Annotated in this window: 48 protein-coding genes (1 of these 48 running past the window's edge); 25 read left to right on the forward strand and 23 right to left on the reverse strand. The window is 69.4% G+C overall.

Translation table 11 applies throughout. The features are described 5' to 3' along the window. A partial coding sequence (locus ACFOLC_RS04460; RefSeq protein WP_386758000.1) for an autotransporter family protein occupies positions 1–1,130 on the forward strand: 1,130 nt, incomplete at its 5' end. 96 nt (positions 1,131–1,226) lie between these two features. Here ACFOLC_RS04460 and ACFOLC_RS04465 read toward each other — a convergent pair. The 3 genes from ACFOLC_RS04465 to thiC form a co-directional block, all read right to left on the reverse strand. Further along, complete coding sequence (locus ACFOLC_RS04465; RefSeq protein WP_386758002.1) at positions 1,227–1,967, reverse strand: DUF6065 family protein; 741 nt, start codon at positions 1,965–1,967, stop codon at positions 1,227–1,229. A 76-nt stretch (positions 1,968–2,043) separates the two neighbouring features. Further along, positions 2,044–2,241, reverse strand: a complete 198-nt coding sequence (locus ACFOLC_RS04470) for a hypothetical protein (protein ID WP_386758004.1) — start codon at positions 2,239–2,241, stop codon at positions 2,044–2,046. A gap of 252 nt (positions 2,242–2,493) precedes the next feature. Further along, the gene (thiC, locus tag ACFOLC_RS04475) at positions 2,494–4,401 is read right to left on the reverse strand and encodes a phosphomethylpyrimidine synthase ThiC (protein ID WP_386758006.1); all 1,908 of its coding nucleotides are present in this window, start codon (positions 4,399–4,401) and stop codon (positions 2,494–2,496) included. A 568-nt stretch (positions 4,402–4,969) separates the two neighbouring features. Here thiC and thrA point away from each other — a divergent pair. The 14 genes from thrA (at position 4,970) to ACFOLC_RS04545 (ending at position 22,733) form a co-directional block, all read left to right on the forward strand. Continuing rightward, entirely contained in the window at positions 4,970–7,471 is a 2,502-nt protein-coding gene (thrA, locus tag ACFOLC_RS04480) for a bifunctional aspartate kinase/homoserine dehydrogenase I (RefSeq protein WP_386758007.1), read from the forward strand. Next, on the forward strand, positions 7,468–8,490 hold the full coding sequence (locus tag ACFOLC_RS04485; protein ID WP_386758009.1) for a homoserine kinase: 1,023 nt from the start codon (positions 7,468–7,470) through the stop codon (positions 8,488–8,490). Before thrA ends, ACFOLC_RS04485 begins: the two co-directional genes overlap by 4 nt. Next, the gene (gene thrC, locus ACFOLC_RS04490) at positions 8,487–9,779 is read left to right on the forward strand and encodes a threonine synthase (protein WP_386758011.1); all 1,293 of its coding nucleotides are present in this window, start codon (positions 8,487–8,489) and stop codon (positions 9,777–9,779) included. The genes ACFOLC_RS04485 and thrC overlap by 4 nt, the downstream gene beginning before the upstream one ends. Positions 9,780–10,146: 367 nt before the next feature. Further along, on the forward strand, positions 10,147–11,985 hold the full coding sequence (gene ilvD / locus ACFOLC_RS04495; protein WP_386758530.1) for a dihydroxy-acid dehydratase: 1,839 nt from the start codon (positions 10,147–10,149) through the stop codon (positions 11,983–11,985). Next, positions 11,982–13,049, forward strand: a complete 1,068-nt coding sequence (ilvC, locus tag ACFOLC_RS04500) for a ketol-acid reductoisomerase (RefSeq protein ID WP_386758531.1) — start codon at positions 11,982–11,984, stop codon at positions 13,047–13,049. The genes ilvD and ilvC overlap by 4 nt, the downstream gene beginning before the upstream one ends. Continuing rightward, entirely contained in the window at positions 13,049–14,812 is a 1,764-nt protein-coding gene (ilvG, locus tag ACFOLC_RS04505) for an acetolactate synthase 2 catalytic subunit (RefSeq protein ID WP_386758013.1), read from the forward strand. Before ilvC ends, ilvG begins: the two co-directional genes overlap by 1 nt. Beyond that, a complete protein-coding gene (locus tag ACFOLC_RS04510) occupies positions 14,796–15,032 on the forward strand; it encodes an ACT domain-containing protein (RefSeq protein WP_386758015.1) in 237 nt (78 codons plus the stop codon). The genes ilvG and ACFOLC_RS04510 overlap by 17 nt, the downstream gene beginning before the upstream one ends. Then, entirely contained in the window at positions 15,023–15,982 is a 960-nt protein-coding gene (locus ACFOLC_RS04515) for an aminotransferase class IV (protein WP_386758017.1), read from the forward strand. The genes ACFOLC_RS04510 and ACFOLC_RS04515 overlap by 10 nt, the downstream gene beginning before the upstream one ends. A 4-nt stretch (positions 15,983–15,986) precedes the next feature. Beyond that, positions 15,987–17,144 (forward strand): threonine dehydratase, encoded by a 1,158-nt coding sequence (locus tag ACFOLC_RS04520; RefSeq protein ID WP_386758019.1) that lies wholly within the window; start codon positions 15,987–15,989, stop codon positions 17,142–17,144. Further along, the gene (locus ACFOLC_RS04525; RefSeq protein ID WP_386758021.1) at positions 17,141–18,694 is read left to right on the forward strand and encodes a 2-isopropylmalate synthase; all 1,554 of its coding nucleotides are present in this window, start codon (positions 17,141–17,143) and stop codon (positions 18,692–18,694) included. Before ACFOLC_RS04520 ends, ACFOLC_RS04525 begins: the two co-directional genes overlap by 4 nt. A 33-nt stretch (positions 18,695–18,727) precedes the next feature. Beyond that, positions 18,728–20,173: a 3-isopropylmalate dehydratase large subunit gene (leuC, locus tag ACFOLC_RS04530; protein ID WP_386758023.1), complete on the forward strand. Its 1,446-nt coding sequence runs from the start codon at positions 18,728–18,730 to the stop codon at positions 20,171–20,173. A gap of 145 nt (positions 20,174–20,318) precedes the next feature. Next, positions 20,319–20,915 (forward strand): 3-isopropylmalate dehydratase small subunit, encoded by a 597-nt coding sequence (gene leuD, locus ACFOLC_RS04535; protein ID WP_386758025.1) that lies wholly within the window; start codon positions 20,319–20,321, stop codon positions 20,913–20,915. Further along, positions 20,905–22,008 carry a 3-isopropylmalate dehydrogenase gene (leuB, locus tag ACFOLC_RS04540; protein WP_386758027.1) on the forward strand — a complete coding sequence of 368 codons (1,104 nt, stop codon included), beginning with the start codon at positions 20,905–20,907 and terminating at the stop codon, positions 22,006–22,008. Before leuD ends, leuB begins: the two co-directional genes overlap by 11 nt. A gap of 62 nt (positions 22,009–22,070) precedes the next feature. Continuing rightward, positions 22,071–22,733, forward strand: a complete 663-nt coding sequence (locus ACFOLC_RS04545; protein ID WP_386758029.1) for a hypothetical protein — start codon at positions 22,071–22,073, stop codon at positions 22,731–22,733. Between the two features lie 57 nt (positions 22,734–22,790). On the opposite strand, the gene ACFOLC_RS04550 is transcribed toward ACFOLC_RS04545, so the two are convergent. After that, complete coding sequence (locus tag ACFOLC_RS04550; protein ID WP_386758031.1) at positions 22,791–25,955, reverse strand: efflux RND transporter permease subunit; 3,165 nt, start codon at positions 25,953–25,955, stop codon at positions 22,791–22,793. Between the two features lie 7 nt (positions 25,956–25,962). Beyond that, positions 25,963–27,117 carry an efflux RND transporter periplasmic adaptor subunit gene (locus ACFOLC_RS04555; protein WP_386758033.1) on the reverse strand — a complete coding sequence of 385 codons (1,155 nt, stop codon included), beginning with the start codon at positions 27,115–27,117 and terminating at the stop codon, positions 25,963–25,965. A gap of 77 nt (positions 27,118–27,194) precedes the next feature. Between ACFOLC_RS04555 and ACFOLC_RS04560 the strand changes: the two genes are divergently transcribed. The 3 genes from ACFOLC_RS04560 to ACFOLC_RS04570 all read left to right on the forward strand — a co-directional run bounded on the left by ACFOLC_RS04560 (position 27,195) and on the right by ACFOLC_RS04570 (position 30,150). Further along, a complete protein-coding gene (locus ACFOLC_RS04560; RefSeq protein ID WP_386758035.1) occupies positions 27,195–27,908 on the forward strand; it encodes a TetR/AcrR family transcriptional regulator in 714 nt (237 codons plus the stop codon). 160 nt (positions 27,909–28,068) lie between these two features. Continuing rightward, positions 28,069–28,725: a protein-L-isoaspartate O-methyltransferase family protein gene (locus ACFOLC_RS04565; protein WP_386758037.1), complete on the forward strand. Its 657-nt coding sequence runs from the start codon at positions 28,069–28,071 to the stop codon at positions 28,723–28,725. A 15-nt stretch (positions 28,726–28,740) separates the two neighbouring features. Next, positions 28,741–30,150: a TolC family outer membrane protein gene (locus tag ACFOLC_RS04570; protein ID WP_386758039.1), complete on the forward strand. Its 1,410-nt coding sequence runs from the start codon at positions 28,741–28,743 to the stop codon at positions 30,148–30,150. Between the two features lie 70 nt (positions 30,151–30,220). On the opposite strand, the gene waaA is transcribed toward ACFOLC_RS04570, so the two are convergent. Then, positions 30,221–31,513 carry a lipid IV(A) 3-deoxy-D-manno-octulosonic acid transferase gene (waaA, locus tag ACFOLC_RS04575; protein ID WP_386758041.1) on the reverse strand — a complete coding sequence of 431 codons (1,293 nt, stop codon included), beginning with the start codon at positions 31,511–31,513 and terminating at the stop codon, positions 30,221–30,223. A 68-nt stretch (positions 31,514–31,581) separates the two neighbouring features. Here waaA and lpxL point away from each other — a divergent pair, with 68 nt between their 5' ends. Beyond that, a complete protein-coding gene (gene lpxL, locus ACFOLC_RS04580; protein WP_386758043.1) occupies positions 31,582–32,517 on the forward strand; it encodes an LpxL/LpxP family Kdo(2)-lipid IV(A) lauroyl/palmitoleoyl acyltransferase in 936 nt (311 codons plus the stop codon). Positions 32,518–32,540: 23 nt separating this feature from the next. Here the strand turns inward: lpxL and ACFOLC_RS04585 are convergent, their stop codons facing one another. From ACFOLC_RS04585 to ACFOLC_RS04610, 6 genes are all read right to left on the reverse strand, one after another. Further along, positions 32,541–33,881: an O-antigen ligase family protein gene (locus tag ACFOLC_RS04585; protein WP_386758045.1), complete on the reverse strand. Its 1,341-nt coding sequence runs from the start codon at positions 33,879–33,881 to the stop codon at positions 32,541–32,543. Then, the gene (locus tag ACFOLC_RS04590) at positions 33,865–35,001 is read right to left on the reverse strand and encodes a glycosyltransferase (RefSeq protein WP_386758047.1); all 1,137 of its coding nucleotides are present in this window, start codon (positions 34,999–35,001) and stop codon (positions 33,865–33,867) included. Before ACFOLC_RS04590 ends, ACFOLC_RS04585 begins: the two co-directional genes overlap by 17 nt. Positions 35,002–35,023: 22 nt before the next feature. Beyond that, the gene (locus ACFOLC_RS04595) at positions 35,024–35,221 is read right to left on the reverse strand and encodes a zinc-finger domain-containing protein (RefSeq protein ID WP_386758049.1); all 198 of its coding nucleotides are present in this window, start codon (positions 35,219–35,221) and stop codon (positions 35,024–35,026) included. Between the two features lie 71 nt (positions 35,222–35,292). After that, positions 35,293–36,012 (reverse strand): pirin family protein, encoded by a 720-nt coding sequence (locus tag ACFOLC_RS04600; RefSeq protein WP_386758050.1) that lies wholly within the window; start codon positions 36,010–36,012, stop codon positions 35,293–35,295. A 9-nt stretch (positions 36,013–36,021) separates the two neighbouring features. Next, positions 36,022–36,615 carry a YceI family protein gene (locus ACFOLC_RS04605; protein WP_386758052.1) on the reverse strand — a complete coding sequence of 198 codons (594 nt, stop codon included), beginning with the start codon at positions 36,613–36,615 and terminating at the stop codon, positions 36,022–36,024. A 33-nt stretch (positions 36,616–36,648) separates the two neighbouring features. After that, positions 36,649–37,239, reverse strand: a complete 591-nt coding sequence (locus ACFOLC_RS04610) for a malonic semialdehyde reductase (protein WP_386758054.1) — start codon at positions 37,237–37,239, stop codon at positions 36,649–36,651. Positions 37,240–37,346: 107 nt separating this feature from the next. Here ACFOLC_RS04610 and ACFOLC_RS04615 point away from each other — a divergent pair, with 107 nt between their 5' ends. The 3 genes from ACFOLC_RS04615 to ACFOLC_RS04625 all read left to right on the forward strand — a co-directional run bounded on the left by ACFOLC_RS04615 (position 37,347) and on the right by ACFOLC_RS04625 (position 39,140). After that, positions 37,347–38,354, forward strand: a complete 1,008-nt coding sequence (locus tag ACFOLC_RS04615) for a mitochondrial fission ELM1 family protein (protein WP_386758056.1) — start codon at positions 37,347–37,349, stop codon at positions 38,352–38,354. A 184-nt stretch (positions 38,355–38,538) separates the two neighbouring features. Then, positions 38,539–38,820 carry a hypothetical protein gene (locus tag ACFOLC_RS04620; protein ID WP_386758058.1) on the forward strand — a complete coding sequence of 94 codons (282 nt, stop codon included), beginning with the start codon at positions 38,539–38,541 and terminating at the stop codon, positions 38,818–38,820. Between the two features lie 26 nt (positions 38,821–38,846). Beyond that, entirely contained in the window at positions 38,847–39,140 is a 294-nt protein-coding gene (locus tag ACFOLC_RS04625) for a hypothetical protein (RefSeq protein ID WP_386758060.1), read from the forward strand. Positions 39,141–39,146: 6 nt separating this feature from the next. Here ACFOLC_RS04625 and glnE read toward each other — a convergent pair whose 3' ends face one another. Together glnE and ACFOLC_RS04635 are read right to left on the reverse strand one after the other, a co-directional pair. Next, complete coding sequence (gene glnE / locus ACFOLC_RS04630; protein WP_386758062.1) at positions 39,147–41,987, reverse strand: bifunctional [glutamate--ammonia ligase]-adenylyl-L-tyrosine phosphorylase/[glutamate--ammonia-ligase] adenylyltransferase; 2,841 nt, start codon at positions 41,985–41,987, stop codon at positions 39,147–39,149. A gap of 89 nt (positions 41,988–42,076) precedes the next feature. Next, positions 42,077–43,435 carry a S8 family serine peptidase gene (locus ACFOLC_RS04635; protein ID WP_386758064.1) on the reverse strand — a complete coding sequence of 453 codons (1,359 nt, stop codon included), beginning with the start codon at positions 43,433–43,435 and terminating at the stop codon, positions 42,077–42,079. Positions 43,436–43,932: 497 nt separating this feature from the next. Between ACFOLC_RS04635 and ACFOLC_RS04640 the strand changes: the two genes are divergently transcribed. Next, positions 43,933–46,419, forward strand: coding sequence for a TonB-dependent receptor plug domain-containing protein (locus ACFOLC_RS04640; protein WP_386758066.1), 2,487 nt, complete (start codon positions 43,933–43,935; stop codon positions 46,417–46,419). Between the two features lie 27 nt (positions 46,420–46,446). On the opposite strand, the gene ACFOLC_RS04645 is transcribed toward ACFOLC_RS04640, so the two are convergent. From ACFOLC_RS04645 to ACFOLC_RS04670, 6 genes are all read right to left on the reverse strand, one after another. Then, positions 46,447–48,066, reverse strand: coding sequence for a flavin monoamine oxidase family protein (locus ACFOLC_RS04645; protein ID WP_386758068.1), 1,620 nt, complete (start codon positions 48,064–48,066; stop codon positions 46,447–46,449). A 135-nt stretch (positions 48,067–48,201) separates the two neighbouring features. After that, on the reverse strand, positions 48,202–48,963 hold the full coding sequence (locus ACFOLC_RS04650; protein ID WP_386758070.1) for an SH3 domain-containing protein: 762 nt from the start codon (positions 48,961–48,963) through the stop codon (positions 48,202–48,204). 562 nt (positions 48,964–49,525) lie between these two features. Next, a complete protein-coding gene (locus tag ACFOLC_RS04655) occupies positions 49,526–50,215 on the reverse strand; it encodes a TorF family putative porin (protein ID WP_386758071.1) in 690 nt (229 codons plus the stop codon). A gap of 9 nt (positions 50,216–50,224) precedes the next feature. After that, on the reverse strand, positions 50,225–51,538 hold the full coding sequence (locus ACFOLC_RS04660; RefSeq protein ID WP_386758072.1) for a S8 family peptidase: 1,314 nt from the start codon (positions 51,536–51,538) through the stop codon (positions 50,225–50,227). Positions 51,539–51,540: 2 nt separating this feature from the next. Further along, a complete protein-coding gene (locus ACFOLC_RS04665; protein WP_386758073.1) occupies positions 51,541–52,191 on the reverse strand; it encodes an anti-sigma factor family protein in 651 nt (216 codons plus the stop codon). 8 nt (positions 52,192–52,199) lie between these two features. Further along, a complete protein-coding gene (locus ACFOLC_RS04670; protein ID WP_386758074.1) occupies positions 52,200–52,832 on the reverse strand; it encodes an RNA polymerase sigma factor in 633 nt (210 codons plus the stop codon). A gap of 208 nt (positions 52,833–53,040) precedes the next feature. Here ACFOLC_RS04670 and ACFOLC_RS04675 point away from each other — a divergent pair, with 208 nt between their 5' ends. Further along, entirely contained in the window at positions 53,041–54,129 is a 1,089-nt protein-coding gene (locus ACFOLC_RS04675; protein WP_386758075.1) for a TIGR03118 family protein, read from the forward strand. A 140-nt stretch (positions 54,130–54,269) separates the two neighbouring features. Here ACFOLC_RS04675 and ACFOLC_RS04680 read toward each other — a convergent pair whose 3' ends face one another. From ACFOLC_RS04680 to groES, 3 genes are all read right to left on the reverse strand, one after another. Beyond that, positions 54,270–54,593, reverse strand: coding sequence for a hypothetical protein (locus tag ACFOLC_RS04680; RefSeq protein WP_386758076.1), 324 nt, complete (start codon positions 54,591–54,593; stop codon positions 54,270–54,272). 416 nt (positions 54,594–55,009) lie between these two features. Next, on the reverse strand, positions 55,010–56,650 hold the full coding sequence (groL, locus tag ACFOLC_RS04685) for a chaperonin GroEL (protein ID WP_386758077.1): 1,641 nt from the start codon (positions 56,648–56,650) through the stop codon (positions 55,010–55,012). Between the two features lie 136 nt (positions 56,651–56,786). Next, complete coding sequence (gene groES / locus ACFOLC_RS04690) at positions 56,787–57,074, reverse strand: co-chaperone GroES (protein WP_386758078.1); 288 nt, start codon at positions 57,072–57,074, stop codon at positions 56,787–56,789. 550 nt (positions 57,075–57,624) lie between these two features. Here groES and ACFOLC_RS04695 point away from each other — a divergent pair. After that, positions 57,625–57,671, forward strand: the beginning of a protein-coding gene (locus ACFOLC_RS04695; protein ID WP_386758079.1) for a helix-turn-helix transcriptional regulator. It continues 376 nt past the right edge of the window; 47 of the gene's 423 nt are visible here — the first part of the coding sequence; it begins with the start codon at positions 57,625–57,627; the stop codon falls past the right edge of the window.

Below are 57,671 nucleotides of genomic sequence, written 5' to 3' on the forward strand. Positions count from 1 at the left end.
CACCTCCTCCTCCTCCTCCACCTCCACCTCCACCTCCACCTCCACCTCCACCTCCACCTCCACCTCCACCTCCACCTCCACCTCCACCTCCACCTCCGCCTCCGACCCCGCACTATCGACAGGAGGTCTCGCTCATTGCCGCGCTGCCGGTGATGTCGGCGTACTACGGCCGCGCCCTCATCGACACGCTGCACGAGCGCGTCGGCGAAGAGGAACTGCTGCGCGCGCGCACCGACCTGGATCCGGACGACACCCGCGTGAACGGCGCATGGGCCCGTGTCCTTGCCCACGACGGGGAGCGCAAGAGCGACGGCCAAGGCATCTACGGCCGCGGCGGACCACAGTTCGATTACGAATTCCGCGCCCTGCAGGCGGGCATGGACCTGTACCGCGCCGAGGACCCCGACGACCGCAGCCGCGACCACGCAGGCCTGTATGCGGCCTACGGCAGAGGCGAGGGCGAGGTGACCCATCACCTCGCCGACCTGGTGGAGTTCCATGCCGGGCGCGACGAGTTAAAGGCCAAGACGCTGGGCGGCTACTGGACCCGCTTCAGCAAGGACGGCCGTTATCTGGATGCGGTGCTGCAGGCCACCTGGTACGACCTGATCGCGCGCTCACCGCGCCTGCCGGCGTCCAAGACCGACGGTTTCGGCTGGGCCGCGTCGCTGGAGGGCGGTTGGCCGTTCGTGCTCGACGACCAGGCCCTGTGGCGGCTGGAGCCGCAGGCGCAGCTGCAGTACCAGAGGGTCAACGTCGACGACGTGCGCGATGCCATTGCCCACGTGCGGTTCGACGATACCGACTCGCTGGTGGGCCGGATCGGTGCCCGGCTCAACCGCACATGGGCGGGCGAGAGCGACCAGGGCGAACCGCGCCTGACCAACGGTTGGCTGCGCGCCAACGTCTGGCACGAGTTCCGCGGCAACCCGCGCGTGGAGTTCTCGTCGCAGACCGGCTACGTGCCGTTCAGCGCCGATCTCGGCGGCAGCTGGGGCGAGCTTGGCCTGGGCGTCACCACACAGGTCTCGCGAGCGCTCTACCTGTACGGCGATATCGACTATTCGATCAGCTTCGACGGTGACGACCGCGCCTGGAACGGCAAGCTCGGCCTGCGTTGGCATTGGTGAGTGGCACAACTTCGCCGGGTAGGCAAAGGCCCACCCGGCGCGCCACGATCGCATCGGCTTTCACCGCATGCCCTGCAGAAAAACGAACCGCAACCCTCATTCGTCCGGCAACGGCCCGAACGGCTTGAGCCGCAGTTTCACGCGATGCTCCACCCCGGCCGGGCACGCGCCGTCGGCATCCACGCCTCGAAAATAGGCGCGTTGCCATTGCGCCTGCTCGGCCGCCGAGCCCGGCTGGGCCAGGTCGGTGAGAAAGTCACCGCGGTTGTGCATCCACTTGCGGTGCTGGCGTTCCAGCTCCGGCTCCTGCGACAGCAAGCGTCGCTGCGGCTGCGCGGTTTCGAGCAACTGCCGTGGCACCGGAAAGAAATGGCAGTACGGCTCATCCTTGGCAAAGCGCACATGACCGGGGCGGGTGAACTGCCAGTTCATGGTGAAGGTATAGGGCGCCCAGTCGGCCTCGATCAGGCCACTCAAGCCAGCGATGCCGTGCTTGGGCCGGTTGAGCGGCGCGGTGACGAACAGGTCGATGCCCGCCTCGGTGCGAAACAGGCACGGAATGTGGAAGGTCAGGATGCCGTGACCAAAATGGCTGACCGCCGGCGCCGGGCCGCCCGCCGGCGCAAAGACCCGCAGGTCGGCAATCTCCTTGCCGCCGTTCCAGACCGCCTCGAAGGCGCTCGGACACAGCAGTTCCCAGCCATGCGCGTTGGCGATGTCCAGCGGCAGGCAACGGTACGCGTAATGGCGATCGGTGCGATCCATCCATTCGCGCTCGCGCGGTGCCGGCCGGATGTCGAGCGTATGCCCGTCAAGGACGTAGGCGGTGAGTTTCATGGGCTCCTTCCGCTATACGCGGATGCGGTCATCACTACGAATCCGGCGAACTGCGGTCGCGACGACACCCAAGCCATCAATGAAAGTGATAACGCAGCGCGTAATAGACGACATACAGCCACGACAGCAGGCCGTGCACGATCGCCCATAGCAGCGACTTGTTCGCCGTCCACGAGATCACGATCGCCAGCGCGCTGCCGAAGCTGATCCCGGCCTTGACCACCTGCCTGCCGCCGTCGCCCATCGCCTCACCTTCCTTGTCGAATGTCCGCACCGAGCTTGCCGACGATAGGGCACGCGTGCAAGCAAAGGGCGTCATTCCCGCGAGGGCGGGCTGCGTTCTACCTCGGCGGTAGCCGGGCATCCATGGACGTTTGGCGCTTCGAATCTGAAGTCCAAGGCAAAGTCCGTGGCTCTGCGATCCCCGGCCATCGGGCATGGCCCGATGGCGCTCAACACCGCGCGAGCCCGTGGCTCGCAAGCAGCGGCGATCCCCCCCGCCTTCGCGGGGATGACGGACCTGCGCTCAGGCCTTGCGATAGACCTGCGCGCCCTGCGCCAGGAACTCCGCCGACTTCTCGGCCATGCCCTCGGCCAGCGCGGCGCCCTCGTCGACGCCGTGTTCCTTGGCGTAGTCGCGCACGTCCTGGGTGATCTTCATAGAGCAGAAGTGCGGGCCGCACATCGAGCAGAAGTGCGCGGTCTTGTGCGCGTCCTTCGGCAATGTTTCGTCGTGGTACTCGCGCGCACGCTCCGGGTCGAGGCCGATGTTGAACTGGTCCTCCCAGCGGAACTCGAAGCGCGCCTTGCTCATCGCGTTGTCACGCGCCTGCGCGCCGGGATGACCCTTGGCCAGATCGGCGGCGTGCGCGGCGATCTTGTAGGCCATCAGGCCCTCGCGCACGTCGTGCTTGTTGGGCAAACCGAGATGCTCCTTCGGCGTGACATAGCACAGCATCGCCGTTCCGAACCAGCCGATCATCGCCGCGCCGATCGCACTGGTGATGTGGTCGTAACCGGGCGCGATGTCGGTGGTCAGCGGGCCGAGGGTGTAGAACGGCGCCTCACCGCAGACGGCGAGCTGCTTGTCCATGTTTTCCTTGATCAGCTGCATCGGCACATGGCCGGGGCCTTCGATCATGGTCTGGACGTCATGCTTCCAGGCGATCTTGGTCAACTCGCCGAGCGTTTCCAGCTCGCCGAACTGCGCGGCATCGTTGGCATCGGCGATCGAGCCCGGGCGCAGGCCGTCGCCGAGCGAGAAGGCCACGTCGTAGGCCTTCATGATTTCGCAGATGTCCTCGAAATGGGTGTAGAGGAAATTCTCCTTGTGGTGCGCCAGGCACCACTTGGCCAGGATCGAGCCCCCGCGCGAGACGATGCCGGTGACGCGCTTGGCCGTCAGCGGCACGTAGCGCAGCAGCACGCCGGCGTGGATGGTGAAGTAGTCCACGCCCTGCTCGGCCTGTTCGATCAGGGTGTCGCGGAAGATCTCCCAGGTCAGCTCCTCGGCACGGCCGTCGACCTTCTCCAGCGCCTGGTAGATCGGCACCGTGCCGATCGGCACCGGCGAGTTGCGGATGATCCACTCGCGGGTTTCGTGGATGTGCTTGCCGGTCGACAGGTCCATGACCGTGTCGGCGCCCCAGCGCATCGACCACACCAGCTTTTCCACTTCCTCGGCGATGCCGGAAGATACGGCGCTGTTACCAATATTCGCGTTGACCTTGGTCAGGAAGTTGCGGCCGATGATCATCGGCTCGCTTTCCGGGTGGTTGATGTTGTTGGGGATGATCGCGCGGCCGCGCGCGACTTCGTCGCGGACGAACTCGGGCGTGATCAGCTTCTGGATGTTGGCGCCGAAGCTCTCGCCCGGGTGCTGGCGCAGCAGGTGCGCCTCGCGACCACCGCTTGCGAGCATGGCCTCGATGCGCTGGTTCTCGCGGATCGCGATGAACTCCATTTCCGGCGTGACGATGCCGCGCCGGGCGTAGTGCATCTGGGTGACGTTGGCGCCGGCCAGCGCGCGACGCGGCTGCGGACGCTGGCGGAAGCGCACGGCGTCGAGCTTGGGGTCGTGCTCGCGCTTGCGGCCGAACTCCGAACTCAGGCCCGACAGCAATTCGGTATCGCCGCGCTCGGCGATCCACGCCGCGCGCAGCGGCGCCAGACCGCGCGCCAGGTCGATCTGCGCGTTGGCGTCGGTGTACGGGCCCGAGCAGTCGTAGACCGCCAGCGGCGCGTTGTCCTCGCCGCCGAACATCGTCGGCGTCTTCGCCAGCGCGATCTCGCGCATCGGCACGCGGATGTCCGGACGCGAGCCCTCGACATGAATCTTGTGCGAGCCCGGGATCGGGCGGGTGACGTCGGCCGACAGCTGCTCGGCCTGGCGGCTCAATTCAGTGGCGGTCAGTTCGGAGGGGACTGCATTCATGGCGCTCTATCCGCTTTGTGAGAAGTCCGCACGGGGTGTACGGACTCTTGCGAGTGACTCGCATAAAGCGGGCGGCGCGCACCGCCGGGGGCGATGTCGCGAAGCTTCCCTACGGCGGTTGGGGAGTCGACGGGTGGCGTCGGGCCTCCTTACGTGCATCAGGTTCGAAGGGTCTGTCTCAACCGGCGCCCCGCTTCGGCAAACGCGTGGCGGCCGGTACCCCCGCTTCGGCGAGCATTTGACCATGCGCGCCGGGCTTGGGCCAACCTTGGCGACCGCGAGGAGCTGCAGGTTTCGTTTGCAACTGTTGACAGCCGTCGAAACCGCGTGGTCTGCTCGCCCCATATGACGCATCGCAACATGCCGCCGCAGACGCTGCCGACCCCGCCGCCAGGCCGGGGCGTCACCGCCGTGGCGACCATGGCGATTACCACCGGTACCGGTACCACTCCATTCGGGGTGCGGACGGGCGTGTCCAGCTGATCCAGACCACGCCTCCGCACCCGACCCGGGTGCGAAGGCCATGCACCCGGAACCGATGCGGAGGCTCCACCAGGAGCCTGCCCCGATGTCGTCCGCCGATGCCTCACCGCCCCACGCCCCGCCCGTCCGCGCCGTCGTGCGCTGCCATGTGCACAAGTTTGGCGGCAGCAGCCTCGCCAACGCCGCGTTGTATCAGGCCGTCACTGCGTTATTCGATGACGGCGCGCGCCAGAGCGCGGTCGTGGTCTCGGCGATGCAGGGCGTCACCGATGCCCTGATCGCCCTGCTCACGGCAGCGCGCGCTGGGCAGGACTGGGCGCCGGCCTGGCACGGACTGCAGCAGCGCCATCTCGAGGCCGCCGACCGGCTCGATGAGCACGGCCGCCACGGCCTGCGCGAGACGCTCGGGCACGAGTTCGCCACGCTGCGCGACGAGCTCGCCGCACTCGCCGGCGGCAGCGCCGAATCCGAGGCGATCGCGCTGCGCCTGCCCGGCTGGGGCGAGGTCTGGTCGTCGCGGTTGATGCAGGCCGCGCTCGGCGGTGAAGCCGCCGGTTGGCAGCGGCTCGACGCCCGCGAAGTGCTGGTCGTGCACCCCGGCGAGCTGGGCGTGGCGGTCGATTGGGACGCCAGCCACGCCCGCCTGGCCGCATGGCGCGCCCAGCACGGCAACGGTCACGTCGTGCTCACCGGTTTCGTCGCGCGCGATGCGCAAGGCCGCGCAACCACGCTCGGCCGCAACGGCAGCGACTACTCGGCGGCGATCTTCGCCCATCTGCTCGACGCCGACGCACTGACGATCTGGACCGATGTCGACGGCGTGCTTTCGGCCGACCCGCGGCTGGTACCCGATGCGGTCTGCCTCGACTCGATGTCGTACGCCGAGGCCTGCGAACTGGCCTATTTCGGCGCCAAGGTGCTGCACCCGCAGACGATGGCGCCGGCCATGCAGCGCGGGCTGCCGATCCGCATCCGCAACACCCTCAACCCGGCCGCACCCGGCACGCTGATCGCCGCGACCTCGCAACCGGCGCCGTCGCCGGTCAAGGGACTGAGCCTGGTCGACCGGCTCGCCGTGCTCGAACTCTCCGGCGCCGGCTTGATCGGCGTGCCCGGCACCGCCGAGCGCATGTTCGCGGCGCTGCACCGCGCCGGCGTGTCGGTGACGATGATCTCGCAGGGCTCCTCCGAGCATTCGATCTGCTGCGTGGTGCGCGCCGACCAGGCGCAGCGCGGCCGTGAAGTGGTGGAGGCGGCGTTCGCCGAAGCCATCGCCGACGGCCAGGTCGAAGGCGTGCGCCTGACCCCCGACATCGCCGTGCTCGCCGCGGTCGGCGACGGCATGGTCGGCACGCACGGCGTATCGGCGCGGCTGTTCGCCGGGCTGGCGCAGGCGCGCGTCAACATCCGTGCGATCGCGCAGGGCGCGAGCGAGCGCAACATCTCGGTGGCGATCGCCGCTTCTGATGCCACCCGTGCGCTGCGCGCCGCGCACAGTGCGTTCTGGCTGTCGCCGGCGACGCTGTCGATCGGCGTGATCGGCCCCGGCCAGGTCGGTCGTGCGCTGCTGCAGCAACTGGCGCAGGCGCTGCCGCGTTTCGCGGAAGAAGGTCGACTCGACCTGCGCCTGCGTGCGATCGCCAACAGCCGGCACATGCAACTGGCCGGCAAGCGACTCGACCCGGACGCCGCGATCGCCGCTCTCGCCGACGGCGAGCCGCTCGACCTCGACCGCTTCGCCGCGCACGTGCGTGCCGAGCACCTGCCGCACGCGCTGATCGTCGACTGCAGCGGCAGCGACGCGGTCGCCGCGCACTACCCGGCGTGGCTCGCCGCCGGCATCCACGTGGTCACGCCGAACAAGCACGCCGGCAGCGGCCCGTTGCCGCGCTATCAGGCGATCCGCGCGGCCACGCGCCACGGCGGCACGTTCCGCTACGAGGCTACGGTCGGCGCCGGCCTGCCGGTGATCCAGACCCTGCGCAGCCTGCTCGACACCGGCGACGAACTGACCGAAGTCGAGGGCGTGCTGTCCGGCACGTTGGCCTGGCTGTTCAACCGCTACGACGGCACGGTCGCGTTTTCCGAACTGGTGCGCGAGGCGCACCGGCTGGGCTACACCGAGCCCGACCCGCGCGACGACCTGTCCGGTACCGACGTCGCGCGCAAGCTGGTGATCCTCGCGCGTGAAGCCGGACGCGAGCTGTCGCTGGACGAGGTCGCGGTCGAAAGCCTGGTGCCGGAAGCCCTGCGCGACGTGAGCAAAGACGAGTTCTTCGCGCGCCTGCACGAGCTCGACGCACCGCTGCTGGCGCGTTACCAGTCGGCGCGCGCGCAGGGCCTGGGCCTGCGCTATCTCGCCCGCCTCGACCGGGATGGCCGCGCCAGCGTCGGCGCGGCCTCACCCGCCGCCGGCCACGCCAGCCTGCACAGCCGTCTCACCGACAACCTGATCCAGTTCCGCACCCGTCGTTACGCGGATAATCCGCTGGTGGTGCAGGGCCCTGGCGCGGGGCCCGACGTCACCGCCGCGGGCGTGTTCGGCGACATCCTGGCGATCGCGCAGACGCTGGGAGCCCGCGCATGAACCGGATGCCCGTCAATACATCCTCCTTCGAACCGACGAGTAGCACCTTGAACAACCCCACGACCCGCGCGGTCCGCGCGTTCGCCCCCGGTAGCGTCGGCAACATCGGCGTCGGCTTCGACCTGCTCGGTCACTCGATCGACGGCGTACGCGATGTCGCACTGGTGCGTCGCATCGCCGAGCCGGTCGTGCGTATCGCCGCGATCCGCGGCGATGTTGCCGGGGCCGATGCATTGCCATTGGAGGCCACGCGCAACACCGCCGGGCAGGCACTGATCAGCCTGCGCGAGAAGCTCGGCCTTGGCCACGGCTTCGAGCTGGAGCTGGAAAAAGGCATTCCGCTCGGCTCCGGCCTCGGCGGCTCGGCGGCCTCGTGCGTGGCGGCGCTGGTCGCCGCCAACGCGCTGATGGACGCACCGCTGCCACGCGAGGCGCTGTACAAGTACGCGCTCGACGGCGAATCGGTGTCCAGCGGCAGCCGCCACGGCGACAACGTCGCGCCGATGCTGCTCGGCGGCGTGGTGATGGCCACGGCCACACGCATGATTCCCTTGTCGGTGCCGGCGTGGCTGCACGCGGTGGTGGTGCATCCCGACCAGGTGCTGGAAACCCGCCGTGCCCGCGCGGTGCTGGCCGAGCCGTATCCGCTGCCGCTGGTGGTCGAACAAAGCGCGCACCTCGCGCTGTTCCTGACCGGGCTGCAACGCGGTGACGTACAACTGCTGCGCGAAGGCCTGCACGACCTGCTCGTCGAACCGCGCCGCGCTCCGCTGATCCCCGGTTTCGCCCAGGCCAAGGCCGCCGCGCTCGACCACAGCGCGCTCGGCGCCAGCATTTCCGGCGCAGGGCCGAGCACGTTCGCCTGGTTCGCGTCGAAAGCCGACGCCGCCGCCGCCGCGCCGGCGATGCAGGCCGCCTTCGCCGAGGCCGGATACGGCTCGCGCGCCTACGTCACGCCGGTGGCCGGGCCACGCGCCGATGTGATCACCGACGAAGGCCGCGACGGGGTTGCCGCATGAGGTTCGTCAGCACCCGCGGCCAGGCGCCCGCCACCGGCATCGACCAGGCCCTCGTCGCCGGCCTCGCCCCCGACGGCGGCCTCTATGTTCCGGAACACATCGCCCGTCTCGATGAAACACCAGTCGGCGCCACGCTGGCCGACACCGCGCGCAGCGTGCTTGCCCCGTACTTCGCGCAGTCGTCGCTGCGCGACGCGCTCGCCGACCTCTGCTTGCACGCCTATTCGTTCCCAGCTCCGCTGCGTCCGCTCACCGGAAGCAACGACTACCTGCTCGAGCTGTTCCACGGGCCGACCGCCGCATTCAAGGACTACGCGGCGCGCTTCCTTGCCGAAGCGCTGTCGCGACTGCGCACTGTCGATGCGCCACCGACCACGATCCTGGTCGCCACCTCCGGCGATACCGGTGCCGCGGTGGCCAGCGCCTTCCATCGCCGGCCCGGCTTCAACGTGGTGATCCTCTACCCGGACGGCCGCGTCTCGCCGCGCCAGGCGCATGGGCTGGGCTGCTGGGGCGACAACGTGCATGCGTTCCGCGTCGACGGCAGCTTCGACGATTGCCAGCGCCTGGCCAAGCAGGCGCTGTCGGACGAGGCCTTGCGGGCGCAGGTGTCGTTGAGTTCGGCCAACAGCATCAGCCTCGGTCGGCTGCTGCCGCAGGTCGCCTATTACGCGCATGCGGCGTTGTGCTTCTTCGCCGAACACGGGCGTCCACTCAACTTCATCGTCCCCACCGGCAACCTCGGCAACGCCTGCGCGGCGTTCGTCGCCCGGCGCATGGGCCTGCCGGTCGGCGAGCTGGTGCTGGCGTCCAACGCCAACGACGTGCTGCCGCGCTACTTTCAGGGCGAGGACTACGCACCGCGGGCGACGCGGGCGACACTGGCCAACGCGATGGACGTCGGCGCGCCAAGCAACTTCGAGCGGCTGCGCTACTGGCACCACGACGACGCGCAACTGCGCGCGGCGCTGAGCGCCCATGCCGTCGACGATGCGACGATCACCCGGACCATCCGCAGCGCGCCGCAACGGCATGGCGTTGTGCCCTGCCCGCACACGGCCACCGGCCTGTACGTGCTGGAGCAGTTGCGCAGCCGCGGCGACGACCGTCCCTGGGCGGTGGCGGCGACGGCGCACCCGGCCAAGTTCGACGGCATCGTCGAGCCGCTGGTCGGGCACCGGGTCGAGCCCCCGCCGGCACTGGCCGAGACGCTGTCCTGGCCTGCCTTCGCCGAGCCGTTGGCCGCCGATTACGGGGCGCTGCGTGAACAACTGGTACGGGCGTCGTGACAAGGCGCCCGCCCGCCCCAGCTGATGATGAGCCCGCCGTCACGGCTTGACGCCGTTACAAACGTAACTGTTGACACGCCGCAAGAGGCCGTGTTTCTCTCGTTCCCATGACGCAGCGCAACAACCACCCGCAGACCGCCATCGCCAAGCCGCAGGGCTCGGCCGATAGGCTGCGACTTGCGCTGCTACTGACCGCGTCCGCGGCGCTCATTCTTGTACTCGTACTTATTACCGGGCATGCCAGCGCGGAGTACGGGTTTGCGTAAGTAACACCAACAAACCCCGGTCGAAATACAGACCCCGCGCCCCAAACGGCGCGGGGTTTTTGTTTATGGGCCTGGGGTTCCTGACCAAGGAACACCTGTACGTGAGAAGCAACGCCATCAAGCAAGGCCCCGCACACGCCCCGGCGCGCGCGATGCTGCGCGCCACCGGCCTGGACGATGCCGCCATCGCAAAACCACTCGTCGCCGTCATCCACACCTGGACGGACGTGTCGCCGTGCAACCTGACCCTGCGCGACCTGGCCCAGCACGTGCGTGCCGGCGTGATCGAACACGGCGGAACTCCTATCGAGTTCAACACCATCGCCGTCACCGACGGCATCGCGATGGGCAGTGATGGCATGCGCAACTCGCTGGCCTCGCGCGAGACCATCGCCGACTCGATCGAGCTGGCCGTCAACGGCCACTGCCTCGACGCGATGGTGCTGCTGGTCGGCTGCGACAAGACCATCCCGGCCGCGGCGATGGCGGCGGCACGCCTGGATATCCCGACCGTGATCCTCTACGGCGGCACGATCATGCCCGGCCACTGCCCATCTGCCGACGCGCGACGCGCGTCGACCTCTCCCACAGGGGGAGAGGTGGAAGCGGCCGACCCTCCCTCTCCCCTTGCGGGAGCGGGACAGGCTCGCGCAGCGAGCCAGGGGGAGGGCCGTGCGCTGACCGTGCAGGACGTGTTCGAGGCGGTCGGCGCGCACTCGGCCGGCAAGATCGACGACGCCGAGCTGCACCGCATCGAATCACACGCCTGCCCCGGCGCCGGCGCCTGCGGTGGCCAGTTCACTGCCAACACGATGGCGATGGTGCTGACCTTCCTCGGCCTGTCGCCGCTGCAGCTCAACGACATCCCGGCGGTGCACGCCGACAAGCCCGGCGCCGCCCGCACCTGCGGCGCACTGGTGATGCAACAGTTGCGTAAGGGGGGGCCGAGACCGCGCGCCCTTCTCTCTCCAGCCGCGTTACGCAACGCGGCGCGCGCGGTCTCGGCCACGGCCGGCTCCACCAACGCGGCGCTGCACCTGCTGGCGATCGCGCACGAAGCCGGCGTGGCGTTCGACCTGGAAGAGTTCGAGGCCGCCTCCGCAATCACCCCGGTCATCGCCGACCTCAAACCCGGCGGCCGCTACACCGCCGCCGAGATGTTCGAGTACGGCGGCAGTGCGCTGGTCGCGCGCGAGCTGCGCACGGCCGGCCTGATCGAGGACATCGCCACCGTCACCGGCCGCAGCTTCTTCACCGAACTCGACGAGGTCGAGGTGTCGGCGTCGCAGGACGTCGTTCGCCCGGTCGCCGATCCGATCAAGCCGCGCGGCGGTTACTCGATCCTGTACGGCGACCTCGCCCCGGAAGGCTGCATCGTCAAGCTGGCCGGCCACGGCCGCGAGCATTTCGAAGGCACGGCGCGCGTGTTCGATTCCGAGGAGGCCGCATTCGCCGCGGTGCAGTCGCGCCAGATCCAGGCCGGCGACATCGTCGTGATCCGTTTCGAAGGCCCCGCCGGTGGTCCCGGCATGCGCGAGATGCTGGCCGTCACCGCTGCGCTGGTCGGCCAGGGCCTGGGCAACGACGTCGCACTGATCACCGACGGTCGCTTCAGCGGCGCCACCCACGGCTTCATGGTCGGCCACATCTCACCGGAAGCCGCGCGCGGCGGTCCGATCGCGCAGCTGCGCGACGGCGACACCGTGCGCATCGACGTGCGCACGCGCAGGATCGACGCGATCGATACCGACCTGGCGGCGCGCGAACCGGCGCGCATCGCTGCACGCGTGACCACCGGCGTGCTGGCCAAGTACGCGCGGCTGGTCAGCTCCGCCTCGCAGGGCGCGGTCACCGCACCTGGCCCGCTCGACGACGCCCGCCGTATCGCCACCACGCTGATCGATACGCCCGCCACCGCGCGCGAGCCCGTCCCCGCCTGAGCCTACCCGACCCCACTCCGCGCTTTTCCCTTTCGCTTTCGCACACCACCAAGGACACCGCAATGACCAGCACCACCAAGCCCAAGATCACCATCGTCGGTTACGGCAGCCAGGGCCGCGCGCACGCGCTCAACCTGCGCGACTCCGGCTTCGACGTCACCATCGGCCTGCGCCCGGGCGGCCCGACCGAGATCAAGGCCAAGGCCGACGGCTTCACCGTCAAGACCCCGGCCGAGGCGGTCAAGGACGCGCAGATCGTCGCCGTGCTGACGCCGGACATGGTGCAGCCGCAGCTGTACGGCGAGGTGATCGAGCCGAATATCGCCCAGGGCGCCTGCCTGCTGTTCGCGCACGGCTTCAACGTGCATTACGGCCAGATCACCCCGCGTGAGGATCTCGACGTGGTGCTGGTCGCGCCGAAGGGCCCGGGCGCGCTGGTGCGCCGCGAGTACGAGATCGGCCGCGGCGTGCCGTCGGTCTATGCCGTGTACCAGGACAAGAGCGGCCACGCCGAGCAGTTGGCGCTGACCTACTGTGCCGGCATCGGCGGCGCGCGCCAGAACGCGATCAAGACCACCTTCAAGGAAGAGACCGAGACCGACCTGTTCGGCGAGCAGGCGGTGCTGTGCGGCGGCGCCACCAAGCTGGTCCAGGCCGGCTGGGAGACCCTGGTCGAGGCCGGTTACCAGCCCGAAGTCGCCTACTACGAGTGCCTGCACGAGCTGAAGCTGATCGTCGACCTGTTCTACGAGGGCGGCATCACCCGCATGCACGAGTTCATCAGCGAGACCGCGCAGTACGGCGCGCTGACCCGCGGCAACTACGTGGTCGACGACAACACCCGCGCGCAGATGAAGAAGGTGCTGACCGAGATCCAGGACGGCACGTTCGCGCGCCAGTGGATCGCCGAGTACGCCGCCGGCAACGCCAACTACAAGGCGATGAAGCAGGCCGACCTCGACCACCCGATCGAGGAAATCGGCAAGAAGCTGCGCGCCAACATGAAGTGGCTGTCGACCGCCCCGGCCCCCGTCAAACCCGCCATCACTTCCGAGGCTGCGTGATGAACGGTGCCCGCTGGCTGGTGCAAGCACTGGCCGCCGAAGGTGTGGACACGCTGTTCGGGTATCCCGGCGGCGCGATCATGCCTTTCTATGACGCCCTGCACGGCGCGGCTACTGGTGAGCATGCTCTCAAGCATGTCCTGGTCCGTCACGAACAGGGTGCGGCTTTCGCTGCCAACGGCTATGCCCGTGCCAGCGGGCAAGTAGGTGTATGCGTCGCGACCTCCGGTCCCGGCGCAACCAACCTGGTCACCGGCATCGCCGATGCGATGCTGGACTCGGTGCCGATGGTGGTCATCACCGGCCAGGTGTCGACCGCGTTGATGGGCACCGATGCGTTCCAGGAGCTGGACGTGTTCGGCATGATGATGCCGATCGTCAAGCACAGCTTCCTGGTGCGCCGCGTCGACGACCTGCCCAACGTCGTCGCCGAGGCGTTCCGCATCGCCCGCTCCGGCCGTCCCGGCCCGGTGCTGATTGACCTGCCCAAGGACGTGCAGATTGGCGACGCTTCGCATCTCCCGGCGCACGCGCCGCGGCCGGTCGACGAGGCGTCGCGCCCGATCGATGCCTCGCTGCATGCGGCGCTGGCGCTGATCTCGCAGGCACAGAAACCGGTGGTCTATGGCGGCGGCGGTATTGCCCTGGGCGATGCGGTGCAGGCCTTCCGCACCTTTGTCGATGCCACGCAGATTCCGACCGTGCTGACGCTGCGCGGCCTGGGCGCATTGCCGAGCGAACACCCGTTGAACCTGGGCATGCTCGGCATGCACGGCTCCCGCGCCGCCAACCTGGCGGTGCAGGAGGCCGACCTGTTGATCGTGGTCGGCGCCCGTTTCGATGACCGCGCCACCGGCAAGCTGGCCGAATTCGCACCGAACGCGCGCGTCGTCCACATGGACCTCGATACCTGCGAAATCGGCAAGCTGCGCCACGCCGATGCCGGCGTGCGCGGTGACCTGCCCACCACGCTGACAGCGCTGACCCTGCCCTGCGCTGCCCACCTGCACGGCCGCAACGGCGCCGCCCGTCGCAGCTGGCGCGCAACTTGCCAACAGCGCGCGCGCGACCACGCCGCGCGTTACGACGCTCCCGGCGACACCGTGTTCGCACCGGCGCTGTTGAAGCGCCTGTCGGAACTGGCGCCGCAGGCCGTGGTCGCCTGCGATGTCGGCCAGCACCAGATGTGGGTCGCGCAGCACTGGCGCTTCAACGACCCGCGCCAGCACCTGACCTCCGGCGCGCTCGGCGCGATGGGCTTCGGCCTGCCGGCGGCGATCGGCGCGCAGCTGCAGCAGGCCGATGCGCAGGTCGTGTGCGTCAGCGGCGACGGCTCGTTCCTGATGAACGTGCAGGAGCTGGCGACGCTGCGCCGTTACGGACTGCCGGTGAAGATCGTGCTGCTCGACAACCAGGCGCTGGGCATGGTGCGGCAGTGGCAGGAGCTGTTCTTCGACAAGCGCTACTCCGAGATCGACCTGTCCGACAACCCCGATTTCGTCGCGGTCGCTCAGGCCTTCGGCATCCAGGCACTGCACGTCGACCGCCGCGACCAGGTCGAGGACGCATTGCAGGCCCTGCTGGCCGCCGACGGTCCGGCGCTGCTGCACGTCGCCATCGACACCGCTGCCAACGTCTGGCCGCTGGTGCCACCCAACCACAACAACGCGCAGATGCTTGACCCGACGGACACCGAAGCCGAAGCGCGCACCACCAATCCCTCTCCCACTGCCGAGGATTCCCGCCATGCGATATCAGCTTGATCTCACGTTACGTCAGGCCGAGGGCGCGCTGGTGCGTGTGCTCGGCGCTGCCGAACGCCGCGGTTTCCGCCCGCTCGCCGTCGACGGCGAAGCCCAGGCCGACGGCGACCGCTGGTACCTGCGGCTGACCGTCGAAGGCGACCGCGACGACGCCAACCTGCAAAGCCAGCTCGCCAAGTTGTACGACTGCCTGTCCGTGGAGGTTTCGCCATGTCAGTGAATACATCGCAAGCGCAGGCCGCGGCGCGACAACACGCGGCGATGCCGTTGTCGCTGCTGGACCAGCAGCGCAACCCGGACGTGCCGCTGCTGTGGTTCGACGGCGCGCTGGCCGCCAGCGACACCCTGCAGGTGCCGCTGAACACGCACGCGATGCACTACGGCACCGGCGTGTTCGAGGGCATCCGCAGCTACGCCACGCGCGACGGCTCGTCAGTGTTCCGCCTGCCCGAACACCTTGAACGCATGCGCAAGGGCGCCGATCTGCTCGGCATCGATTTCGATGTGGCGCAGGCGTTCGAGGCGACCGTGCAGACGCTGCGCGCCAACGGCCACCGCGATGCCTACATCCGCCCGTTGACCTGGCTGGGCACCAGCGCCACCGGCGTGTCGATCGGCCTGGACGTGCCGGGACTGAGCCAGCACTTCATGGTGATCACGCTGCCGACGGTGGTGCACCTGAACGGCAAGCGCGCGCGCCTGACGGTGTCGCCGTGGAAGCGCAACCCGGCCTCGTCGTTGCCGCCGTTGAAGCTGTGCGGTGCCTACGTCAACTCGATCCTGGCCAAGCACGACTCGCGCAAGCGCGGCTTCGACGAGGCGCTGTTCGTCGACGAGGACGGCTATGTCGTCGAATGCACCGGCGCCAACGTGTTCATGGTCCGCAACGGCGAGGTCACCGCGGTCGAACACCGCGACGCGCTGCCGGGCATCACCCGTGACACGCTGATCGCACTGACCGGCGCAACCTCGCGCCCGGTCACGCACCACGAACTGCTCGACGCCGACGAGGTCTTCGCCTGTGGCTCCGCCGCCGAGGTCGCGCCGATCAGCGTGCTCGACCGCCGCGAGTTCGGCGACAACCCGGTCACGCGCGAACTGTCGGCGCTGTACGCACGCGTCGTGCGCGGCGAAGAGCCGCAGTATGCCGGCTGGCTGACGGCGGTCTGAGGCGATGGACTGCGACGTACATGCCGATACAAGCACGGACGCAGGCGGCGCAACTGCCGACGTATCCGTTGCCGACGTACTGGCGGCGCAGGCCCGCCTGCGCCGCTACCTGCCGCCGACACCGCTGCATTACGCCGAACGTTTCGGCTGCTGGCTGAAACTGGAAAACCTGCAGCGCACCGGCTCTTACAAGGTGCGCGGCGCGCTCAATGCACTGTTGGCCGGTCGCGAGCGCGGCGACACGCGCCAGGTGATCACGGCATCCGCCGGCAACCATGCCCAGGGCATGGCCTGGGCCGCCTATCGCCTGGGCATACACGCGATCACGGTGATGCCGCGCAGCGCGCCGCAGACCAAGATCGCCGGCGTCGCCCACTGGGGCGCGACCGTGCGCCTGCATGGCGACAGCTACGACGAAGCCAAGGCTTTCGCCGCCGAACTGGCGGCGCAGAACGATTACCGGCTGCTGTCGGCATTCGACGATGCCGACGTGATCGCCGGACAAGGCACCGTCGGCCTGGAACTGGCCGCGCTGGCACCGGACGTGGTGCTGGTGCCGATCGGCGGTGGCGGGCTCGCCTCCGGCGTCGCGCTGGCGCTGAAATGGGCGTGCCTGTCGGCGCCGCAGACGGCCCGACGCGTGCGCGTGATCGGCGCGCAGGTCGAAGGCGTCGATTCGATGTCGCGTGCCTTGCGCGGCGACCGCACCCTGCGCGAACCGGTGGCAACGCTGGCCGACGGCGTGCGCGTCAAGGAACCCGGTTACCTGACCCAGAGCGTGCTCGAACGCCTGCTCGACGATGTCATCGTCGTGCGCGAAGCCGAGCTGCGTGAAACGCTGGTGCGGCTGGCACTGGAAGAACACGTCATCGCCGAAGGCGCCGGCGCACTGGCGCTGGCCGCCGGCCGCCGCGTTGCCGGCAAGCGCAAGTGCGCGGTCGTGTCCGGCGGCAACCTCGATGCCGGCGTGTTGGCGCAGCTGCTGTCGGACGTTCGCCCACGCGCGCCGCGGCGGCCGCGCCGTCGCCACCGCGAACTGGGCGCCGCCACCGCTTTGGAGCCGGCCATCGCCATGATCGGCCCGGCTTCCGCTGCTTTCCCCACTTCACCCTCCCGCGCCGCCGTCACTGCGCGCGCACACGACGAGGAGCTCACCGCATGAACGACCCCGCAGCCCGAGTACGCATCTTCGACACCAGCCTGCGCGACGGTGAGCAATCGCCCGGCTGCAGCATGACCGCGCCGCAGAAGCTGCGCTTCGCCCACGCCCTCGCCGAGCTCGGCGTCGACGTGATCGAGGCCGGGTTCCCGGCCAGCTCCGAAGCCGACATGGACGCGGTGCGCTCCATCGCACGCGAGGTGCGCAACGCCACCGTCGCCACGCTGGCACGTTGCCACACCGGCGACATCGACGCCTGCGCCCGTGCACTCGAAGGCGCCGTGCATCCGCGCATCCACGTCTTCATCTCGACCAGTCCGCTGCACCGCGAACACAAGCTGGGCCTGAGCCGTGAGCAGGTACTGGAACGCGCGGTGATGGGCGTCGAGCGGGCACGCAGGTACGTCGACGACGTCGAGTTCTCGGCCGAAGACGCGCTGCGCACCGAACCGGAGTTCCTCGCCGAAATCTGCAGCGCTGCGCTTGCAAGCGGTGCACGCACGCTCAACATCCCCGACACCGTCGGCTACACCACGCCGAGCGAGATCCGCGCATTGTTCGAATACCTGCGCGCGAACGTGGCGCGCGCCGATGAAGCGGTATTCAGCGCCCACTGCCACAACGACCTGGGACTGGCCGTGGCCAACTCGCTGGCCGCGATCGAAGGCGGGGCGCGCCAGGTCGAGTGCACCATCAATGGCATCGGCGAACGCGCCGGTAACTGCGCGCTGGAAGAACTGGTGATGGCGCTGCGCGTGCGCGGCGAGTACTACGACGCGCACACCCGCATCGATACGCGTCGGCTGGTGCCGACCTCGCGCCTGCTGTCGCGCATCACCGGCATGGCCGTGCAGCGCAACAAGGCGGTGGTCGGGCAGAACGCGTTCGCGCACGAGTCCGGCATCCACCAGCACGGCATGCTCAAGCACCGCGGCACTTACGAGATCATGCGCCCGGAAGACGTGGGCTGGGCGCAGTCGCAGATGGTGATGGGCCGCCACAGCGGCCGCGCTGCTTTGAGCGACCGCCTGCAGGCACTGGGCTTCGCTCTGGATGAAGCCAAGCTCAACTCGGTGTTCGCCAGCTTCAAGGCCTTGGCCGAGAAGAAGCGCGAGGTGTTCGACGCCGATCTGGAAGCGCTGGTGCTGGGTACCGACGCGCGTGCGGTACGCGGCCATCGTCTGGCACGCCTGCACGTCAGCACCGGCGTCGCCCAGGACAGCCTGCCCACCGCCAGCGTGCAACTGGTCGACGCCGACGGCAACACCGTCAGCGAGGCCGCGGTCGGCGACGGACCGGTGCATGCGCTGTTCGCCGCGCTCGCGCGCGCCACCGGGCTGAATCTGGACATCGAGAGCTACCAGGTATCAAGCGTCACCACCGGCGACGATGCCCAGGGCCAGGCAAGCATCACCGCGCGTGTCGACGGCATCGAGCTGACCGGCTCGGGCACCAGCACCGACATCCTCGAAGCCAGCGCCCTGGCCTGGCTCGACATCGCCAACCGCGTGCAGCGCACGCGCCAACCGCAACGCCTGGCGGCGACCGCCTGAGACCTCATCGCAATGTCATCGACCGCATCATCAATGAAAGCGCCCACCACCTTGTTCGACAAACTGTGGGACGCCCACGTCGTCACTCCCGAGAGCGACACCGCGCCAGCGACGCTCTACATCGACCTGCACCTGATCCACGAGGTCACCTCACCGCAAGCCTTCGCCGAACTCGACGCACGTGGCCTGCCGGTGCGCCGGCCCGAGCGCACCAAGGGCACGCCCGACCATTCCACGCCGACGCTGCCGCCCGACGCCAATGGCCGGCGCCCGTACGCCAGCGTTGAGGCACGCGCGCAGGTCGACAAGCTGCGCGAGAACTGCACGCGCTTCGGCGTCGAGCTGTTCGACTACGACAGCCCGCACCGCGGCATCGTCCACGTGATGGGCCCGGAGCTGGGCCTGACCCAGCCCGGCCAGACCATCGTCTGCGGCGACAGCCACACCGCCACACACGGCGCGTTCGGCGCGCTCGCCTTTGGCATCGGCACCAGCGAGGTCGGCCACGTGCTGGCGACGCAGTGCCTGCTGCAGCGCAAGCCGAAGACGCTGGCGATCACCGTCGACGGCGAGCTGCCCCCCGGCGTCGGCGCCAAGGACCTGATCCTGCACGTGATCGGCGTGATCGGCGTCAACGGCGGCACCGGCCACGTCATCGAGTACCGCGGCAGCGCGATCCGCGCGCTGTCGATGGAGCAGCGCATGACGGTGTGCAACATGTCGATCGAAGCCGGTGCGCGCGCCGGACTGATCGCACCGGACGCGGTCACCTTCGACTATCTGCGCGGTCGCCCGCGCGTCCCGCAAGGTGCCGACTTCGATACAGCGGTCGCGCTCTGGCGCGAGTTCCGCAGCGACGATGGGGCAACGTTCGACCGCGAAGTGCGCATCGATGCGCGCGACATCCAGCCGACCGTGACCTGGGGCACGCATCCGGGCCAGGTCGCGGTGATCGCCGGCAACGTGCCGGCCGACAGCAACAGCGACGACGCCAAGGCCCGCGACTACATGGGCTGGCAGGCCGGTGCGGCGTTGGCCGGGCGCGCGGTCGACGTGGTCTTCGTCGGCAGCTGCACCAACTCGCGCCTGTCCGACCTGCGCGAGACCGCGCGCGTGCTGCGCGGCCGCCACGTGCATCCGCGCGTGCGCATGCTGGTGGTGCCCGGTTCCGAACAGGTCAAGCGCGAGGCCGAGGCCGAAGGCATCGACGCGATCGTGCGTGCCGCCGGTGCCGAGTGGCGCGAACCGGGCTGCTCGATGTGCATCGCCATGAACGGCGACCTGGTCGCACCGGGGCAGCTCGCCGTGTCGACCAGCAATCGCAACTTCGAGGGCCGCCAGGGCAAGGGCGCGCGCACGGTGCTGGCCTCACCGGCCACCGCCGCCGCCTGCGCCGTCGCCGGCGAGATCACCGATCCGCGGCCGTACCTGACCACCGCGCCGGCCGAGCAGCCGTCGGTCGAGCTGGAGCACGTCTGATGCCCGTCACGCCTGCCACTGCTTCTGCTCGTCATCCCCGCGTAGGCGGGGATCCAGCGACTTTGCTTTTGTCGACACCCCGGCAAAAGGCACTGGGTTCCCGCCTTCGCGGGAATGACGGATTTCATTTCCCGGAGCACTCCTGATGCGCCCCTTCACCGAACTGACCTCGCGCACCGTCGTGCTGCGCGAGCGCAACATCGACACCGACCAGATCATCCCGGCGCGCTTCCTGACCACCACCGAGCGCAAGGGCCTGGGCAAGCACGCCTTCAACGACTGGCGCAGCCTGCCGGACGGTACGCCCAACCCGGAGTTCGCGTTCAACAAGCCCGAGAACATCGGCGCGCGCATCCTCGTCGCCGGCCGCAACTTCGGCTGCGGCTCCTCACGCGAGCACGCGCCGTGGGCGCTGACCGACCTCGGCCTGCGCGCGGTGATCAGCGCCGAGATCGCCGACATCTTCCGCAGCAACGCGCTGAAGAACGGCCTGCTGCCGATCGTGCTCGACGAGGCCGTGGTCGACGAACTGCTCGATCGCCCCGGCATCGAGCTGCACATCGACGTCGCCAGTCGCAGCGTGACGCTGCCGGGCGGCACGCGCGTGCAGTTCCCGCTCGACGCCTTCGCCCAGACCTGCCTGCTCGAAGGCGTCGATCAGCTCGGCTACCTGCTCAAGCAACAACCCGCCATCCAACGTTACGAAAACACTGTTGACAGGAGCGCGCGTCATGCAAGCTGACATCGTCGTTCTGCCGGGCGACGGCATCGGCCCGGAAGTCACCGCCGCCGCGGTCGAGGTGCTGCGCGCGGTCGGCCAGCGCTACGGTCACGATTTCCGTTTTGAAGAGAAGCTGATCGGTGGCGCCGCCATCGACGCCACCGGCGAGGCGCTGCCGGCCGACACACTGGCCGCGGCGCAGCGCGCCGATGCGGTGCTGCTCGGCGCGGTCGGCGGGCCGAAGTGGTCCGACCCGAAGGCGCCGGTGCGGCCCGAGCAGGGGCTGCTGGCGATCCGCAAGGCGCTGGGCCTGTACGCCAACCTGCGCCCGGTCAAACCGCATCCGGCCGCGCTCGGCGCCTCGCCGATCAAGCCACACCTGCTCAACGGCGTCGACCTGATGGTCGTGCGCGAGCTGACCGGCGGTATCTACTTCGGCCAGAAACAGCGCACGGCCGGCTCTGACGGCAACGAATCCGCCAGTGACCTGTGCGAGTACTCCACCGCCGAGATCGAACGCGTGGTGCGCCGCGCCTGCACGCTGGCGCGCACCCGTCGCGGCCGCGTCACCTCGGTCGACAAGGCCAACGTGCTGGAGACCTCGCGGCTGTGGCGCGAAGTCGCCACGCGCGTGGTGCGCGACGAGTTCCCCGACGTGCAGCTGGAGCACCAGCTGGTCGACTCGATGGCGATGCACCTGCTGGCCAAGCCGCGCGAGTACGACGTCATCGTCACCGAGAACATGTTCGGCGACATCCTCACCGACGAGGCCTCGATGCTGGCCGGCTCGCTCGGCCTGCTGCCGTCGGCCTCGCTCGGTGGAGGCCGCGTCGGCCTGTACGAACCGATCCACGGCTCCGCGCCCGACATCGCCGGCCGCGGCATCGCCAATCCCTACGCGACGATCCTCAGCACCGCGCTGCTGCTGCGTCATTCGCTAGGTCTGGAAGACGAGGCCAGGTGCGTGGAGAAGGCGGTCAGCGGCGCGCTCGACAGCGGCGTGTTCACCGCCGACCTGGCTCCGGGCGGCCGCGGCGCGAGCACACGCCAGGCGACGGCGGCGGTGCTGGAGCAGCTGCAGCTCGAATGTCTGCCGGTGGTGATGCGCGACTGACGCCACGCATGCGCAGGCGGCCGTGTTGCGGTAGCGCCTGCGCGACCGCTACGGTGCGTGGCATGACGACCCATGCCCGCACCGCCCTGCTGCCCCTCGCCCTGCTGCTGGCACTCAACGCCTGCAGCTCGACGCCCGCGACCACGGCGGGCGAAGGCTTGCCTTCCTCCATCCCGCATGCCGCCGATGGCTCGGCGCTGACCAGTCCAGCTAATGCGTTCTTCCAGAACGTGGCCGCGCTGTGCGGCCACGCCTACGCCGGCCGCATCGTCGCCGACACGCCCGCACCCACCACTGCCGATCCGTTCGCCGGCAAGCCGCTGGTCATGCACGTGCGCGAGTGCGACAAGGACGTCATCCGCATCCCGTTCTTCGTCGGCGACGACCGCTCGCGCACCTGGCTGCTGAGGCGCACCGCCGACGGCCTGCGCCTGAAACACGATCACCGCCATCAGGACGGCAGCGAGGACGCGGTCACGATGTACGGCGGCGACAGCGCCGCCCCCGGCAGCGCCCGGCGCCAGGAATTCCCGGTCGATGCCGAATCGAAGGCGATGTTCGATCGTGAAGGTCGCAGCGTGTCGAACAGCAACGTCTGGGCGATGGAGGTCGAGCCGGGCCGACGTTTCGTCTACGAGCTGTCGCGGCCCGGACGCCTGTTCCGCGTCGAATTCGACCTGACCCGGCCGCTCCCCGCGCCACCGCCGCCGTGGGGCAGCCGCTGACGGCAACGAAAAGGGCGCCACGGTGGGCGCCCTTTTCGGTTGCCCAGTCCACTGCGCTCACGCCTCCTGCGGCGCCTTCACCTTGAACCAGGCCGCGTACAACGCCGGCAGGAACAGCAGCGTCAGGAACGTCGCCACCGTAAGGCCGCCCATGATCGCCACCGCCATCGGCCCGAAGAAGGCGCTGCGCGACAGCGGGATCATCGCCAGGATCGCCGCCAGCGCGGTCAACACGATCGGACGGAAGCGACGCACGGTCGCCTCGACAATCGCCTGCCACGGCGGCGCACCTTCGCCGATGTCGTGCTCGATCTGGTCGACCAGGATCACCGAGTTGCGCATGATCATGCCGGCCAGCGCGATCGTGCCCAGCATCGCGACGAAGCCGAACGGCACGCGGAACACCAGCAGAAATAGTGTTACGCCGATAAGCCCCAGCGGCGCCGTCAGCAGCACCATGAAGCTGCGCGAGAAACTGCGCAGCTGCAGCATCAGCAGCGTGAACACCACGAACACGAACAACGGCACGCCGGCGGCGATGGAACGCTGGCCGCGGCCCGAGTCCTCGACGCTGCCGCCGACATCGATCGAATAGCCGTACGGCAGCTGTGCGCGCAGCCCGTCCAGCGTCGGCGAGATCTGCGCGGTCACCGTCGCCGGCTGCGTGCCGTCGTAGATGTCGGCGCGCACGGTCATGGTCGGCTGGCGGTCGCGGTGCCAGATGATGCCTTCCTCGAAACCGTAGTCGAGCGTGGCGATCTGCGTCAGCGGCACGCTGGTGCCCTTGCTGGTCGGCACCATCAGGCTGCCGAGCATGTCCAGGCGCAGACGCTCCTGGTCCGGGCCGCGCAGCAGCATCTCGACCAGCTCGTTGCCTTCACGGTAGGTGCTGATGTGCGAACCCGACAGCGAGCTCGACAGGAACTGCGACAGGCCGGCGGAGCTGACGCCGAGCGCACGCGCGCGCTCCTGGTCGACCTGCAGACGCACGACCTTGTTCGGCTCATCCCAGTCGAGGTTGACGTTGGCGACGTGCGGGTTGTCGCGGAACTTCTTCTGCACCCGGTAGGCGATCTCGCGCACCTTCTCGATGTGCTCGCCGGACACGCGGAACTGCACCGGGTAGCCCACCGGCGGGCCGTTCTCCAGTCGCGTCACGCGCATCTGCAATTCGGGAAAGCGCTTGAACACATCCTCGATCAGCCAGGCGCGAAGGTCCTCGCGCGCGTGCAGATCCTTCGGCGTCAATACGAACTGGGCAAAGTTGGCCGCCGGCAGTTGCTGGTCAAGCGGCAGGTAGTAACGCGGCGAACCGGTGCCGACGTAGGCGACGTAGTTGGCCAGGTCCTTGCGCTGCTTGAGGATCGCTTCCAGCCGCTGCGCCTGCGTGGTGGTCGCACGCAGCGAGCTGCCTTCGGCCAGCTCGATGTCGACCATCAGCTCCGGCCGGGTCGAGTCCGGGAAGAACTGCTGCGGCACGAAGCGGAACAGGAACACCGACACGACGAACGCGGCGGCGGTAATGCCGATGATCAGCCAGCGCCGGCGCACGCAGAATGTCACCCACTCGCGGAAGCGCACGTAGAACCTGCTCGCATACGGATCGTGCGCATGACCGTCGATCGGCGGCTTCGGCGCGAGGTAGTCGTGGAAGGCGGGGAAGCGATCGGCCAGGCGCACGCGGAAGTCGTGCCAACGCGCGGGCAGCGAGCCCGGCTTCGGCGGCTTGGCCGCATGCCCATAGTCCGGTAGCAGCTTGTCGCCCAGGTACGGAATGAACGCGACCGCGGCGACCCACGACACCACCAGGGCGATCGTCACCACCTCGAACAGCGAGCGCGTGTACTCGCCAGTGCTCGACTTGGCGGTGGCGATCGGCAGGAAGCCGGCGGCGGTGATCAACGTGCCGGTCAGCATCGGGAAGGCGGTGCTGTCCCAGGCGAACGCGGCGGCCTTCATCCGGCTGAAGCCCTGCTCCATCTTGATCGCCATCATCTCCACCGCGATGATCGCGTCGTCGACCAGCAGGCCCAGGGCGAGCACCAGCGCGCCGAGCGAGATCTTGTGCAGGCCGACGCCGAAGAAGTCCATCACCGCGAAGGTCATCGCCAGCACCAGCGGGATCGACAGCGCCACCACGAAGCCGGTGCGCATGCCCAGCGAGAAGAAGCTCACCAGCAGCACGATAGCGACCGCTTCGGACAGCACCTTGACGAACTCGCCGACCGACTCCTCGACCGCCGCCGGCTGGTCGGAGACCTTGCGCAGCTGCATGCCGGCCGGCAACGTCTTCTGCAGGCTGGCGAACTCGACCTCCAGCATCTTGCCGAGCTTGAGGATGTCGCCGCCTTGCTTCATCGCTACACCTATCCCGATGGCGTCCTCGCCCATGAAGCGCATCCGCGGCGCCGGCGGATCGGAGAAACCGCGGCGCACGTCGGCGACATCGGCAAGACGGAAGGTGCGGTCACCGACGCGGATCGGGAACTCGCGGATCTGCTCGACCGACTTGAACTTGCCGCCGACGCGCAGCGGCACGCGCGTGCTGCCGGTCTCGAAGAAGCCGGCCGGCACCATCGCGTTCTGCTCGTCCAGCGCCTGCTGCACCGCCGAGGCCGGCACGCCCAGCGTGGACAACTTGACGTTGGACAACTCGATCCAGACCTTCTCGTCCTGCACGCCGAACAGCTCGATCTTGCCGACGTCCGGCTGCTTCTGCAGCGCCAGCTGCACGCGCTCGGCGTAGTCCTTGAGCACGGCGTAGTCGAAGCCCTGGCCGGTCAGCGCGTAGATGTTGCCGAAGGTGTCGCCGAACTCGTCGTTGAAGAACGGGCCGACCACGTCGCCGGGCAAGGTCGCGCGGATATCGCCGATCTTCTTGCGCACCTGGTACCACAGCGGCTCGATGTCCTTGGAGCGCAGCGAGTCCTTGGCGACGAACATCACCTGCGACTCGCCGGCGCGCGAGTACGAGCGGATGAACTCGTACTGGCCGGTCTCCATCAGCTTCTTTTCGACGCGCTCGGTGACCTGGCGCGAGACTTCCTCGGCGGTCGCGCCCGGCCACAGCGTACGGATCACCATCACCTTGAAGGTGAAGGCCGGGTCCTCGCTGCGCCCCAGGCGCAGGTACGAGAACATGCCGGCGATCGCCATCACCAGCATCGCGTAGACGATCAGGCTGCGGTGGCGCAGCGCCCATTCGGACAGGTTGAAGCGCATGTCGGCCTCAGCGCGTGGCGGTAGCGGTAGCGGCGGCCGTCACGGCGACCGGTCGGTTGTCGCGATCGACCGGTTGCACCTTCTGCCCGGCGCGCAGCAGGTGCCCGCCGGCGGCGACGACCCAGTCGTCCGCGCTCAGCCCGCTCTTCACCGGCACGCGGTCTTCACCGAAGGCGCCGGTCTGCACCGGCTGCAATTTCACCGTCGAGGTCCTGGCGTCGATCACGTACACCGCGTTGCCGCCGTTGCTGCGCTGCACAGCCGCCATCGGCACGCTCAGGCTGCCGTTGCCGTTGGTGGGCAGGTAGACGCGTGCGCTCTGGCCGAGTTCGAGTGCGTCGGCCGGCGCCTCGACGCTGGCGCGCGCGGCGTAGGTGCGCGAGGCCGGGTCGGCAGCCGGAGAAATCTCGCGGATGCGGCCATTCCAGCGCTGACCGCTGCGCGACCACGACTCCACCTGCACAGGCTGGCCCGGCTTGACCGTGGCGACCATGCCTTCGGGCAGGGCGAAGGCGATCTCGCGCACGCCGTCGGCGGCCAGCGTGAACGCGGTCTGCCCGGCCGCGACGACTTGCCCGGCCTCGACGCTGCGCGTGGCGATCACGCCGTCGCGCGGCGCGCGCAGCTGCGAATAGGCGGCCTGGTTGCGCGCGACCTCGAGGTTGGCGCGGGCGGCGTTGGCCTGCCCCTGCGCGGCTTTCGCGGCGGCATCCTGTGCATCCAGCGTCGAGCGGCTGACCAGTTGGTCATCGGCCAGCTTGGCAAAACGGGATTGGTCAGAACGGGCGCGGCCGAGTTCGGCCTCGGCCGCGGCAAGTTGCGCCTGCGCCGCGCGCGTCTGCGCCTGCAGGTCGCCCGGATCGAGCACGGCGATGACCTCGCCCTGACGGACGTGGTCGCCGACGTCGACCTGGCGCTCGATGAGCTTGCCGCCGACGCGGAACGACAGTGGGCTTTCCTCGCGCGCATGCACTTCGCCGGCGAAGGCGGTGGCGGTGTGTGACGAGGCGGTCGGGTGCGTTACCAGCACCGGCCGCGCGGCCTCCGCGGGCGCGGCATCGCGGCCGCAGGCCACCAGCAATCCAATCGACAGCAACAAGGGCGACAGCCGGGTCAGCGCCGGAACGGCGCGACGGGCAGCGGCATGGGGACGGCTGCGCATTGCGGGAGACCTCGGGGTTAATTAATGTACCTGGTGGTACTGTATAAATATCAAACCCAATAGTCTAGTATTCAAGCATGACCGCTACACGCAAGCCCGCAGCCCCACATTCCGCTGCCAGCCCGCCCTCACCTTCCGTGCCCGCACACGGCGCCAAGCCCGCCGGTCCCGGGCGCCCGAAAGACCTCGGCAAGCGGGCGGCGATCCTGGACGCGGCCAAACGCATGTTCACCCGGAACGGTTTCGACGGAACCAGCATGGACCAGATCGCCGCCGAGGCCGGGGTGTCCAAGCTCACCGTCTACAGCCACTTCGGCGACAAGGACAGCCTGTTCGTGGCCGCGGTGAAATCGCATTGCGAGCGCTCGCTGCCGTCGTCGCTGTTCGAGCCGGCGCCGGGCACGCCGCTGCGCGAGCGCCTGCTGACGATCGCCCGTGCGTTCTACGAGATGATCAGCAGCCCCGAGGCGGTCGCCGGCCATCGCATGCTGTGCACGCCGCAGCTGGCCACCTCGGCATTGCCGAAGCTGTTCTGGGAGGCCGGGCCGATGCGCGTGCAGGACGACTTCGCGGCGCTGCTGGAACGCCGCATCGCCGCCGGCGAGCTCGTCATCCCCGACGTACCGCGCGCCGCCGCGCAGTTCTTCACCCTGCTCAAGGGCGAGCCGCATGCCTGCCTGGTGTTCGGCTGCGATGCCCCGGACGAGGGCGAGATCACCACCCATCTGGCGGCCTCGGTCGACCTGTTCCTGCGCGCTTACGTCGCACCGTCCGGGACGGAGCAGGCATGAGCACGACGCAGGCCCGGGCGCTGGTTACTTCAGTCTTGGTTACTTCTGGCACTCAGGCCGTCCACCGGCACGCGGCGATGCTGTGCACCGCGCCCGCGTCGGCCCGGTAACGCAATCCCGGTACAATTCGCGGTCTTCCGCGCGAGATATCTGCCCCCCGATGAACACGATGGATTACGCCAAGGCACGCGAATTGATGGTCGAGCAGCAGGTCCGCCCCTGGGACGTGCTCGACCCGCGCGTGCTCGACGCGCTGGCGACCGTGCCGCGCGATGCATTCGTGCCGGCCGCCCACCGCAACCTGGCTTACGCCGACCTGGCGCTGCCGCTGGCGCACGGCGAATTCATGATGAAGCCGGTGCTCGAAGGCCGTGCGCTGCAGGCGCTGGCCCTGGACCCGGGCGACGACGTGCTCGAGATCGGTACCGGCAGTGGTTTCCTCACCGCCTGCCTCGGCCACCTCGCACGCGAAGTGGTCAGCCTGGAGCGCCACGCCGACCTCGCCGACGCCGCGCGTTCGGTGCTGGCCGCGCACGCCATCAACAACGCCCAGGTCGTCACCGCCGACGCCTTCGCCTACACCACCGAGCGCCGCTTCAGCGCGATCTGCGTGACCGCCGCCGTCGACGTCATCCCGCAGCGCTTCCTCGACTGGCTGCAGCCCGACGGACGCCTGTTCGTGGTCCGTGGCCGCTCGCCGGCGATGGAAGCCGTGCTGGTGCGCAACGAAGTCAACGCGCCGCGCATCCAATCGTTGTTTGAAACCGACCTCCCCTACCTCGTTGGCGCAGCCCCCGTGCCGACCTTTGAGTTTTAAGGACAAGGACCTCGCATGATCCGCCGCCCGCTCGTACTCGCCCTCGCATCCGTTCTGAGCGTTTCCACCCTGCTGCCGGGCACCGCAGCGGCTGAAGACCTGTTGCAGACCTACGAGCTGGCCCGCACCAGCGACCCGCAGCTGTCCGCGGCCGAATCCAGCCGCCTGGCGGTCAAGGAAGGCGCCGTGCAGACGCGCGCGGCGATGCTGCCGCAGCTCGACGGCAGCGCCTCGTTCACGCGGTCGCGCAACTACAGCCGCGGCGAACTGTTCACCAACGCCGACGGCACGCTCAGCGGCGGCAACACCGGCTCGGACACCAGCACCCGCGGCACGCAGGTCAGGCTTAATCAGATGATCTACGACCACGCCAACATCACCCGCCACCAGAGCCAGAAGGCGCTCAGCCAGGCCAGCGACTTCCAGCTCGAAGCCGCCGGCGACTCGCTGATCACCCGCACCTCGGCGGCGTACTTCAATGTGCTGATCGCGCTGGAGTCGCTGTCGGCCGCCGAAGCCGCCGAGACCGCGCTGAAGAAGCAGTTCGACTACGCCTCCAAGCGCCTGGAGGTCGGCCTGGCGCCGATCACCGACGTGCACGAAGCACGCGCCCGCGCCAACACCATCCTGGCGCGTAACGCGGTCGAGGACTCCTACCAGGCCCTGGCCGAGCTGACCGGCCAGCCGATCCACAACATCCGCGGCCTGCCCAAGGACTTCCAGCCGAGCCTGCCTGAATCGCGCGACTCCGAAGGCTGGGTGCAGACTGCAATCGAGAACAATCCGTCGTTGCGCGCCAAGGATCTGCAAGTGCAGTCGGCCGAAGCCAACGTGCAGACCGCACGCGCCGGTCACTACCCGACGCTGTACCTCAACGGCAGCTACGGCGACAACACCACCTGGGGTGACAGCAGCCTGCTTTCCGGCCGGGTCAACCGCGACGTCGATGGCCGCGATTACGGCCCCAGCGTCGGCGTGACGCTGGCGGTGCCGATCTTCTCCGGCGGCGCGACCCAGTCGCGCGTGCGCCAGGCCTTGGCCAACCGCGACGTCGCCAGCGACGAGCTCGAGCAGCAGAAGCGCGCCCTGGTGCGCAACACCCGCAACGCCTACCAGACCCTGGTCGCCAGCGTCAGCGAGGTCGAGGCACGTCGCCTGGCGCTGGTCTCGGCCCAGAGCGCATACGACGCCTCGCAGGTCGGCCTCGAGGTCGGCACGCGCACCGTGCTGGACGTGCTGCAGAACCAGAACAACCTGTTCGTCGCCCAGCTCGAGTACGCCCGCGCCCGCTACAACCACCTGCAGAACCGCCTGCTGCTGGAACAGGCCGCCGGCACGCTCGACGTCAACACCGTGCAGGACGTCAACCGCCTGCTCACCGCCGACGCCGAAGCGCAGGTCCAGGCCGGCGATCTGCAGCGCTGATCCGCGCCGAACGCCGCGGTCAACGCCATAAAAAAACCGCCGGGCTTCCCGGCGGTTTTTTTATGGCCCCTCAGGTCGGCGGCAACAGCGGTTGCAGCAGCGCCATGGTCCGCGCCAGGGCACCGCGGCCGGTTTCCACCAGGGCGCGGCCGGCCTGCGCCATCCGCTCCCGTGCCACTGCGTCCCCGAGCAGTTCGGCGAGCGCATCGCGTACCGCCCCGGTGTCGTCGCCAATGCGCAGCGCACCGGCGTCCTGCAGGCGCTGCGCGATCTCGACGAAGTTGTGCAGATGCGGGCCGGTGACGATGGCGGTGCCGGTCGCGGCCGGCTCCAGCAGGTTGTGACCACCGATCGCCTGCAGGCTGCCACCGACGAAGGCGACGTCGGCACAGGCGTAGAAGCTCATCAGCTCGCCAAGCGTGTCGATCACGAACACCGCGTCGCGTGGCTGCGGCCAGCGTGCGCGTGAGCGCGTCGCCACCGTCCAGCCGGCGGCGCGCGCGGACTCGGCGACCAGGCGGAACCGCTCCGGGTGGCGCGGCGCCCACAACAGCAACAGGTCGGGAAACTGCGCGCGCAGGCGACGGTGGATCGCGATCACCGCGCCCTCCTCGTCCTCGTGCGTGCTCGCCGCGATCCACACCGGTCGCGCGCCGGCCTTCGCACGGCATTCCTGCGCGAACGCGAGCAGATTCTCCGGCACGGCGACATCGAACTTGAGATTGCCGACCACGGTCACCTGTTCGGCGCGCGCCCCCAGGCGCACGAAGCGCTCGCCGTCCGCATGCGACTGCGCCGCCACGGTCCGCACCGTGCGCAGTGCGCGTGCGACCAGCGGCGCCAGCACGCGGTAGCCGCGCAGCGAGCGCTCGGACAAGCGCGCGTTGAGGATCAGGGTAGGCACGCCACGATCGCGACAGCCGAACAGCAGGCTCGGCCACAGCTCGGTTTCCATGATCAGCGCCGCGTGCGGACGGAAGTGCGTGAGAAAACGCGCCACGGCACCGGGCAGATCGTAGGGCAGGTAGACGTGCTCGACCGCGTCGCCCCACAGTGCTTGCACGCGCTCGGAACCGGTCGGGGTGATGGTGGTGACCAGCAGGCGCAGGTCGGGGCGACCGCGGCGCAGCGCGTTGACCAGCGGCACCGCGGCATTGACCTCGCCGACCGAGACCGCGTGCAGCCACAGCGTCCGGGCGTGCGGACGATCGCCGTACAGTGCGTAGCGCTCCTGCCAGCGCTGGAAGTACGCCGGTTGGCGGAAGCCGCGCCAGATCAGGTGATAGACCGTGATCGGCGCCAACAGGTACAGCGCGACCGAGTACAGGCCGCGCAACAGGCGCTCGATGGGGTCTGTCGACATCGCGACTAGGATAACCAAGCCGACGTGAGCCGGGGCGACCGGGATGCGGCGCCGGTAGAATCCCCCGTATGTCCGCAGCTTCCGTTTCCTCTCCCGCACTTGCCCCGCCACCGCTCGGGCCACGTCATTGGCCAATGTGGCTGGCGCTGGGCGCGATGTGCCTGGCGGCACGGCTGCCGTGGCCGTTGCAGCGTCTGCTCGGCCGCGGCATCGGTGCGCTCGCGTTGCGCGTGGCCGGCGATCGCCGCCGCGCCACGCAGACCAACCTGGCGCTGTGCTTTCCCGAGAAGAGCGAGGCCGAACGCAGCGCGTTGCTGCGCGACAGCTTCCATGACCTCGGCATCGGCCTGCTCGAATTCGCGCGGGCCTGGTGGGGCACGGTCACGCCGATGCGGCGCACGGTGCGCATCGAAGGCCTGGAGCTGCTCGACGCGGTGCGTGCGCAGGGCCGCGGCGTGCTGCTGATCTCTGGCCACTTCATGACGCTGGAGATGTGCGGCCGACTGATGTGCGACCACCTGCCGCTGGCTGGCATGTACCGCCGCCACCGCAGCCCGGTGCTGGAGTGGGCGGTCAAGCGCGGCCGCCTGCGCTACGCCACGGCGATGTTCACCAACGAGGAAATCCGCCCGGCGATGCGCCACCTCAAGCAGGGCGGCTTCCTGTGGTATGCGCCGGACCAGGACATGCGCGGAAAGGACACGGTGTTCGCGCCGTTCTTCGGCGTGCCGGCGGCGACCATCACCGCCACCCACCAGTTCGCGCGCCTGAGCGGTTGCGCGGTGGTGCCGTTCTTCCATCGCCGCGAAGGCGCCGATTACGTGCTGCGGCTCGGCGCGCCGCTGGCAGACTTTCCGTCAGCGGACGCGACCGCCGACAGTGCGCGCGTCAACGCCGCGATCGAGGCGATGGTGCGCGAGGCACCGAGCCAGTACCTGTGGATCCACCGTCGCTTCAAGCGGCGACCGCCGGGGCAGGCCTCGCCGTACCAGGCCGGCGACTAGCGCCTGCGGAGCCCCAGATCCGATCAGGCCGCGCCCTCCGCACGCGCCGGCTCCCTGGCCAGCAGGCTGCCGGCGTACAGCGCGACCAGCAGCAGGGTCAGCCCTCCCCAGAAGGTCGAGTAGAACGCGAGGTGGGTGTTGAACGGGAACACCGTCACCACCAGCGCCCACATCGCCGGTCGCGCGCGCTCACGCGCGGCGACATCAGCGAAACGCCAGGCCCGCCAGGCCAGGGCGATGCCGGACAGCCACATCAGCAGGCCGAACACACCGGTCTCGCTGAGGATCTCCAGCACGATCTGGTGCGCGTGCAATGCCGGCCCGCCGCCCCAGGCCGCGACCTGCCCCGACGCCGGGTCGCAGGCCGGGAACGCCTCGCGGAAACCGCGCGCGCCGACACCGTTGAGCGGCTGCTCGCGCACCATGCACAACGCCGCACTCCAGATGCGCGCGCGTCCGGACAAGGCGCTGTCGACAGCGTCCGCGTTGGCGGCCAGCACCGGCGTGGTCCGCATGATGCGCTCGCGCACTTGTGGCACGGTCAGGCCCAGCACCGCGACGATGACCGCGCCGGCGGCAAACACGCCCAGCAGTTTCTTCCAGCCGAGCAGGCGCCAGCCCGACAGCAGCAGCACCAGCACCAGCGTGTAGGTGATCCAGGACGCGCGCGAGCCGGCGAGCACCACCACCACACCGACCGCCGCAGCCGCCACCAGCCAGCCGAGGGTGCCGAGCCGGCGGCCGCCGACGTAGAGCAGGAACGGCGACAGGCTGGCGATGACCTGGCCAAGTTTGAGATTGCACGGCCCGAGCACGCCGCTGAGGCGATCGACGCCGGCCAGCTCCTCCGGGCTGCACATGCCGTGCCCGCTGATCGCCAGCTTGATCGCCTCGATGCCGAAGAACAGCGGGCTGGTGCCGGACACCGCCTGCAGCAAGGCATCGACGGTCCAGATCGCAACGATGATCGCAAGCCCGCCGAACGTAGTGCGACGTCCGCGCGGATCGGCCACAGCCGACGCCGCCAGCCACAGGAACGGCAGATAACGCAGGTCGACCGCCGCCTCGCGCAAGGCGCGCGCCGGATCGACCGCATCGATCGCCGACACCAGCTCCGGCGTCCAGTAGGCGAAGAACAGCACGCTGGTCAGCGCCCAGGCCGGATTGCTCAGCAGCTGCGTGCCGCCGCGGAAGCGCGAGGCCCCCAGCTTGATGACCGCGGCCAGCGCACCGAGCACCAGCACGGTCTCGGCATAGCCCGGTGCCGGCCACAACACAACGTAGGCGAGGATCCACGCCGGTGCCCAGCGCCAGCCGTGCGCGCGCGGCACGGCGGCCGCACCCGGCTCAGTGGCGGGAGTCATCGAAGAGTTCTGCGTAGACGGCAAGCGTGGCCTCCTGCATGGTGCGCAAGGAAACATGCATGTAAAGCGGCATCGTAGCCGGTGGCGCCGGCTGTTGCCTAAGCAGTTCGTGTGCGCGGCGCTGCAATGCGTTCATGTCGAACGGCGCGACCGCACCTGACGGCTGCCACTGCGCCAGCAGCTCGCCGACACCGCCGTGGCCCCAGCCCAGCACCGGCCGCCCCACCGACAACGCCTCGATTACGGTGCGGCCGAACGCTTCGGGCTTGTGCGAGAGCTGCAGCACCAGATCGCTGGCGGCGTAGGCGCGCGCGATCGCGTCGGTGGGCGCGGTGAAGGCCACGGCATCGGCCATGCCGAGCGCGGCCGCTTCGCGTTCGAGTTCGGTAATGTAGGCCGAACGCCCAGGCTCGCGCGCGCCCGGCAACCACAGCCGCGCGTCTGCACCATGACCGCGCAGGTGCGCCAGCAACGCCAACGCGTCGGCATGGCCCTTGAGGCGGGTGCCGCGGCCGGGCAGCAGCAGCAACGGGCCGTCGCCGCGCAATGCCGGGTGCTGCGCCGCGGCCCAGGCGCGGGCCTCGCGGTCGGGTGAGGGCGCACGCGGAAACGCCGCCGGATCGATGCCGCGCGCGATCACGCGCAGCTTGGCGGAGTCTGTGCGCGGGTAATGCCGCAGCACGTAATCCCGCACCGTCCGCGACACGCAGATCACGCGTTCGCCGCGCAGCATCACCGCGCTGTAGCGCGAGGGCGAATTGAGGCCGTGCACGGTGGTGACCAGGCGCGGCCGTTGCATCGCTGGCATCGCGCGCAGTGCCAGCACGCCGATCCAGGCCGGCAGGCGCGAACGCGCGTGCACCAGGTCGACCCGTTCGCGCGCCAACAGCGCGCGCAGCGTGCGCACATGGCGCAGGGTCCACAGCGATTTGCGGCCGATGTCGAGGGTGATGTGCTCGGCCCCCAGTGCCTGCAGCTTCGCCACCAGGCGGCCGCCGGCCGACACGACCAGGGCACGGTGGCCGGCGTCGACCAGTGCCTGGGCGATCTCCAGCGTGGAACGCTCGACACCGCCGGACTCGAGCGCCGGCAGCAACTGGACGACCGTCAGTCGGCGCACGGCCGGGCGCCGTCGCAGGCGGTCAGCCTTCGAGGACGAAATGCGCGCCGCAGTACGGGCACTGCACTTCGCCCTCGGCCTCGATCGGCAGGTACACGCGCGGGTGCGAGTTCCACAGCGCCATCGACGGCAGCGGGCAGCTCAGCGGCAGGTCGGCGCGCGTGACGGTGTAGCGCTGCTGCGCGTTGGCCTGGGTGGGATGGGCGTTGGCTGCGGTCATGGGCGGGACGGGTGGCGACGCGGGCCGTCATTCTACCAGCCCGGCCGGCGCGCCCTGCCGCCGCGGCCGCGCTAATGCGGCAGATCGAACAGCAACACGTCGGCACGCCCTTCGCCCGCGCCCTGCAGCCGCAGCACGCCGGACTCGGCCTGGAAGCCGAGCGCGTCACCGACCTGCAGCGCGCGGCCGTTGGCGGTGATGGCGCCCTGCGCGACATGCAGCCAGTACAGGCGCGCCGGGTCGAGCACGTGCTCGGCAGTCTCGTCACGGTCCAGGCGCACGTCGTAGACATCGGCGTCCTGGCGGATCGCCAGGCTGCCGTCGCGGCCGTCCGGCGAGGCCAGCAACGTCCAGCCACGCGCGTCGGCGGGAATCGCCGCGCGCTGGGCATAGGTCGGTGCGTGGTTCAGCCGCGCGGGCTGGATCCATATCTGCAGGAAGTGCACCGGCGCGGCGTCGGAGGCGTTGTACTCGCTGTGCTCGACGCCGTGACCGGCGCTCATCCATTGCAGTTCGCCCGGACCAATCACCCCCGCGGCCACGCCGCCCCCGCCGCTGCTGTCCTGGTGCGCCAACCCGCCGTCCAGCACGTAGCTGAGGATCTCCATGTTGGCGTGGCGGTGCGGGGCGAAGCCCGCGCCGGGTTGGACGCGGTCTTCATTGATCACCCGCAACGGGCCGAAGCCCATCCACGCCGGGTCATGGTAGTGACCGAAGGAAAACGTGTGGCGGCTGTCCAGCCAGCCAATCGCAACCTGGCCGCGGGTCGTGGCGGGGCGTTCGATGATCATGGCAACCGCTTACTTCTTGGCGGCGTCGGCCTTGGGCACGATCGCCTCGGTGGTGATGCGGATGGTGACCGCGTCGCTGACGTTCGGCGCGTACTTGCCGACGCCGAAATCGCTGCGCTTGATGGTGGTGGTGGCGTCGAAGCCGGCAGCGGCGCGCTTGGCCATCGGCTGCTCGCCGACCTTGTTGATGGTGGTGTCCAGCACCACCGGCTTGGTCACGCCGTGCACGGTCAGGTCACCGAACACGCGCAACTTCTTGTCGCCTGCGGCCTCGACCTTGGTGCTCTTGAAGGTGATGGTCGGGAACTTCTCGGCGTCGAAGAAATCGGCGCTGCGCAGGTGCTCGTCGAAGTCGGCCACGTGCGAGTCGAGCCCGGCCAACGGGATGGTCACCTCGACCTTGGAGGTGCCGACGTTGTCCGGGTCGTAGGTGATGAAACCGTCGACCTGGCCGAAATGCGCGATCGGGTTGGAGAAACCGAGGTGGTTCCAGCTGGCGACCACGTCGGTGTGGTTGGGATCGATCTTGTAGGTCAGCGGTGCGGCAAAAGCGGCGAAGCTGGCGGTCGCCAGGGCCGCGGTGAGAACGATGCGCTTGAACATGAGGTTGCTCCTGGAGTGGAAGAACTGCGGGCCTTACAGGATCTGTGCGGCTTCGTCGAAGGACAACCGCGGCGAACGCGGAAACAGCTGCGCCGCATCGCCGTGGCCGAGGTTGATCAGGAAGTTGGACTTGATGCGCGTGCCGGCGAAGAAGGTCGCATCGACCAGGGCGTTGTCAAAGCCCGACATCGGACCGGTGTCCAGGCCGAGCGCGCGCGCGGCCAGAAGCACGTAGGCGCCCTGCAGGCTGCCGTTGCGCAGCGCGATCGTCTCCAGCGCGGGCTCGGGCTTGCTGTCGAACCATGATTTGGCGTCGGTGTGCGGGAACAGGTACGGCAGCTTCTCGTAGAACGCCAGATCGTAGGCGACGATCACCGTCACCGGCGCCGCCATCGTCTTGGCGTGGTTGCCCTCGTCCAGGGCCGGGCCGAGCTTGGCCTTGGCCTGCGCCGACTTCACGAACACCAGCCGCAGCGGCGACATGTTGGCGCTGGTCGGCCCCCACTTGGCCAGGTCGTACAGCCGGTGCAGCGTCTCGTCGCTGACTTCGCCGCCCAATTGGTTATGGGTGCGGGCGGTGCGGAACAACTGGTCGAGGGCAGCGTCGGACAGGACTTGGGACATCATGGGCTCCATGCAGCGCCGCGACGGACAGCGCGGCCAAGGTCCGGAAGTGTAGAGTCTGGCGCGACCGAGACAGCCGCCGCATCCAGAACGGATTGCCCACAATCGTGCAACAACCGCCCCCCGACCGCACGACCGTTGCAGGCACGGCCTTCGCTGCGGGCCCGGTCGCGAGTGTCGGTGCCTGGACGCTCACCGACGGCCACGCCGGCAACCGCCGCCAGGCCGAGGCGCTGGCGGCCGCGCTCGGCATCGAGGCACGCGCCTGGACCCTACGCGCGCGCGCGCCCTGGCGCTGGCTCGCGCCGCGATGCGGGCCGGGCGCGGAACGGGCGTTCGGCGCGGAGTTCCGCACCGCCGTGCACGCCGCGCCGACGCTGGCCATCGGCTGCGGCCGCCAGGCCGCACTGGCCACCCGCCTGCTGCGCGCGCACGGCGCGCGTGCGGTGCAGATCCTCGACCCGCGCATCGCCCCGGCGCACTGGGACCTTGTGATCGCCCCGCAGCACGACGGCCTGCAGGGCGCCAACGTGATCCCGCTGCTCGGCAGCCTGCATCCGGTCGATGACCTGTGGCTGGCCGCGGCGCGCCGCGAGTTCGCCACCTTCGCCGCCCTGCCCGCGCCGCGCATCGCGCTGCTGATCGGCGGCGCCAGCGCCCACGCGCGCCTGGATGCGGCATGGCTGGAGGCATTGCTGGTGCGCGTGGCAGACCAGGTGCATGGTGAAGGCGGCAGCGTGCTCGCCACCGCCTCGCGGCGCACGCCGGTGCCGCTGCGTGCGCACCTGCGCGAACGGCTCGCGCGCGTCCCCGGCGTGGTCTGGGGCGGCGACGCTGATGGCGCCAATCCCTACGCCGGCCTGCTCGGCTGGGCCGACCGCATCGTCTGTACCGCCGACTCGGTCAACATGCTGTCGGAAGCCGCGGCGACCAACGTGCCGGTGTTCGTCGCCGGCGCCGAGCGCGTCGGCGGCCGCCCCGGGCGCTTCGTGCAGGACCTGCTCGACCGCGGCCGCGTGCGCCCCTTCGACAGCGGCTGCAGCGCCTTCACGGTGACCCCGCTGCGCGAGACCGCCCGCGTCGCGGCCGAGGTCCGGGCCCGGTTGGCGCTGTAGCGGCCGCAGCGCATCCGCCCGCGGACACCGTCTACCAGGACGAAAGCCGCCTCGGCCGGCCGACACACCGGCACATCTGATTGATAGGTCTGGCCACCGCCTTGCGGTAGGCATGGATGTGGGCGAAGTGCCCACGGTGTCGACGCCAGGCGTCACGCCCCCCTTCCTCCAGACAGGTACCCCCATGAAACTGCTTTTGATCTCGACCGCCGCGCTGTTGCTGGCGGCCTCTGCCGCGCAGGCGCAACCTCCGGGGCCGGCATCTTCGCCCGGCGCGTCCGGGCAGGACGCGCACACCACGCAGGCCACCCTCACCGTCCGCAAGAGCGGCTCCCAGAATTCGCACGCGTCGGGGGCCACCACGCCCGCGGTGATCGTCCTGCCGGAGCAGAACGACGAGGAAGCCATGGGCCTGCTGTTGCCCGCCGTGCAGAAACTGCTGGCCCCACGCGACCCGCGCCGCTGAGCGCCCCTTCCACCGGAGATCCCGCCATGAAATTCGCCGTCCATCACTGGCTGGCCACCGCTGCCCTCGCCGCCGCCGTACTCGGTGCCGGCAGTGCCCACGCCCAACGCCAGGTCCAGTGCCCCAAGAAGACCGAGGTCTACAAGTGCGAGACGATCAACGGCCAGTCCTATTGCCGTTGCAAGCCGCGGCCGATCACCGCCCCGCCCGGCAACGACATCGAGCCGCGGCTCAAGGGCAAGCCGCAGCACAACGTCAACCTCGGCGGCAGCGCCACCGACCAGGGCAACGGCAACCCCGAGCCCACGCCGCGGCCGTAAACCGGTTCAGGCCGGGGGCTGGAGCGTGTCGAAGTCCAGCCCCCGCGCCTGCGCCGCCGTGCGGATCGCGGCGCGCGCGACTGCGAGCGCCGGGTCCAGCGGCACGCGCCGCGGGCGCCGGTCGAGCGTGCAATCCAGACCGCGCGCGAGCAGCGTCGCATGCGCCTCGCGCAGTGCCGCAGCGGTGTCGGCGTCGAATACCTCCGTCCCGTGCAGCACATCGATCAAGCCCGGGGTGTTGCGTGGCGCGAGCAGCGCCGCGTGCCCGCGCGCCACGCCCAACACCAGCGCCTGCAGCAGGAACTCCAGGTCGACCAGCCCGCCCTCGCCCTGCTTGAGGTCGAAGGTCGCCGCATCGCTGCGGTCCAGCTCGGCCCGCATGCGCCGGCGCATCGCCACCACGTCGGCATTGAGCGCCGCGCGATCACGCTCGATCGCCAGCGTCTGCGCGCGCACCTGCTCGAAGTCCTCGCCCAGCGCCGCATCACCGGCGACGAAGCGCGCGCGCACCAGCGCCTGGTGCTCCCAGGTCCAGGCGCGCTCGCGCTGGTAGTCGCGGTAGCTGGCCAGGCTCGACACCAGCAGGCCCTTGGCCCCGTCGGGACGCAGTCGCACGTCGACGTCGAACAGGCGACCGGCGCCGGTGACCGCGCCGAGCAGCGCCACCACTTTCTGCGCCAGGCGCGCGAACCAGCGCGCCGCCTCGAGCGGGCGCGCACCGTCCGAATGCGCGCCGTCGCTCTCGCCGGCATGCGGCGCGTCGTAGAGGAACACCAGGTCGAGATCGGAACCGAAGCCGAGCTCCTCGCCGCCGAGGCTGCCGTAGCCGAGCACGGCGAAGCGCGCACCGGCGACGCGGCCGTGCGCGGCCGCAACCTCGTGCTCGGCCAGACGCAGCACGCGCATGACCACACCGTCGGCCAGCCAGGCCAGCTGCTGCGCGCTGTCCACCGCCGTCTGGCGACCGTCGCGCAGCGCCATCGCGATGCGGAAGCTCAGTGCCTGGCGCACTTCGTTGAGCGCCTGCAGCACCGCCTCGGCATCGGCGTCATCGCCTTGCACCACAGCCGCGCAGGCGGCGTGCAGCGCCTCGCGCCCGGGCAGCGGACCGGCGACCCGCGCATCCAGCAGCTCATCGAGCAGCAGCGGATAGGCGGCCAGGCGTTCGGCCAGCAGCGCACTGTGGGTGACCGCTTCGACCAGCCGCGCCAACGCCGCCGGCTGCTCGTCGAGCAGGGCCAGATAGGCGCTGCGCCGCAGCACGTTGTGCAGCAGGGCCAACAGCCGGCGCAGCGCCAGCATCGACTCGCTCGACGCCGCGGCGGCCTGCAGCAGCGCCGGCAGGACGCGGTCCAGCCGTGCTCGGGCGCTGTCGGACAGGCCGCGCACGCCGGGGCTGCGCGCGAAATCGCGCAGCATCGCATCGGCATTGCCGGCCTCGATGAAACCGGCCTCACCCAGCACCGCGCTGTCGCCGCCCTCGGGCAGCGCGCGCCAGTAGGCAGTGAGCGCATCGGGGGCATTGCGGCGGCGGCGCGGCGCCAGCAACGCGTCGAATTCGGCCATGACGTAGGCCCGCTGCCGATCGAGCGCCTCGCGCAATGACGGCCAATCGCGGTAGCCCAGCGCGACGGCGATGCGCGCGCGGTCCTCGGGCGACTCGGGCAGGGCGTGCGTCTGCGCGTCGCGCAGCATCTGCAGGCGGTTCTCCAGCCGGCGCAGGAAACGGTAGGCCTGTGCCAGCATCGCGCCGGCCTGTGCGCTGACCCGGCGCGCGGCAACCAGCGCCTGCAGCGCCGGCAGCAGATGACGGTCACGCAGTTCCGCCTCGCGGCCGCCGTAGATGAGCTGCAGCGCCTGTACCAGGAATTCGATCTCGCGAATGCCGCCGGGACCGCGCTTGATGTCGTCGGCCAACTCCTTGCGCGCGACCTCGGCGCTGATCGCCGCCTTCATCGCGCGCAGGCCGTCGAGTGCGCCGAAATCGAGGTAACGCCGGTACACGAACGGCCGCAGCGTCTCGAGAAAGCGCGCGCCAGCATCGAGGTCGCCGGCCACCGGCCGTGCCTTCTGCCAGGCGTAACGCTCCCAGTCGCGGCCCTCGCGCTGGAAGTACTGCTCCATCGCCGCGAACGACCACGCCACCCGGCCAGCATTGCCGTAAGGCCGCAGGCGCAGGTCGACGCGATGGCAGAAGCCGTCGGCAGTGACCTCGTCGAGCAGCTTGGCCAATTGCTGGCCGAGTCGGGCGAAGTAGTGCTCGGCATCGAGCGGGCGGGGGCCGTCGCTGCTCCCGGACAGCGCGCCGCCATCGTGCTCGTAGGCGTAGACCAGGTCGACGTCGGAGCTGAAGTTGAGCTCCTCGCCGCCGAGCTTGCCGAGGCCGAACACCACCAGTCGCTGCACGGCCCCCTCGCGGCCATCGTCGCCACGGCTGCGCACCACGCCATGGCGCTGCGCGAATTCGGCCTCCAGCGCGGCCAATGCGACCTGCAGGCAGGTTTCGGCCAGCCGCGTGCTGCCGGCCAGGGTCGCGTCGACCTCGTCCAGGCCAAGCACATCGCGCCAGATCAAACGCGTCGACTCGGCCGTGCGGTAACGACGCAGTTGCCCGGCCCAGTCGCTGCGGTGCTCGGGCGCGAGCACGGGCGGGGCGGCAGCTTCGGCACCGTCGTCATGGGTCAGCCTTGCCAGCAACTCGGGCTGGCGCGCCAGGGTGTCGATCGCAAAGTCGCTGGCGACCGCGATCCGGGCCAGCTTGTCGGCGAGTACCGCGTCGGCCGCGGCCGTCGGCAGCAGGTGCTGCGCGCGCATGCGCAGCGCGTCCAATCCATCGTTGTGCGTCATCGCGCGATGATGGCACGGCCGACCCATCTCCAAAAAACAGACGCCCGCCGGAGCGGGCGCCTGCAGTGCGTTGCAAACAGTAGCTGGGATCACTTCACCGACTTGTACGCATTGACCCGGCCGTGGCCGTAGAAGTTGTCCTGCAGATGTGGGCCGAGGTCGTCGGCACCGACGCGCAGACGCAGCTCCACCTGCATCGGCGACAGCGTGCCGCCGGCCTTGCCGATGATCAGCGCGGCGACGCCGGCTGCATGCGGCGCGGCCATGCTGGTGCCGGCGGACCAGGAATAGAACTGGGTGCCACCGCTGACGAAAGACGTGCTGAGCACCATGTCAAACGCCCAGCAGGGATTCAGGATGCCAGCCACTACGCACAACTGATTGGCCGGGGTGTAGTCGAAGTCGCCGCCCGGTGCCGCATGCCGCACCAGCCGCTTGCCGTAGTTGCTGTAGCTGGCCGGCAGATCGAGGTTGGTGTTGGGGTCGACGCCCCAGCCTTCCGGCGCCGTCGCCGAGATCGCGACCACGCCACTGAGCCCGGCCGGAAACGCAATCTGATGTGTGCCGTCCGCGTTGCTCTCGGTGTCGTAGTCGGTGGCGTCGTTGCCGGCGGAAGCAATCACGGTGGTGTTCTTGCCACGCGCGTAGTTGACCGCGCGCTGCACCGCCAGCATCAGCTCCAGGTTGTCGGGCGATTGCGCGATGCCGCCGCTCACGCCCAGGCTCATGTTGATCACGTCGGCGCCGTTGTCGCTGGCGTAGACGATGCCCTGCAGGATGCCGCCGAAGCTGCCGCTGCCGGTAACCTCGGACAGTACCTTCACCGCAAAGAACTTGGCCTGCGGCGCCACGCCGATGGTGCCGAAGGCATTGTCGGCGGCGGCGATGATGCCGGCGACGTGGGTGCCGTGGTTGAAGCCCGGGGTGGTGACGCACGGACCCTCGCCCGGCACGAACGACGTGTTCAGCGCACCCAGCATGTTGCTGGCAAGATCAAAATGCTGGCAATAGACACCGCTGTCGAGCACCGCCACGCGCGCGCCGTTGCCGCGGTAGCCCAGGTCCCAGGCCTCACGCGCGTCGATCGCGGCCATGCCCCACTGGAAGTTGAAGAAGGTGTCGTTGTCGCCGCTGTTGGGCGGGTCGGCCTGCGCGCTGGCGTCGAACGGTACGGACTCGGGAATCTCGAACTGCAACTGCACATCAGGCACGGCGGAACGGATCTGGATCAGGCTTTGGGCACGGGCACGGAACCCCGCATCGGCTTCGACGATCGCCACGCCGATACCCGGATAACGCGCCGTGATGTGGCCGCCGTTCGCTTCGATCTGGCTCGCCAAGGCATCGCTGAAGCTCAGCGATTTGGCCACCACCACATGTGTTGCCGCCTGCGCTTGCCCGGCCAACAGCGCCGCGGCCGCAGCCATTGTCAACGTTAGGACTTTCATGGATGCCTCTCCGACAAGTGTGGCCTGCGGCCACGTTGTCCCCCGCGCGCAGTCCAACGCCGCCCTTTTCGACGCGGAACTGCACTCATTGGCTACGGCAAAAGCCGGCGGAATCGGCCCAGGAAAACCCGTCGGCGCGGGCAGGCAATGGCGCGCTTCTTGCCAGGCAGCCCGCGTCGCCCGCGCGGTGTGCGGACATGCCGTCCGGGCATCAGGAGTCGGGCAATAAAAAAGCCCGCCCCGGTCGAACCGGTTGCGGGCCTGCTCCCTCCCCCACGTCGGGATGCGGGACCGATCGTGAAGGAAGCGTTAGCGTGTTTGCACGCTGCAGTGCAAAACAATACTTACGAGTATAGAAAGCCCCCCGCCCGGACCTCCCGGCTTCGGCGATTGCATCGCGGCGGCCGGCGGCGCAGGATCGGCCCGTTACGTTTTCATTAATAGGCGCCCCACCCCGCATTCATCTATCCGCCCGCCACGTGCACACGGAGATCGCCATGGCCCGCCGTCCGCTCGTTCTGTCCCTGCTCGCCGCACTAGCCCTGCTCAGCCCGCCCCTCGCCGCCGCGCAGACCGCGCCGCCCCCCGCCGAGGACGACGACACCGAGGCCCGGACCCTGGACACGGTGGTCGTCACCGGCACCCGCAGCCAGACCCGCACCGTGGCCGAATCGCTGTCGCCGATCGACGTGATCGGCGGCCAGGAACTGGAGAACGCCGGCACGCCCGAGCTGCAGTCGGTGCTGGCGCGGCTGGTGCCGTCGTTCAACTTCCCGCGCACCTCGATCACCGACGGCTCCGACCATGTGCGCCCGGCGCAGTTGCGCGGGCTGTCGCCGGACCAGACCCTGGTGCTGGTCAACGGCAAGCGCCGCCATCGCACCGCGATCGTCAACGTCAACGGCACCGTCGGCCGCGGTTCCTCGCCGGTCGACCTCAACGCGATTCCGGTCAGCGCGATCAAGGCCATCGAGGTGTTGCGCGACGGTGCCGCGGCGCAGTACGGCACCGACGCCATCGCCGGCGTGATCAACATCATCCTCAAGAACGCCGACGAAGGCGGCGAAGTCGACGTGCGCGTCGGCGAGACCAGCGAAGGCGACGGCGAACTCGCGCAGGGCGCGGTCAACGTCGGCCTCAACCTCGCCGGCGATGGCTTCCTCAACCTCACCGCCGAGTACCGTGACAAGAACTTCACCAACCGCTCCACGCCCGACCGGCGCCAGCAGTACCCGCTGGTCGGCGGCCAGCCGGACCCGCGCGAGGCGACGTTCGACCGCATCAACCACCGTTTCGGCGACGCCGCCACCATCGACCGTGCGCTGTTCTTCAACGGCGAGATGCCGCTGACCGAAGCGGTGGCGCTGTACGCCTTCGGCGGCTGGAGCGCACGCGACGGCGAGAGCGCCGGCTTCTACCGCCGCGCCCTCGACGCGCGCAACGTGCCGGCGATCTACCCCGACGGCTTCCTGCCGCTGATCGTGTCCAACGTCAGCGACATGTCGCTGGTGGCGGGGCTGCGTGGGCAGTTCGGCGCGGGTTGGGACTGGGACCTGAGCCTCAACACGGGCGGTCAGGAGTTCGACTTCTTCGTCGAGAATTCGCTCAACCGCGCGCTCGGCGCCAGCAGCCCACGCGACTTCTACGCCGGCACGCTCGACTACCGCCAGAACGCGGTCAACCTCGACTTCAACCGCGCCTTCGACGTGGGCTGGATGAGCGGGCCGCTCAACCTCGCCTTCGGTGCCGAGTCGCGCGAGGAGAAGTTCGTGCTCGCCGCCGGCGAGCCGGCGTCCTACATCGGTGGCGCGCTGGGGCAACCGCCGGGTGCGCAGGTGTTTCCGGGCTTCCGGCCCAGCGACGAGGCCGACGCCTCGCGCGACATGTGGGCGCTGTATGCCGACCTCGAAGGCAATCTCACCGAGCGCTTCTCGCTCGGCCTGGCCGGCCGCCACGAGGACTACTCGGACTTCGGCAGCACCACCAGCGGCAAGCTGTCGGCGCGCTTCGCCTTCACGCAGCACTGGGCGCTGCGCGGCACATTCAGCAACGGCTTCCGCGCACCGAACCTGCAGCAGCAGTTCTATTCGACCACCGCGACCAACTTCATCTCCGGGGTGCCGTTCGACATCCGCACCTTCCCGGTGTCGAGCCCGGTCGCGCAGGCGCTCGGCGCCGAGCCACTGCAGCCGGAGGAGTCGCGCAACCTCAGCTTCGGATTGGTGGCGCAGCCGCTCGACACCCTCAATTTCACCCTCGACTTCTACCGCATCGACATCGACGACCGCATCGTGCTGAGCGAGAACCTGACCGGCACGGCGATCACCAACTACCTCGCCTCGCAGGGCTTCCCCGGCGTCACCGGCGGGCGCTACTTCACCAACGCGATCGACACGCGCACCGAGGGCGTGGATTTTGTCGGCCGCTGGACGCCCCCGCTCGGCGATGCCGGCAATTTCAGCCTGACCCTGGGCTACAACCACAACGACACCGAGGTCACTCGGATCGCGCCGAACCCGCCGCAGCTGCAGGCGATCGATCCGAACCTGGTGCGCTTCGGCCGCGTCGAGCTGGGCCGCCTCACCGTGGGGTCGCCCAGGGACAAGTGGGTGCTCGGCGGCGACTACGGCATCGGCGCGTTCTCGGCCAGCCTCACCGCGACGCGCTACGGCGAATGGCAGGTACTGGGTGCGCCGCTGAGCGGGGGCCTGCCGCCGGTCGACGACACCTTCGGCCCGGACTGGGTGGTGGACCTGGCGCTCAACTACCGCTGGGACCGCGTCACCTTCACCCTGGGCGCGGAGAACCTGTTCGACCAGTACCCGGACGAGGTCACCACCCGGCTCGCCACCGATGCCAACGGCTTCGTCAGCAGCCTGCCGGGCGACAACAGCAACACCGGCATCCTGCCGTACCCGCGCGACTCGGCGCCGTACGGGTTCAACGGCCGCTTCGTGTATGCGCGGGTGAATTACCGCTGGTGAGTCCGAGCGACGGCGTGCCGGGCCGCGCTACGCGGCCTGGCGCAGCCCCAGGCGCGCCAACACCGCCCGTGCCGCCGCCTCGCCGGACTCGCAGCCTCCCTCCATGAAGCCCTGGGTGTCGAGCGCGCAGTGCTCGCCCGCGAAATGCAGGCCGTCGACCGATTCGCCAATCGCGCCGCGCAGGCTCGACCAGTCGCCGGGGCGGAAGCAGAGGTAGCTGCCGAGCGACCACGGATGCGAGGGCCAGTGGAAGCGCGCCTCGCGTCCGCGCCCGCGCGCAGACGCGATGCCCGGGAACACGCGCTCGAGGCTGGCGGTGGCGCGCGCGGCCTGTTCCTTCGGCGTGCCCTGGCCGAGCTCGATGCCATGGCGGCCGCCGGTGAAGTTGGTGAGCACGCCGCCGCTGCCGGCCTGCTTGCGCGAGGTGTCCCACGTGGTCTGGTACGCCAGGTCGCTCATCGAGGCGCCGTTCGCGTCGTGCTCGCGCCACACGCGCCGGTCGTAGCCGATCATCAGCTTGGCGTTGCTGCCGTAGGCGGCGGTCTCGATCGCGCGGCGCTTGGCCGCCGGCAGTTCGAGCGCGAGTTCGACCTGGCGCAGCAGGGTCAGCGGCAGCGCGAGGATCACCTGCCTGGCGCGCACGTCATGCGAGGCTGCACCACGCCGGAACGTGAGCGTGTAGCCGTCGGCGTCGCCGCGAAGCGCCTCGAGCACATAGCCGGTCTCGATCGCCCCGGCGAGCCTGTCGCCGAGGCGCTTCGGGATCAGGTCGTTGCCGCCGCGGACGTGGAAGCGTTCGTCGCTTTCGCCGAACACCTTGAACGCATCGGGGTCGTCGGTGCCGATGAAGGTGAGCAGGTTCAGCGCCGACTGCTCGCCGATCTCGAGCCCCATCTCGGTGGTGTAGGCAACATCGATCAGCTTGCGCAGCCAGCCGGATACGCCGTTGTCGTCGAGCCATTGCGCGATCGAGCGCGCATCGAGCGCACGAAACGCGGGATTGCTGTCGCGATGGTCAAGGTCGCCGTCGCCCAGCGCTGCGACATCGCGCTCGATCGCGGCGGCCACCGGCACGAAGGCTTCGACGATCTCGCGCTCGCCGATGCGGCGGCCGTCGAAGTACCAGGTGTCGTGCGCGGTCTCGCCGTCGAGCAGGTCGTCGAGCGTCAGGCCGAGCTCCGCGGCGAGCGCGCGGATGTGGACATGGTCGCTGTCGATCAGCTCGCCGCCGAGCTCGATCACCGGGCCATCGCCGCTCCTGTCGAGCGTGAAATGGTCGCGCAGGCTCAGCATGCGTCCACCGATCCGGTTCTGCGCCTCGAACACGCGCGCCGCCACGCCCTGCTGGCGCAGCCGCCAGGCCGCGGTCAGCCCGGCGATGCCGGCGCCGACGATCACCACCTCACCGCCGCTGGCATCGGGCTGCGGCAGCTGGGTGCAGCCGGCCAGCACCAGCGCCGCGCCCGCCCCCTGCAGCAGGCGACGGCGCGTGGCATCGACGCGCAAGGCGCGACCACGCTCGTAGAACTCGTCGAGCGGCGACGGCGCGTGGCGCGCCGCCTGCGCGATCCGCGCGGCACGGCGCAACAGATGGAACAGCGGGGTGCGCGACATCGGCGGCTCGATCGAACGCGGGGCGGTGTCCATTGCACGCAATCGCGCCGCCGGACCGGCCATGCGCCGGCATGACGGCGGCGATACCGGACACGCCGGCCGACGTCCGCGTCCACGCGGTCTCGTCAGCCGGTCGGATGCGGATGCACCCTCGCCCACCGTCCTGCTTCAGTTCCTTCTCGCCGGCAGCAGGGTCTGCCAGAAGAAGCCGTTCTGGAACGAGAGGAAGAAGCTCAAGGCCACCGCCACGCCGCTTTCGAACACGTAATCGCCGGTCTGGAGCATGGAGATGCACGCGATCGGCGCGGCGATCACCGCCTTCATGAAATTGGCCGGCTTGGCGACCTCGACCGACAGGATCTTCCAGGTCAGTTTCGATCCGTGCTTTTCGATGACGTCGTAGACCACCTTGCCAACCATGCCCAGCAACACGAACACCAGCGCGACCAGCCGCAGCGCCTGCTGGTCGACCGATGCGCCCGCGACTTTCCGCGGCAATCCGTCGTCCATCGGGCTGGCGGCGACGGTGCCACCGGGGGCCGCTGGCGCGGCCACGGCCGTGGCTATCAGGCCGAAGGAAAAGAACGCCGGCTCCCTGCGGGTCGATCCGTCGCCGGGCCGCAGCCACCCGGAATAGACCCAGCCCTGGCGCCCGTCGTATTCGATCCGGTACCACAGCCGTTGGTCGACAATGCCGACCGTCCTTTCCTCGCATACGGTCACGCGGGTATTCGGCGGCAACGACTCCAGCACGCCCGCCTGCTGCCAGCCTCCGCCCGTGGAGAACGTCGGGGCATCGGCATGGACGTTGATCTGCCCCACGGTATAGGCGGCCCTTGGGCACTGGGCGCCTGCCAGTGGCACGACGGCCAGCAGCAGTATGCCGAGCAGGGCCAGCCAGCTGTTCCTGTTTTGCCTGGTGATGTTCATTGCGATGCTCCCAATGCGGTTGTATTCGACGCAGCAGGCCAGGCTGCTGCCGGTTCACTGCCATGACAGGCCATCGACCAGGTGCAAGCACGGACCACGCGACCCGTTGCCGGCCGCCGGCACGGTTCGCCCGAGGTCTTCACGGGCCGCCTTCACCTGCGCTCGTGGCCTCAGCCGGATCCGTCGAACGCGCTGCGCGCCCGCAGCACCCGCCGGAGCGGGCGCGACCAGACCGGAACCACCGGTCCGGTCATGCGGCTGCGGGCCCGTGCCAGCGGTGGCAACGCCCGGCGCCAGCGCGATCGCCAACAGGCACAGGGTCAAGCTGGATGTCATGGCAGCGTCCTCTCGCAGTGGCGCAGCCCTGCGCCGTGTCGCGTCCTGCATGAGAGTGATACGCCGTCCGCAGCGGCGATGACCGGCCGTTGGCGACGCACTGCGCACATCCTCGGCATTGCGGAAGCAATCCCTCACAAACCTCATCAAGACAGCCGCCGCCCGGCGGTTCGCTACGACGGTGAGCATCGGATCGGCGGATCGCGGCGCTGCCCGTCGGCGGCGACTACCAGGCGCGCGACAGGCTCAAGACCCAGCCCGAGCGGTCGGCCGGGCGGGCGCTGGGATAGATCGGGAAGCGCCCGCCGTGGCCCTCGCTCAGCACCCAGGCCAGCTGCAGATCGAACCCGCTCAGGGCCAGCCCGATGCCGGCGCGCAGATCGAAACGCTCGCGCTCCAGGGGCAAGGCCGTCTCGCCAGCGCCGCGGCGCAGCCAGCCCAGGTGCGCGAGCAGGCGCGTGCGCTCGGACAGCGCGTGCGTGCCATTGAGCTCGGCATAGACCACGGGCACCCCGCCGAAGTGGCGGGCGAAGTAGAACCTTGCGCCGAGGTGCTCGGAGGCCAGGCCGACGTAGAGCTCCGGGTAGTCGTAATCGGACGCGCCGACCAGCATCGCGTATTCGACGCCGGCCTCCCAGCTGAGGCCGTTGCGCAGGCGCCAGGCATGGCCGAGGTAGGCCAGCAGCTGCGCATCGCCGCCGACCTGCGGCGCGGGCCGGACGCTGGAGGCGAAGGCGCCCGCGTACCAGCCGTCGGGGTGGTCGTAGGCGATGCCCAGTTGCAGCGCCGGGCGGTCATCGCTGAGGGAAACGCCGCGGAAGCGGTAGTCGGACACCACCGCGACGTTGCCCGAGACCTGGGCCTGGGCGGTGCTGGCGAACAGCAAGGTCCACAGTGCGACGGCACCACGCGGCACGGGCGGCTCTCATCGGCGCGGCCTCGCACTCGCCGTGGGCGCTGCAACGCAGTCGCAGGCGCAGCGTTGCGCCACGCGCACGACCGCGGCACACGCGTCGATCAGCGTCGGCCGCCTCGACGCCAAGCCTAGCCCAGGTGCCGGGGCCAGCGCAGCGCGCAGTTGTGTGGCGCGCAGGCGCGGCGACAGCTCGCGCAGCAACGCCACCAGGCCGCTGACCTGCGCGGCGGCGTAGGACGGGCCGGACACCAGCGTCCAGCCGCCGCCGGGCGTGGGCGCGGGGATGCCGCGGTCCGGCGCCAGCAGCACGCCGGGGCGGGCGCCGTGATCGTGCACGCCGGCCACCGCCAGCACGCCGGGATGGGCGGCCGGAAACCCGCCATCGTCGACATCCACATCGACCGCGGCGACCACGGTCACGCCGCGCTGCAGCGCGGCGTCCAGCAGGCGCGCCAGCAGCCGGTCGTCGGCGCCGGTCAGGCTGAGGTTGAGGACCTGCGCGTCCGCATCCAGCGCGAACTGCAACGCCTTGGCCAGGGTGAAGCTGCTGCACGCGGCCGCGCCGTCCGCGCCCGGCGACTGCCAGCACGCCCGCAGCGCCAGCAGCCGTGCCTGCGGCGCGACCCCGGCGATACCGATGCCGTCGTCGGAGCGCGCGCCGATGATGCCGGCGACTTGCGTGCCGTGCGTCTCCGCCGGTGTGGCACCGCCATCGACGAAGTCGCGCGTGACCGCCACCTGCCCGTGCAAATCGGGATGGTGGACGTCCACGCCCGTATCCAGCGCGGCGACGACGACGCGCCTGCCGGTCGCCAGCGTGTGCAGTTGGCGCAGGTGCCAGCGGGCGACCGCAGGCTGCGCGGCAGACAACGGATCGCCGGCGCCAAGCCGACCCGCGCCCCGCAGGCGGAACAGTTGCATGGGCTGCACCGACTCCACGCGCGGATCGGCTGCCAGTCGCGGCACGATGCGGGTGCGCGCATCGCCGCTCACCGCCTCCAGCACGAAGCAATCCAGCCCAAGCGCCGGCATCGGCCAGTCGTCGCGCAGGCGCAGGCCGTGCTCACGGGCAAGCTCGCGGGCGATGCGTCGGCGCGCGTGGCGTCCGGGCGCGGTCTGGTAGTCGCCGGCATAGTCCGCGTCGGGGCGGAAATGCGGCGGCGGTGCGCGCAACATCAGCAGCAGTTGCCGCTCGGCCATCGCCTGCTCCGGCGTCGCAGCGGACGAGCTCGGCGCGAGCGCCAACCGCGATGGCGATGGCGGCACGTCCGCAGCAGTCGCTACCGCCAGGCACAGCAACGCGAGGAGCACGGCCGCGCGCATGCTCAACGCCGCTCGCGCGGGCCCAGGCTTTCAACCAGCACCACGCCGGGCGCGGCGCGCAGTGCCTCGCGCACGGCCGCTGCGCGCGCGGCCGGCACCGCCAGCACGTAGGCGCCGGCGTCATTGGGACCGTCGACGATGCGCGCCTGGCTCGCCCGCAGCAGGCGCTGCATCTGCGCCTGTTCGATCTGCGGATCGAACACGACCGCCAGGTGGTGGACGTCGACGGCGGGAGCCGGCGCCGCAGCTTCGCCCAGGGTGCGGTACATCGCAGACGGTGAGCCGCCGCCCAGCAGCAAACCCGTCAGCACCAGCATCACCGCACACTGCGCCGCCACGGTGCAGCGCAGCCAGGTCGGCGTTGCCGCCCATGCCTCGCGCACGGCGCGCCACCGCGGCCACGACGCTCGCACCACCGGTGCCCGCAGCCGATGCCGCAGTCGTCGCAACGACGGCGTCGCATCGGGCACCGCCGCAGCCTCGGTGCAGGCCCGGTGCAGCGCGCGCAACTGCTCGACCTCGCGCTGGCACCGCGCGCATTCGGCCAGGTGGCACTGCACGCGCGCGAGTTCGTCACCGTCCAGCGTCGCGTTGACGAACCACGGCAGCAGCCGCTCCGCCTCGCTGTGCGCCGAGCCTTCGAAGGGAAGCACGCGTCCGCTCACATGGCCTCCTCGTGGCTGTCACCCAGCAGCGTCCGCAGCCGGCGCCGCGCGTAGAACATCCGCGTCTTCACCGTATCGACCGGGCAGTCCATGATCTGCGCGATCTCGCGGCAGGCGTAGCCGAGGTAGTAGGTCAGCTCGATCACCGCGCGTTGCTCCGCCGACAAGGCCCGCATCGCCTGGTCCAGCTGCGCGCGCAGTTCCCGCTGCTGCAGGGCGCCATCCGGGCCGACCTGCGGCGACTCCTGCAGCGCCTGCGCGCCGGGCTCAACCGCGTCGTCGACCTGCCGCAGCGCCTTGAGCGCCTGCCGGTAGGCGATGCCGAAGATCCAGGTCGACACCTTCGCGCCCGGGTCGTAGCTGTGCGCGCGGCGCCACACCACCAGCATCGTGTCGTCGAGGATTTCCTCGACCAGCGCCGGCCGTCGCGTCATGCCCTGCAGGAAACGGGTCAGGCGCGGGTGGTAGAGGCGGTACAGCGACTCGAACGCGTCGATCTGCTCGGCGGCGACGCGGCCCATCAGGGCGACCTCGTCACGTCCGTCGCCATCACGTCCGTCACCGTCACGCGCGGCAGCGCCCGCGGTGGCCGGCCCTGCATCGCGGTGTGGGTCCGACCTGGTCGCCATGCGCCTCGTCCTCGCCCTCATCACCGTCGATACCCGCGGCGGCGGTTCCGGTTCAATCCTGCGCCTGTGCACGCGCGGGCGTGTTGTCGGCGCGTGAGGGTGAACCGATGGCGTCCGCACCGGCATACACGGCTTGCAGCGCAGTTTTTGCCCTGCAAAGGCGGCGCTGGCACGCCGCGCCTCCCCCCGCAAACCAAGGAGTCCCCACATGAAGCCGCTTGCAAGCCTCCGCGCGCGCGTCTGCGCGCCCCTCGCGCTCGCCTTCGCCCTGGTCCTGGCCGCAGCGCCTGTCGCGGCTGACGTGCGCTACGCGCAGCGCAACCTGGTATCCAACGGCGCCATCCCCGCCGAGCACACCGATCCCAACCTGGTCAACGCGTGGGGCGTCGCGTTCAACCCGTTCGGCGTCGTCTGGGTGGCCAACGCCGGTTCCGGCACCTCCACGCTGTACGACGGCGACGGCAACATCCAGTCGCTGGTCGTGCAGATCCCCTCGCCCACCGCCGCCACCGGCGGCGCGCCGACCGGCATCGTGTTCAACGCCTCGGGCGGGTTCACGGTCAGCCAGGGCGCGGCGACCGGGCCGAGCCGTTTCATTTTTGCCACCGCACAGGGCGTCATTGCCGGCTGGGCGCCGAACGTCAACCTGCTCAACGCGATCCGCCGGGTCGACAACTCCGCCGGCGGCGCCAGCTACACGGGCCTGGCGCTGAGTGCCGGCGGCAGCGGCCAGCTGCTGTATGCCGCCGATTTCCGCAATGCGCGGGTGGACGTGTTCGACGCCTCGTTCAATCCGGTGGCCTTGCCGGCGGGTGCGTTCGCCGATGCCCGGATCCCGGTCGGCTATGCCCCGTTCGGCATCCACGCCATCGGCGGCAACCTCTACGTCACCTATGGCCTGCAGGACGCGAACAAGACCCGCGTGATGCGCGGGCCCGGGCTCGGCTTCGTCAACGTGTTCACCCCCAACGGCCAGCTGATCCGCCGCGTGGCCTCGCGCGGCAGTCTCAACGCGCCGTGGGGCGTCACGCTGGCCCCGGCCGGGTTCGGCACCTTCAGCAACGCGCTGCTGATCGGCAACTTCGGCGACGGCCGCATCAATGTCTACGAGCCGGTGTTCGGCTTCCCGCTGGGCAGCCTGCGTGACCGCCACTTCCGGCCGATCGTGATCGATGGACTGTGGGGCCTCGCCTTCGGCAACGGTTTCGCCAACCAGCCGGTCAACACGCTGTTCTTCGCCTCTGGCCCGAACAACGGCACGAACGGGCTGTACGGCCGCCTCGACACGATTCCCTAGCGTTACCGGCACGGTGTTGGCCGCGACCACGAAAAACCCCGCCGTATGGCGGGGTTTTTCGTGCCCGACATGCCTGCCGGTCGGATCTCCAGCTTGCCCACGCGACCATCGCCCGATCGGGCGGTGATCGCGCCGCAGGCTCAGCTCCTGCGATCGCGCTGGATCACGACCACCACGACCCGGCCGTCGACCTCACGCGTCAAGCGCATCGGCTTGCCGGCCAGCAACCCCTGCACGAACTCGTCGCCCAGCGCGCGGGCAATCTTGCGCTCGATGCGGCCGTGGTCGGAGCGGAACTCGTAGTAGGTCAGTGGTGACCAGCCCATCAACATGCGCACTTCGTATTCGGTGATTCCGGCCGCTTCAGCCAGCGCGCGGCTTTGTCCGTCGCCCGCGACCGCTGCGGCAGGCAGTGCACCGGCGGCCAGCGCCAGCATCAGACCGATTGTCAGCTTGTTTTTCATGTCAGTGTCCTCGTTCGGCGCCAGGTAGACGCTGGATGGTCATCCCCCTGCATCACTTGCATACGCGCTTTTACGCGGGTCCGACGCGCCGCCCGGCGACCCAAGGGACATGCAAACAGGTAGCGCACAGCGTCCATCGAAAGACCTCACAACCCTCGCACTTCCATCGCATATGGCGGTGGCCGGCCTGTCCGGGGCATCCCCGAACGGGCACCGGCATCGCAACGCCGGCACATCGTATTTAGGCCCGTGCCGGCGCCGGCGAAAGTGCAGCAAGGCCCCGTTACCGTTGGCATCCCCGGCGTTGCGCCGACGAACGGCAGGCTTGTGAGCTGCCCGGCACCGGAGCTCGCGCGCAAAGAAAAACCCCGCCTGGCGGCGGGGTTTTTCGTGTTGCGTATGTGCTCAGTTGCGATTTAGAAATCCATGCCGCCCATGCCGCCCATGCCACCGCCGCCCGACATCGCCGGCTCGTCCTTCTTCGGCAGCTCGGCAACCATCGCTTCGGTCGTGATCATCAGGCCGGCGATCGACGCAGCGTTCTGCAACGCGGTGCGGGTGACCTTGGTCGGGTCCAGGATGCCGGCTTCGAGCATGTCGACGTACTCGCCGTTGGCGGCGTTGTAGCCGAACGCGCCCTTGCCTTCGATGACCTTGTTGAGGATGACCGACGGCTCTTCACCGGCGTTGGTCACGATCTCGCGCAGCGGCGCTTCCATCGCGCGCAGGGCGATCTGGATGCCGTGGTTCTGGTCCTCGTTGGCACCCTTGAGGTTGGCGATCGCGGCCTTGGCACGCAGCAGCGCGACGCCGCCGCCCGGCACGATGCCTTCCTCGACGGCGGCACGCGTGGCGTGCAGGGCGTCTTCGACGCGCGCCTTCTTTTCCTTCATCTCGATCTCGGTCGAAGCACCGACCTTGATCACCGCCACGCCGCCGGCCAGCTTGGCCACGCGCTCCTGCAGCTTCTCGCGGTCGTAGTCGGAGGAGGTCTCCTCGATCTGCGCCTTGATCTGCTTGATGCGGGCCTGGATGCCTGCGCCGTCGCCGGCGCCGTCGATGATGGTGGTGTTCTCCTTGGAGACCTGCACCTTCTTGGCACGGCCGAGGTCGGCGATGGTCGCCTTCTCGAGCTGCAGGCCGACTTCCTCGGAGATCACGGTGCCGCCGGTCAGCACGGCCATGTCTTCGAGCATCGACTTGCGACGGTCACCGAAGCCCGGCGCCTTGACGGCGCAGACCTTGACGATGCCGCGGATGGTGTTGACCACCAGGGTCGCCAGCGCTTCGCCTTCGACTTCCTCGGCGACGATCAGCAGCGGCTTGCCGGCCTTGGCCACGCCCTCGAGGACGGGCAGCAGGTCGCGCACGTTGGAGATCTTCTTGTCGTACAGCAGGATGAACGGATCATCCAGCTCGGCCGACATCGACTGCTGGTTGTTGATGAAGTACGGCGACAGGTAGCCGCGGTCGAACTGCATGCCCTCGACCACGTCGAGCTCGTTCTCCAGGCCCGAACCGTCTTCAACGGTGATCACGCCTTCCTTGCCGACCTTGTCCATCGCCTGCGCGATGAGGTCGCCGATGTTGGTGTCCGAGTTGGCCGAGATCGCGCCGACCTGGGCGATTTCCTTGCTCGTCGACGACGGCTTGGAGAGCTTCTTCAGCTCGCTCACGGCCTCGACCACGGCCTTGTCGATGCCGCGCTTGAGGTCCATCGGGTTCATGCCGGCGGCGACCGCCTTCATGCCCTCGCGGATCAGCGCCTGCGCCAGCACGGTGGCGGTGGTGGTGCCGTCACCGGCGTTGTCGGAAGTCTTGGACGCGACTTCCTTCACCATCTGCGCGCCCATGTTCTCGAACTTGTCGCTCAGCTCGATCTCCTTGGCGACGGACACGCCGTCCTTGGTGATCGTCGGCGCGCCGTAGCTCTTCTCGAGCACGACGTTGCGGCCCTTCGGGCCGAGGGTGGCCTTGACGGCATTGGCGAGCACGTTGACGCCGCGCACCATCTTTGCGCGCGCGTCCTCACCGAAACGGATTTCTTTGGCAGCCATTGGTGGAACCTCGTGATGAGTGATTCGTGATTGGTGATTCGGAAAAGCGAGAAGCGACGGATTCGTGCGGGACGGTGATGACGGAGCAGGCTTGCTCTTACGAATCACCAATCACGAATCACGCCGTGATCGGCTATCAGCCGAGCACGGCAAAAATGTCGTCTTCCTTCACCACCAGGTATTCGGTGCCGTCGAGCTTGACCTCGGTGCCGCTGTACTTGCCGAACAGCACCTTGTCGCCGACCTTGACCACCGGCGCGCGCACGCTGCCGTTGTCGAGCACCTTGCCCGCGCCGACGGCAACGACTTCGCCCTTGATCGGCTTCTCGGTGGCGGAGTCCGGGATCACGATGCCGCCGGCGGACATCTTTTCTTCTTCCATGCGCTTGATGACCACGCGGTCGTAGAGCGGCTTGATATTCATGGCAACAGCCTCCGAGGAGCGTACGTAAGTGGTTGAACGGGTGGGAAAAGTCGCGAAATTTTAGCAGTCGCCCGAGACGAGTGCCAACGCCGCGTGCAAAAGAAGCCCGGCGAACCGGGACTGACGGGAAGATGGGGCGCGCGCCGGGGCTTTCAAGGCCTGGCGGAGAAAACCTGAGGCGAGGACATCGGAACCAATGGGGCCCGTGGTGCAGGAACAAAAAAGGAGCGCGTCCCGTGGAACGCGCTCCCTTGGTACGGAGTAGGCCGTCCTCTGCACGGCGCTGTCCTGCGCCCGTCCCCCGAACCGACGCCCTGTCGATGCCGACTTCCGTGTCAGCGAAGGGCAATCTTGTTCATTCCGCGTCACTTCGGCCAGTGCTTCGGGTGTGATCAAATGCCTAGTATCGGTAGCGGTTGCCGCTGAAATTCACATGAAACTATTGATTAAGCTTAGAAAAGTGCGATCGCCATGCTATCAATAGCGCACAAGCTTAGGTGTATATCGTTCGCCTGGTGAGTAAAGGTCGCTCCTAGAAGGAAGCCCAGTCATGACCCCACAGCAACGCATCCGCCTGGCCCGCCGCCACGCCGGGCT

This window comes from Lysobacter cavernae (genome assembly GCF_042648505.1).
Classification (GTDB): Bacteria; Pseudomonadota; Gammaproteobacteria; order Xanthomonadales; family Xanthomonadaceae; genus Lysobacter_L; species Lysobacter_L cavernae.

Coding starts and splice junctions, on each gene's coding strand:
- ACFOLC_RS04465 (WP_386758002.1), bottom strand. CDS start 1,967: ATGAAACTCACCGCCTACGTCCTTGACGGGCATACGCTCGACATCCGG.
- thiC (WP_386758006.1), bottom strand. CDS start 4,401: ATGAATGCAGTCCCCTCCGAACTGACCGCCACTGAATTGAGCCGCCAG.
- thrA (WP_386758007.1), top strand. CDS start 4,970: ATGTCGTCCGCCGATGCCTCACCGCCCCACGCCCCGCCCGTCCGCGCC.
- ACFOLC_RS04485 (WP_386758009.1), top strand. CDS start 7,468: ATGAACCGGATGCCCGTCAATACATCCTCCTTCGAACCGACGAGTAGC.
- thrC (WP_386758011.1), top strand. CDS start 8,487: ATGAGGTTCGTCAGCACCCGCGGCCAGGCGCCCGCCACCGGCATCGAC.
- ilvG (WP_386758013.1), top strand. CDS start 13,049: ATGAACGGTGCCCGCTGGCTGGTGCAAGCACTGGCCGCCGAAGGTGTG.
- ACFOLC_RS04510 (WP_386758015.1), top strand. CDS start 14,796: ATGCGATATCAGCTTGATCTCACGTTACGTCAGGCCGAGGGCGCGCTG.
- ACFOLC_RS04515 (WP_386758017.1), top strand. CDS start 15,023: ATGTCAGTGAATACATCGCAAGCGCAGGCCGCGGCGCGACAACACGCG.
- ACFOLC_RS04520 (WP_386758019.1), top strand. CDS start 15,987: ATGGACTGCGACGTACATGCCGATACAAGCACGGACGCAGGCGGCGCA.
- ACFOLC_RS04525 (WP_386758021.1), top strand. CDS start 17,141: ATGAACGACCCCGCAGCCCGAGTACGCATCTTCGACACCAGCCTGCGC.
- leuC (WP_386758023.1), top strand. CDS start 18,728: ATGAAAGCGCCCACCACCTTGTTCGACAAACTGTGGGACGCCCACGTC.
- leuD (WP_386758025.1), top strand. CDS start 20,319: ATGCGCCCCTTCACCGAACTGACCTCGCGCACCGTCGTGCTGCGCGAG.
- leuB (WP_386758027.1), top strand. CDS start 20,905: ATGCAAGCTGACATCGTCGTTCTGCCGGGCGACGGCATCGGCCCGGAA.
- ACFOLC_RS04545 (WP_386758029.1), top strand. CDS start 22,071: ATGACGACCCATGCCCGCACCGCCCTGCTGCCCCTCGCCCTGCTGCTG.
- ACFOLC_RS04550 (WP_386758031.1), bottom strand. CDS start 25,955: ATGCGCTTCAACCTGTCCGAATGGGCGCTGCGCCACCGCAGCCTGATC.
- ACFOLC_RS04555 (WP_386758033.1), bottom strand. CDS start 27,117: ATGCGCAGCCGTCCCCATGCCGCTGCCCGTCGCGCCGTTCCGGCGCTG.
- ACFOLC_RS04560 (WP_386758035.1), top strand. CDS start 27,195: ATGACCGCTACACGCAAGCCCGCAGCCCCACATTCCGCTGCCAGCCCG.
- ACFOLC_RS04565 (WP_386758037.1), top strand. CDS start 28,069: ATGAACACGATGGATTACGCCAAGGCACGCGAATTGATGGTCGAGCAG.
- ACFOLC_RS04570 (WP_386758039.1), top strand. CDS start 28,741: ATGATCCGCCGCCCGCTCGTACTCGCCCTCGCATCCGTTCTGAGCGTT.
- waaA (WP_386758041.1), bottom strand. CDS start 31,513: ATGTCGACAGACCCCATCGAGCGCCTGTTGCGCGGCCTGTACTCGGTC.
- lpxL (WP_386758043.1), top strand. CDS start 31,582: ATGTCCGCAGCTTCCGTTTCCTCTCCCGCACTTGCCCCGCCACCGCTC.
- ACFOLC_RS04585 (WP_386758045.1), bottom strand. CDS start 33,881: ATGACTCCCGCCACTGAGCCGGGTGCGGCCGCCGTGCCGCGCGCGCAC.
- ACFOLC_RS04595 (WP_386758049.1), bottom strand. CDS start 35,221: ATGACCGCAGCCAACGCCCATCCCACCCAGGCCAACGCGCAGCAGCGC.
- ACFOLC_RS04600 (WP_386758050.1), bottom strand. CDS start 36,012: ATGATCATCGAACGCCCCGCCACGACCCGCGGCCAGGTTGCGATTGGC.
- ACFOLC_RS04605 (WP_386758052.1), bottom strand. CDS start 36,615: ATGTTCAAGCGCATCGTTCTCACCGCGGCCCTGGCGACCGCCAGCTTC.
- ACFOLC_RS04610 (WP_386758054.1), bottom strand. CDS start 37,239: ATGTCCCAAGTCCTGTCCGACGCTGCCCTCGACCAGTTGTTCCGCACC.
- ACFOLC_RS04620 (WP_386758058.1), top strand. CDS start 38,539: ATGAAACTGCTTTTGATCTCGACCGCCGCGCTGTTGCTGGCGGCCTCT.
- ACFOLC_RS04625 (WP_386758060.1), top strand. CDS start 38,847: ATGAAATTCGCCGTCCATCACTGGCTGGCCACCGCTGCCCTCGCCGCC.
- glnE (WP_386758062.1), bottom strand. CDS start 41,987: ATGACGCACAACGATGGATTGGACGCGCTGCGCATGCGCGCGCAGCAC.
- ACFOLC_RS04635 (WP_386758064.1), bottom strand. CDS start 43,435: ATGAAAGTCCTAACGTTGACAATGGCTGCGGCCGCGGCGCTGTTGGCC.
- ACFOLC_RS04640 (WP_386758066.1), top strand. CDS start 43,933: ATGGCCCGCCGTCCGCTCGTTCTGTCCCTGCTCGCCGCACTAGCCCTG.
- ACFOLC_RS04645 (WP_386758068.1), bottom strand. CDS start 48,066: ATGGACACCGCCCCGCGTTCGATCGAGCCGCCGATGTCGCGCACCCCG.
- ACFOLC_RS04650 (WP_386758070.1), bottom strand. CDS start 48,963: ATGAACATCACCAGGCAAAACAGGAACAGCTGGCTGGCCCTGCTCGGC.
- ACFOLC_RS04660 (WP_386758072.1), bottom strand. CDS start 51,538: ATGCGCGCGGCCGTGCTCCTCGCGTTGCTGTGCCTGGCGGTAGCGACT.
- ACFOLC_RS04670 (WP_386758074.1), bottom strand. CDS start 52,832: ATGGCGACCAGGTCGGACCCACACCGCGATGCAGGGCCGGCCACCGCG.
- ACFOLC_RS04675 (WP_386758075.1), top strand. CDS start 53,041: ATGAAGCCGCTTGCAAGCCTCCGCGCGCGCGTCTGCGCGCCCCTCGCG.
- ACFOLC_RS04680 (WP_386758076.1), bottom strand. CDS start 54,593: ATGAAAAACAAGCTGACAATCGGTCTGATGCTGGCGCTGGCCGCCGGT.
- groL (WP_386758077.1), bottom strand. CDS start 56,650: ATGGCTGCCAAAGAAATCCGTTTCGGTGAGGACGCGCGCGCAAAGATG.
- groES (WP_386758078.1), bottom strand. CDS start 57,074: ATGAATATCAAGCCGCTCTACGACCGCGTGGTCATCAAGCGCATGGAA.